Source organism: Streptomyces sp. NPDC093097 (assembly GCF_044754325.1).
Lineage (GTDB): Bacteria > Actinomycetota > Actinomycetes > Streptomycetales > Streptomycetaceae > Streptomyces.
The window spans coordinates 1-55,032 of the sequence record NZ_JBIVOW010000021.1; the positions used below are offsets into that span (position 1 = coordinate 1).

The window sequence follows — 55,032 nt, forward strand, 5'->3', positions numbered from 1 at the left end:
AGCCGACGGGCCGGGCCGTCGGCCGTTCCCTGGAGAACACCGTCGAGAACACCCCCCACCCTCCCACCCCCGATCAGCGACAACTCGACGACCAGACCCACGCGTTGGGCGACCCGGCGCATACCGGCGGGCGGGAGGGCGGGCGGCCCCCGAACGACGAAGCGCCCCCGACGCAGGAGGCAGCCGCAGCGGCGACGATGCCTCGGGAACTGGCGGAACGCGCTGTTCAGGCGCTCGCGGCCGTGTCGCACGCCGAGCGGCGACTGCGGCTCGGCGGGCGCGAGTTGAGGCAGCTCGCGCCCTTGGCGGGCACGTGGTTGCAACGCGGGGCCACCGCCGGGGACATCCGGAATGCCTTGGTTTCCGGGCTGCCTGAGACGGTCCACTGGCCGGCTGCGCTGGTGCGCGATCGGCTGGTGCGGAAGATGCCGGACGCACCGCAGTCCGCCGACCAGCGAGCGACCGGAGCGTCCGCGAAGCCGCCCGTGACGCCGCCCGTGGCCGCGATGCGCGAATGCGCCGGCGAGCATCCACAGCCGTTGCTGTTCCGGCCGGTGGCCGAGGAGCGACGGTGTGCGGCGTGCCGCAGCGAGCCGCCCGAAACAGTCACCGCCGACGACGGCCCCGCCCCCATGGGCGCGGGGAAGGCCCTGTTCGCCGCTGTCCGCGTCGCCATGCGACCGGCGCGACTCAGCCGCGACGGGTGATCCGGCCCAACTGGCGTGTTCGCAGGCGCGTGTTGGGCACAGTGCGCTGACGGTCCGATGCCCTTGTGACCAGAGCCCTCATGGGCGGGTCTTGAGGCCGTCCAAGGTGAGGTCGAGCAGGCGCTCTGCTTGCGGTCGTTGCTCAGGGCCCGCCGATGTCAGGGCGATGCCTTCCAGGGCGGCGCCGACGTCGGTGGGGCTGATGTCGGTACGGATCAGCCCGGCGGCCGTGCACGCGTCCATGAGTGTGGTGAGGGCGGCCTGGATCATCTCCCGGCTGTGACCGTAGGGATTGCCGCCCGTCGCGGCGATGGCGCGCAGTGCGTCGATCATGCCGTATTTGGCGGTGACGTAGTCCAGGAAGAGGCGCGTCCAGGCGCGCAGGGCTTCGTCAGGCGACTTCTCGGCAAGCAAGGCGGGGGCCGCGTCGCACAGGTGGGCCACCTCGTTGCGGTAGACCGCCTCGATCAGCGCCTCCCGGGTGGGGAAGTTGCGGTACAGCGTCGCACTGCCCACGCCCGCCTCCTTGGCGATGCGCTCCAGGTGCGCGTCCAGCCCCTCCGCTGCGAACACGCGCACAGCAGCGGTGAGGATCTTCTCCCTGTTGCGCCGTGCGTCAGCTCGCAACGGTCGGTGCGCTCCGTCGGCCATCAGTGGTCACCCTCCCCTGTCAGACACTCTTCGCCTCTTGCTAAACGGGGACGCCCCCACTTAATCTGGGTCATCAACTGGGGAAGCCTCCGGTTTCACCGTAGATCAGCGCGCTGACCTGCGTATACCCCACAGAAGGGAGTTGACCGTGTCAGGTGTCGAGGGCAAGGTCGTCGCGATCACGGGCGCCAGCAGCGGCATCGGGGAAGCAACGGCCACCCATCTCGCCGAGCGCGGGGCGTACTTGGTGCTCGGAGCCCGGCGGAAGGACCGGCTGGACGCGGTGGTGGAGCGGATCACGGCGCAGGGCGGCACCGCCACCGGAGTCGTCACCGACGTGACGCGCCGCGAGGACCTCAAGCGCCTGACGGACACGGCAGTCGACCGCTTCGGCCGACTCGACGTCCTGGTCTCCAACGCGGGCACCATGGCGGTCTCACCGTTCGACGAGCTGCGCCAAGATGACTGGGACGCCATGGTCGCCACCCACATCACCGGCCTGCTCAACGGCATCGGCGCGGCGCTTCCCCTCTTCCGGAGGCAACGCTCGGGCCAGTTCGTCAACGTCGCCTCCACCGCGGCCTACACCGTCAAGTCCCCCCAGGCCGTCTACGCGGCCACCAAGACCGCGGTGAAGGTGCTGACCGAGGGCCTGCGCCAGGAATCGGGACCCGACCTGCGCGTCACCCTCGTCTCGCCGGGCTTCACCCACACCGAGGGCGTGGGCAAGGGCGCCAGCCCCGAGGCGGCGGCAGCGCTGACCCGGCAGCGCGACGCCATCGCCATGCCGCCCTCGGCCGTCGCCTCCGCCATCGGCTACGCGATCGAGCAGCCCTACGGCGTCGACGTCAGCGAGATCGTCGTTCGGCCCACCCGGCAGACCTGACAGCGGTGCGCGATCCGGCAGGTCCGGCAACGCCTCGTTCCAGCCGCCTGGTTGGCGCTGTTCTTACCTCCGGCTGACGGGATGTGAGGCTACGATCGCGGCATGGTCACGGCTCGGCCTCCCGGTCTTGCGCTGCGCTCCCACTCCCGCTCCCGGCGGGTGGGGCCGCGGCGTCTGCTGTGGCTGGCCGTGCTGCTCCTGGGGATCCTCTCCACCCATGGGCTGACCGCGGAATCCGCCGAGGGCCATGTCTCCCCCGTCGCGGCCGTGACGTCCGCCCACACCTCCGACCAGCACAACTCTGGTCAGCACTCCGCCGGTCCGTGGAGTGCTGACCAACGCTCCGGTTTGGCGCAACACTCGTCCTCCGGCAACGGCGCGATGGACAACGCCCCCTGTGAGAACCGGGACGGCCACGCGCCCGACCATCCGGGCCACAGCTGCCTGGCGGGACAGACCGAACACGGCGTGGGACTCCCCCTTCCCTGCCCGTCATGCCCAGAGGCCTCGCCGGCGGTGCACGCGTTCGCGATGCACACCGTCGCGACGACCGCGACCGCCTTGGGCGCTCCGCCATCGGCAGGCCGTTCCGCGGTCCTGCGGATCTAGACCCGGCGATCCGTCCGCCGGCCCTTCTCCCCGCGGCGTTGTCTCCAACGACCGCTCCCGCGGCACATCCGCCGCGCCCTGGCCGGCCCCGGCTACCCTGCCGCCCTGCTGACTGACCCCTTGGCCACCCTGCGCACCCTGCGCGCCTGTCGCACCTTGCGCGCCGTGCGGGGCCAGTCACATGTGCCGAATCCCCGCCCCGTCTGAATCGTCCTGCGTACCGGCTGTGCCCTGTCACGGTCCGGTGCCGCGTGGAGCAACTATGCGATTACCACGGCCATTACGGCTGTCGAAGCCGGTCGCGCGGTGCACGCCCTCCGTTGGGGCACCGGCCGCGCCATCGGTTCCCCACCGAACCGCCCACCGCCCCCTGGGTCGCGGGCGCGCGGTGGTGTTCCTGTTCGTCGTCGCGCTCCTGGGTACCTTCATCTGCCCCGCATCGAGCGCCATCGCCGAGTCCTCGACTGTCGGCGGTGCGCAGACGTACGCCGCCGCGGTCGCACAACAGGGCCAATCACAGGACGACTTGGGACATTCCTGCGCCCGGAAGCCGCCTGCGCGGCTGAGCGCCCTGCGCCGCACAGCGACCGACCCGGCCCGAACCGCGCTCCCCGCGGAGCAGCGAGCCGCCCTTCCCGGCACTCAGCCCGTCCCCACCACGCGCCCGTCCACGACCGGGCCGTCAGCCAGTTCACCCCGCGCGCACCTCACAGGCAGATACCGGCTCGCCGTCATCTGCCGCTGGCGGATCTAGAAACCCCGCGCCGCGCTGCCACGCCCCTGGGACGGCAAGAACTCCCCCTGGCACAGCGCGAGATGAGCACCTCCCCCACACTCATCAAGCGAAAGCGAAAGCGAACGCCATGCACACCATCACCACGGCCGCCTCGAACTCCCCCTCCAGGAAGCCCCCTCGCGCCGGGGACATCTCCGCCCTGGTCGGCGACACCCCCGTCCTGCGCATCTCGGAACCGCTGGCCCCCGCCGGACGCGGCTTCTGGGCGAAGCTGGAGGGGTTCAACCCCGGCGGCATCAAGGACCGCCCCGGACTGCACATGGTCGAACGCGCCCGCGCCCGCGGCGACCTGCGGCCCGGCGGCCGGATCATCGAGTCCACCAGCGGCACGCTCGGGCTGGGACTGGCACTGGCCGGCATGATCTACGGCCACCCGGTCACCCTCGTCACCGACCCGGGCCTGGAGAGGTCCATGACCCAGCTGCTGACCGCGTACGGCGCACAGGTCAACGTCGTCTCCGAACCCCACCCCACCGGGGGCTGGCAGCAGGCCCGCCGTGACCGCGTCAGCCAACTCCTCGACCGGCACCCCGGATCCTGGTGCCCCGACCAGTACAACAACCCCGACAACACCAGCGCCTACACCCCCCTCGCCCTCGAACTCGCCACCCAGCTCGGGCACATCGACGTGCTCGTGTGCAGCGTCGGCACCGGCGGCCACTCCGCCGGCGTCTCGCGCACACTGCGTCAGCTCTACCCCGGACTCCAACTCGTCGGCGTCGACACCATCGGCTCGACGATCTTCGGCCAGCCCGCCCGGCCCCGGCTGATGCGCGGCCTGGGATCGAGCATCTACCCCCGCAACGTCGCCTACGGCCACTTCTCCGAAGTGCACTGGGTCGCCCCCGCCGAGGCCGTGTGGACCTGCCGCCGACTGGCCGCATCCCACTACGCGACCGGCGGCTGGAGCGTGGGCGCGGTCGCCCTGGTCGCCGGCTGGCTGGCCCGCACCCTGCCCGCCGACACCCGCATCGCCGCGGTCTTCCCCGACGGACCGCAGCGCTATCTCGGCACCGTCTACGACGGCGACTACTGCGCCGCACATGGACTGCTCGCCCAACCCCCCGCCCAGGAACCGGAGTTGATCGGTCGACTCGACGAGAAGGAAGTCACCCGCTGGACCCGCTGCGCCCAGGTGGTCGACCCGCTCACCCTCACCGAAACGCACACGGACACGGGCACGGGCACGGGCACGGACAACCCGGCCCGTACCGCCGAGGCCACGGTCACGGCAGTCGACTCCCTCCCCCGGGAGGCCGCGAAGTGAAGAACAACCTGCTCCGGCAGACGCGCTCCTACCCCCGCAGCGTCCAGTTGCTGATGGTGAACCAGTTCACCATCAACCTCGGGTTCTACATGCTGATGCCCTACCTGGCCGCGCACCTGTCCGGGACGCTCGGCCTGGCCGGCTGGCTGGTCGGACTCGTCCTGGGCGTCCGCAACTTCAGCCAGCAGGGCATGTTCCTGGTCGGCGGCGCGCTCGCCGACCGGTTCGGGTACAAGCCGCTCATCGTTGCGGGGTGCCTCCTGCGCACCATCGGCTTCGCCGCCCTCGGCCTGGTGGACTCACTGCCCGCCCTGCTGACCGCCTCCGCCGCCACGGGCCTGGCGGGCGCGTTGTTCAACCCGGCCGTACGGGCCTACCTCGCCACCGACGCGGGCGACCGGCGCGTGGAGGCGTTCGCACTGTTCAACGTCTTCTACCAGACAGGCATCCTGCTGGGTCCGCTGGTGGGCATGCTCCTCACCGGCGTCGACTTCCGCATCACCTGCCTGGTGGCCGGCGGGATCTTCGCGATCCTGAGCGTCGTGCAGATCCGTTCCCTGCCCGCCCGGCGGGGTGACGGCACGGAGGGCGCGGATCCCGACGCGCGGAAGGGGCTGCCGGGCCAGTGGCGCGGCATCGTGACCAACCGGCCCTTCCTGCTGTTCTCCGCCGCCATGATCGGCGCCTACGTCCTGTCCTTCCAGGTCTACCTCGCGCTGCCACTGGAGGTACGCCGCCTCGGCGGCGACGGCGCCTTCGGCACCGCGGCCGTGGCGGCCCTCTTCGCCGTCTCGGGGCTGAGTACGATCCTCTTCCAGACCAAGATCACCACCTGGTGCAAGGCCCGCAGGGAACCCGGCCATGCCCTGGGCTGGGGGCTGCTGACGATGGGTTCGGCGTTCGTCCCCCTGCTCCTCGCCACCGCCGTGCCCGTACCGAAGGGCGGGGTGGGCCTGTGGCTGCTCGCCGCCGTGCCCCCGTCGCTCGCCGCGCTCCTGCTCGCCCTGGGCACCATGATCACCTACCCGTTCGAGATGGACACCATCGTCCGCCTCTCCGGCAACCGCCTCGTCGCCACCCACTACGGGCTCTACAACACCATCTGCGGCATCGGCATCACCGTCGGAAACCTCCTCACCGGCGCCGCACTCGACGCAGCCCGCGCCGCAGGCGTTTCCGCCCTCCCCTGGATCAGCCTGACCGCCCTCGGCCTGGCCTGCGCCGCGGCCCTGTACGGCCTGCACCGCACCGGACGACTCCACACTTCCCGCCCGTCCCCAACCGAGCCCAGCCCCCAGGAGGTGAAGGCCACCACCGCGTAACAGGTCTCCTGCCGGCAGTCATGAAGCCGCCCAGGCCACCGGGGCCCATGCCGCACGCGCGTGCGGCATGGGCCCCGGCACGCCGGGAGTTATCAGCGTCGAAGTCCATCACGCCGCTTGGCCGGCAATACGATCGCTCACCCTTGACGCGAGCCTGGCAGCCCGGAACTTCGGAGGTCACTCCTCGTGGGGATTCAACTCAATCCAGCCTTTGCCCTTCACGTACCGCATCTCCATTCCCTGATAAGGCGGACGGGGACCGGCTGGGGGTCTGGGCTGAGCCGTACTGATCTCGACAACCAGGAGCGCCGATGGCCGTACCTCATAGGTGACGGTCAGGCATGGGTCGCCGCCGGCCCGCCACACCCCGTGGCGCTTCGCTTCCTGAGCGATCCGCAACAAGGCCTCTTCGGCCTCGTCTTTCTGGCTCTTGGGTAACGCTTCGAACTGCGCTCGGGCAGTCTCGGCGATGATCAGGTTCCTGATCGGGCACCATCCCCCGCTACGTGACGTGCCCACCTGGCTCGGGGGCATGAGTGCACGATAGGGGACAGCGTTCGGGAGCACTGCGGATACTTCAACATCGGGGCCCAACTACCTTGCCGGCAGGGCGAGTCGCTGCCGCCGGTCGCCGGTGGGCCCCCCGGCTCGTTGCCGCGGCTGACGCACGAGCGCGGTGACGTGGCGACCCTCAGCGTGATCAGGGCCCCGGAGTTCTTCGACATCAGATACGAGCTGACCGGGTGGACCGTCTACGACCGCATCGAGGGATACAAGTCCGGCAAGGATCTCTCCTTCGACTTCCATCCGGACGGGACCGTGACCGGCAAGCTCGGCTGCAACGACTTCACCGCCAAGGTCTACTGCAACGGCGCCCATGACTTCACAGACATCACGAAGCGGTAGGAATCCGACGCCCCTCCACCGGCAGACGCCCCACCCACCGGACCGCGCTCCTCAGGTGCCGTACACCGGACGCCCCGCCTCCGCTGCGGCAAGCAGGCCGCGGGCCGCTTGGCCCGCCTCGGTCGGGGTCCGGCGGGCGTGCTGGTCGGCGGTGGGGCCCGGGCGCCAGCCGTCCATCACGGTGATCCGGCCGCCCTCGGCCTCGAAGACCCGGCCGGTGACGCCCGCGCTGTCGGCGGAGGCGAGCCAGACCACCAGCGGGGAGACGTTCTCGGGGGCCATCGCGTCGAAGCCGCCCTCGGCGGGCGGTGCCATGGTGGCGGCGAAGGTCTGCTCGGTCATGCGGGTGCGGGCGGCCGGGGCCAGGGCGTTGACCTGGACGCCGTAGCGGCCCAACTCGGCGGCGGCGACGAGGGTCAGGGCGAGGACGCCGGCCTTGGCGGCGGAGTAGTTGGCCTGGCCGATGCTGCCCAGCAGTCCGGCACCGGAACTGGTGTTGATCACACGGGCGTTGGGCATCCGGCCGGCCTTGACCTCGGCCCGCCAGTGTGCGGCGGCGTGTTTCAACGGCAGGAAGTGACCCTTGAGGTGGACCCGCATCACGGCGTCCCAGTCGTCCTCGTCGAGGTTGACCAGCATGCGGTCGCGGAGGAAGCCGGCGTTGTTCACCAGGGCGTCGAGGCGGCCGAAGGCGTCCAGGGCGGTGGTGAGGAGGGACGTGGCGCCGGCGTCGGTGGTGATGTCGGCGGTGTGGGCGACGGCCCGGCCGCCGTGGGCGTGGATCTCGTCGACGACCTGTTGGGCGGGGCCGGTCGAGGCACCGCCGCCGTCGGCCGCCACCCCGAGGTCGTTGACCACGACGGCGGCGCCCTCGGCGGCCAGCGCGAGGGCGTGGGCGCGACCCAGGCCCCGGCCGGCCCCGGTGACGGCGGCGACGCGTCCGGCGCAGATTCCGGTCATCTCACGGCTCCTTGGGGTGGTTGACGGTGGCGGCGTCGAGGAAGGCGGGGCGTTCGCCGCCGCCGTGGACGAGCAGACTGGCGCCGCTGACGTAGCCGGCGCGGCCGGAGGCGAGGAAGACGCAGGCGTCGCCGATCTCGGCGGGTTCGGCGAGCCGGCCGAGCGGCACGGTCGCCTCGACCGCGGCGACGCCGTCCGCGTCCCCGTAGTGGAGCGTGGTCAGTTCGGTTCGCGCCATGCCGAGGACCAGGGTGTTGACCCGGACCTTCGGTGCCCATTCGACGGCCATGGTGCGGGCGAGGTGGTCCAGGCCGGCCTTGGCGGCGCCGTAGGCGGCGGTGCCGGGTGAGGGCCGGGTGCCGCTGACGCTGCCGATCATCAACACCGAGCCGCCGTCCGGCTGTTCGCGCATCACGTCGTACGCGGCGAGCGAGGCGGTCAGGGGGGCGATCAGGTTGAGTTCGACGACCCGGGCGTGGCGTTCCGCCGCGGTCGAGCCGAGCGGCCGGTAGGGGGAGCCGCCGGCGTTGTTGACCAGGCAGTCCAGGCGTCCGTGGTCGGCCGCGACGGTGGGGAAGAAGTCCCGGACGGCGTCCGGTCGGCGGAGGTCGAGGGGGTAGTAGCGGGCGTAGCGGCCGTCCGCCGTGACCGGGGTGTCGGGGGGCCGCCGGGCGCAGACGACGACCTCGGCGCCGGCCTGGAGGAAGGCCCGGGCGATGCCGGCGCCGACGCCGCGGGTGCCGCCGGTGACGACGGCGACGCGTCCGGCCAGATCGAGGGTCAGGGACAACGGGCACCTCCCGCGGCGCGCGATCCGCTGCTAACTTCGCTACCTAACAAACGCTTGGTGGAAAGGTAGCTGATCCGCTGATGGGTGTCTCCACCGCCGCACCCGACCACGGCGTCGCGGCCGTCACCATGGACTTCCCTCCGGTCAACGCCCTGCCGGTGCAGGGCTGGTACGACCTGGCCGACGCGGTCCGGGCCGCCGGCCGCGATCCCGCCGTCCGCTGCGTCGTCCTGGCCGCCGAGGGCCGCGGGTTCAACGCCGGCGTCGACCTCAAGGAGATGCAGCGGGATGCGGCGACGGGCGGCCATGGCGTGCTGATCGGCGCCAACCGCGGCTGCGCCGAGGCGTTCGCGGCGGTCTACGCCTGCGAGGTGCCGGTGGTCGCCGCCGTGCACGGCTTCTGCCTGGGCGGCGGGATCGGCCTGGTCGGCAACGCCGACGCGATCGTGGCGAGCCAGGACGCGACCTTCGGCCTGCCGGAGTTGGACCGCGGCGCCCTGGGCGCCGCCACCCACCTCGCCCGGCTGGTCCCCCAGCATCTGATGCGGGCCCTGTACTACACCTCCCGGACCGCCACCGCCCAGGAACTGCACGCCCACGGCTCGGTCTGGAAAGTGGTGCCCCGCACCGAACTGCGTGCCACATCAATGGAGTTGGCGCGCGAGATCGCGAGCAAGGACGGCTACCTCCTCCGGCTCGCCAAGGCCGCCCTCAACGGTATCGACCCCGTCGACGTGCACCGCAGCTACCGCTTCGAGCAGGGCTTCACCTTCGAGGCCAACCTCAGCGGGGTCGCCGACCGGGTCCGCGACGCCTTCGGCCGGACCGCGGGAGAAGGGAAGGACCGACCGTGACCGACAAGACCATGAGCCCCGAGGACGTGGTGGCGCACCTGCGCAGTGGGATGACCGTGGGCATCGGCGGCTGGGGCTCGCGCCGCAAGCCGATGGCGCTGGTGCGGGCGCTGCTGCGGTCCGACGTCACCGATCTGACCGTGGTCTCCTACGGCGGGCCGGACGTGGGGCTGCTGGCCGCCACGGGGAAGATCCGCGAGTTGGTCACCGCGTTCGTCACGCTCGACTCGATCCCCCTGGAGCCGCACTTCCGCGCGGCCCGCCAGCGGGGCGCGTTCGCACTGCGCGAGTTCGACGAGGCGATGTTCATGTGGGGACTGCACGCCGCCGCCAACCGGCTGCCGTTCCTCCCCGTCCGGGCCGGCCTGGGCTCGGACGTGATGCGGGTCAACCCCGGCCTGAAGACGGTCACTTCGCCCTACGAGGACGGCGAGACCTTCGTCGCCATGCCCGCGCTGCGGCTGGACGCGGCGCTGGTCCACGTCAACCGCGCCGACCGGCTCGGCAACGGCCAGTACCTGGGCCCCGACCCGTACTTCGACGACCTGTACTGCGAGGCCGCCGAGTGCGCCTACGTCTCGTGCGAGCGGGTGGTGGACGACTTCGACGGCGCCGCCCCGCAGACCCTGCTGATCAAACGCCATACCGTCACCGGCGTCGTGGCGGCCCCGCACGGCGCCCACTTCACCTCCTGCGTGCCGGACTACGGCCGCGACGAGGCGTATCTGAAGCTCTACGCGACCACGCCCTGGCCGGAGTTCGCCGCGCGGTTCCTGCACGGGGACGAGAAGGACTACCAGGCGGCCGTCCAGACCTGGCAGGAGGAGGCCCGATGACCAGCCGCGCCGAATACTCCGTGCTCGCCTGCGCCGACGCCTGGCGCGGGGCCGGCGAGGTGCTCGCCAGTCCGATGGGCATCATCCCGTCGATCGGCGCCCGGCTCGCCAGGCACACCTTCTCCCCCGACCTGCTGCTCACCGACGGCCAGGCACTGCTGGTCGACCGCGACGGACGACCCGAAGGCTGGCTCCCCTACCGCCAGCACCTGGCCCTGGTCACCGGCGGCAAGCGGCACGTGATGATGGGCGCCAGTCAGCTCGACCGGTTCGGCAACCAGAACATCTCCTGCATCGGCGACTGGGCGCGCCCCGCCCGGCAGCTCCTCGGCGTCCGCGGCGCCCCCGTCAACACCCTGAACAACCCCACGAGTTACTGGGTTCCCCGGCACTCCCGACGCGTCTTCGTCGAGAAGGTCGACATGGTCTGCGGGGTCGGCTACGACAACGCGGCCGCCGCCGGCCCGTCCGCCACCCGCTACCACCGCATCCCGCGCGTGGTCAGCAACCTCGGCGTCTTCGACTTCGCCACCCCGGACCACACCATGCGACTGGTGTCGGTCCATCCCGGCGTCACCGTCGAGGAGGTGCAGGACGCCACCGGCTTCCCCCTGGTCCGCCCCGACGAGGTCCCCTGCACCCGCGAACCGAGCGAGGAGGAGCTGCGGTTGATCCGCGAGGTGCTCGATCCGCGCGGCCTGCGCGACCGGGAGGTGCCGGCATGAGCGCCGGGAGCCCGGCGACCGGCGGGGAGGTCCCCGCCCTGCCCACCGCGCTGACGACGCTGGTCGGGGTGCGGCACCCGATCGTGCAGACCGGGATGGGCTGGGTCGCCGGGCCCCGGCTGGTGTCCGCCGCCGCCGACGCGGGCGCGCTGGGCATCCTCGCCTCGGCGACCATGTCCCCCGGGCAACTGCGGTCGGCGATCCGCGAGGTGGCGTCCCGTACGGACCGGCCGTTCGGGGTCAACCTCCGGGCGGACGCGGGCGATGCGGCCGAGCGGGTGCGGATCATCGTGGACGAGGGCGTGCGCGTGGCCTCGTTCGCGCTGGCGCCGTCCCGGGAGTCGATCGCCCGCCTCAAGGACGCGGGGGTGGTGGTCATCCCGTCCGTCGGCGCCCGGCGGCACGCCGAGAAGGTCGCGGCCTGGGGCGCCGACGCGGTCGTCGTCCAGGGCGGCGAGGGCGGCGGGCACACCGGGAGCGTCGCCACCACGGTGCTGCTCCCCCAGGTCGTGGACGCGGTCGACATCCCGGTGATCGCCGCGGGCGGGTTCTTCGACGGCCGGGGCCTGGTCGCCGCGCTCGCCTACGGGGCGGCCGGGATCGCCATGGGCACCCGCTTCCTGCTGACCTCGGACAGCACCGTGCCACCGGCCGTCCAGGCCCGCTACCTGGCGGCCGCGGTCACCGACGTCACCGTCACCACCGCGGTGGACGGGCTGCCGCACCGGATGCTGCGCAGTGAACTGGTCCGGGCGCTGGAGCGGTCCGGTCCGGTGGCGACGCTGCTGACGGCGGTGCGGCACGCCGCGTCGTTCCGGAAGCTGTCCGGGCTGAGCTGGGCGCAGCTGGTCCGCGACGGGCTGGCGATGAAGCAGGGCAGGGAACTGACCTGGAGCCAGGTGCTGTTGGCGGCCAACACCCCGATGCTGCTGAAGGCGTCGATGGTCGACGGCCGCACCGACCTCGGCGTGATGGCCTCCGGGCAGGTCGCCGGAATCATCGAGGACCTGCCCTCCTGCGCCGAACTGGTCGACCGGATCATGACCGAGGCGCACCGGACACTGGCGCGCCTGCCCCGCTGACGCTCGCTCCTGATGCCTCCTCACATCCGTTCGATGATCGTCACGTTGGCCTGGCCGCCGCCCTCGCACATCGTCTGGAGGCCGAACCGGCCGCCGGTGCGCTCCAGTTCGTGGAGCAGCGTGGTCATCAGCCGGACGCCGGTCGCGCCGAGCGGGTGGCCCAGGGCGATGGCCCCGCCGTTGACGTTGACCCGCTCCGGGTCGGCGCCGGTCTCCTTCAGCCAGGCCAGCACCACCGGCGCGAACGCCTCGTTGATCTCGACCAGGTCGATGGCGTCGAGCCTCAGCCCGGTCTTCTTCAGCGCGTGCGCGGTGGCGGGGATCGGCGCGGTCAGCATCCGGATCGGGTCCTCGCCGCGGACCGAGAGGTGGTGGATGCGGGCCCGCGGGGTCAGACCGTGCTCGGCCACCGCCCGCTCGGAGGCCAGCAGCAGCGCAGCGGCGCCGTCGGAGACCTGCGAGGAGACCGCGGCGGTCAGCCGGCCGCCCTCGACGACCGGCGCCAGGCCCGCCATCTTCTCCAGCGAGGTGTTCCGGCGCGGCCCCTCGTCGGTGGTGACCTCCCCGTACGGGACGATCTCGCGGTCGAAGCGGCCCTCGTCGATGGCCCGGACGGCGCGCTGGTGGGAGCGGAGCGCGAACTCCTCCATGTCCCGGCGGGAGATGCCCCACGTGGTGGCGATCAGTTCGGCGCCATGGAACTGATTCACGGGCCGGTCGCCGTAGCGGGCCCGCCAGCCCTCGGAGCCGGCGAACGGGCCCTGGGTGAGCCCCAGCGGCTCGCCGGCCTGGCGGCTGGCGAAGGCGATCGGGATCTGCGACATGTTCTGCACACCGCCCGCGACGACCAGATCCTGGGTGCCGGAGAGCACCGCCTGGGCGGCGAAGTGCACCGCCTGCTGCGAGGAGCCGCACTGCCGGTCGACGGTGACCCCGGGCACCTCCTCCGGCAGCCCGGCGGCCAGCCAGCAGGTCCGGGCGATGTCCCCGGCCTGCGGTCCGACCGCGTCCAGGCAGCCGAAGACGACGTCCTCCACCGCGGCCGGATCGATGCCGGTGCGCGCCACCAGCGCGGTGAGCACCCGCGCACCGAGATCGGCCGGGTGGACGGCGGCCAGCCCGCCGCCCTTCTTCCCCACCGGGGTGCGGACCGCCTCGACGATGTACGCCTCGGACATGCTGAGCTCCTTGGTCAGATTCTGCGGTGGTGCCGGTCGGTCCCGCAAGGCGCTGCCGTCCGGGACCATGGCGAGGTACCGGCGGGCGATCCCCTCGGGGCCGTTCCGGCCGCCCGGCCGGTACCAGGAGGCGGCGCCCCGGACGGTGTCGGGGAGTCGGCCGCGGCGCTCCTCACGGATGCTGGGAGCTGACCGAGACGGTCTCCCCGGTCAGGTACGAGGCGTAGTCGCCGGCCAGGAAGACGATGACGTTGGCCACCTCCCAGGGCTCGGCGTAGCGGCCGAACGCCTCCTTCGCGGTCAGCTCGGCCAGCAGCTCGGGAGTGGTGACCTTCACCAGGTGCGGGTGCATCGCCAGGCTGGGCGCGACCGCGTTGACCCGCACCCCGTAGTCGACGGCCTCCATCGCGGCGCACCGGGTCAGCGCCATCACGCCGGCCTTGGCGGCGGCGTAGTGGGCCTGCCCGCGCTGGGCGCGCCAGCCCACCACGGAGGCGTTGTTGACGATCACGCCGCCCGCGCCCGCGGCCTGCATCCGGCGCAGCGCGGCCCGGGTGCAGCGGAAGGTGCCGCCCAGGCTGACGTCGACGACCTTCGCCCACTGGTCGTCGGTCATCTCGACGAGATCGGCGGTGCCGCCCAGTCCGGCGTTGTTGACCACGATGTCGAGCCGGCCGTGCCGCTCCTCGGCGAGCGCGAACAGCGCCGCCACCTGCGCCTCGTCGGTCACATCGCACGGCAGCCCGGCGACCCGGTCGGCCCCGAACTCCCCGGCCAGCGCTGCCGCGTTCTCCGCCAGCCGCCGGCCGTGCGCGTCCCCGATGACGATCCGGGCGCCCTCCTCCAGGAACCGGCGGGCGGTGGCCCCGCCGATCCCGGCCCCGGCGGCGGCGGTGATCACGGCCGTCCGCCCCTTGAGGAGATCGTGCCCGGACACATACGGCGGCGGGGTCGCTGGGGTCATGCCTTCGCCTCCTCCGGCAGGCCGAGCGCCCGCTCGGCGATGAGGTGCGGCTGGGTCTCGTGGGCCCGCGGGTCGGGTGTCGGCGCCGGGCACTGTCGTCGAACTCCCGTCGTCCGCCCGGCAGAGGGGAGTTGGAGGACAGCGCCCGAGGCCCCGGACGGCGGAAGGGGCCTCGACGCCGCTCACGGCGGTACGTTAGCCTACCAAACACTTGTTAGGGAAGGAGTCGCCGATGACCGCCGGCGAGGAGACGCCCGTGGTGCGCTATGCCCGACAAGGCCCGGTCGCCACCGTCACCATGAACCGCCCGGACTACCGCAACGCCCAGAACTCCGCGATGACCTACGCCCTGGACCGCGCCTTCTACCGCGCCGCGGACGACGACGAGGTCAGGGTCGTGGTGCTGGCCGGCGAGGGCCGGCACTTCTCCGCCGGCCACGACATCGGCAGCCCCGGCCGGGACGCCCACCTCCCCTTCGAGCGCCGCGCCGGACTGTGGTGGGACCACGCGGACAAGGCCGGCACGGAGAGCCGCTACGCCCGCGAGTCCGAGGTCTACCTGGGGATGTGCCGCCGCTGGCGGGAGCTGCCCAAACCGGTGATCGCCGCGGTCCAGGGCGCCTGCGTGGCGGGCGGGTTGATGCTCGCCTGGATCTGCGATCTGATCGTCGCCGCCGACGACGCCTTCTTCGCCGACCCGGTCGTGCGGATGGGCATCCCCGGCGTGGAGTACTTCGCCCACCCCTGGGTCATGCCGCCCCGGATCGCCAAGGAGTTCCTCTACACCGGCGACCGGATGCCCGCCAGGCGCGCCTACGAACTGGGCATGGTCAACCGCGTCGTCCCGCGCGCCGAACTCGCCGACCGGACACGGGAGTTGGCCCTGCACATCGCCGAGATGCCGCGGATGGGCCTGGCGCTGACCAAGCGCGCGGTCAACCAGGCCGAGGACCTCCAGGGCCTGCACCCCGGCCTGGACTCGGTCTTCGGACTGCACCACCTCGCGCACGCCCACAACGCCGAGACCGCCCGCGACGCGCTCGGCGGGATGGACCTCGCGAAGATGAAGGAGGCCGGTTCCTGATGGACCTGGACGCCGGTGAGGCCGACGCGGCGTTCCGGGCCGAGGCCCGTGCCTGGCTCGCCGCGCACGTCCCCGCCACGCCGCTGCCGTCACTGGAGACCCGCGAGGGCTTCGCCGCCCACCGCGACTGGGAACGCCGACTCGCCGCCGACCGCTGGTCGGTGGTCTCCTGGCCGGCCGAGCACGGCGGCCGGGGCGCCTCCCTCTTCCAATGGCTGATCTTCGAGGAGGAGTACTACGCCGCGGGCGCCCCCGGCCGGGTCGGCCAGAACGGCATCAACCTCCTCGCCCCCACCCTCTTCGCACACGGCACGCCCGCACAACGCGCCCGCATCCTCGGCCCGATGGCCACCGGCGAGGTCGTCTGGGCCCAGGCGTGGTCGGAGCCGGAGGCCGGTTCCGACCTGGCATCCCTGCGCTCCACCGCCGTCCGTACCGACGGCGGTTGGCTGCTCCACGGCCAGAAGACCTGGTCCTCCCGGGCCGCCTTCGCCGACCGCGCATTCGGCCTGTTCCGCAGCGAACCGGGGACCGCCCGCCCGCACCAGGGCCTCACGTACCTGATGTTCCCCCTGGACGCACCCCGCGTCACGGTCCGCCCGATCGGCCGCCTGGACGGCAAACCGGCCTTCGCCGAGCTCTTCCTCGACGGCGTCTTCGTCCCGGACGCGGACGTGATCGGCGAACCCGGCCAGGGCTGGCGGGTGGCGATGAGCACCGCCGGCAACGAACGCGGGCTGACCCTGCGCAGCCCCGGCCGCTTCACCGCCGCCGCCGACCGGCTCACCGCACTGTGGCGCCGGACCGCCGACCCGGCCGACACGGCCCTGCGCGACCGGGTCGCCGACGCGGTGATCGGCGCCCGCGCCTACCACCTCTTCACCCACGCCAACGCCTCCCGGCTCGCCGCGGACGACGGGGGTCCCCCCGGCCGGGCGAAGCCGGGAGCGGGGGATCCGGGCGCCGCATCCAGCCTCAACAAGGTCTTCTGGTCGGAGCTCGACCTCGCCGTCCACGAGACCGCGCTGGACCTCCTCGGCCCCTACGGCTCCCTCGCCGACGACGCCGACGACGCGCCCGCACACGGCAGTTGGGCCGAGGGCTACACCTTCTCCCTCGCCGGCCCGATCTACGCGGGCACCAACGAGATCCAGCGGAACATCATCGCCGAGCGGCTGCTCGGCCTGCCGAGGGAGGCGAGGGCGTGAGCAGGTGCGCGCACCGGCCCGGCCTGACGGAAGGGCGCCGCCGATGCGCTTCCTCCTGACCTACGAGCAGCGGGAGTTCGCCCGCACCCTGGACTCCCTGCTGGGGGCGGCCGGAACCCCGGCCACCGTCCGCGCCTGGGCCGCCGGCGAACACCGGCCGGGCCGCGACCTGTGGGCCAGACTGGCAGAGACCGGGGTGTTCGCCCTCGCGGTCCCCGAGGAGTACGCCGGCCTGGGCCCGCTCCCCCTCGAACTTGCCCTCGCCTTCGTCGAGTTGGGGCGGCACGCGGTACCGGGCCCGCTGGCGGAGACCGCCGCCGCGGCGGACTTCCTGCATCGGCTGGGGGACGCCGAGGCGGCCTCCTCCTGGCTGCCGCGGATCGCCTCGGGCACCGCGCTCGTCAGCCTGTGCCCGGACGGCGCCCCGTTCGCCCTGGACGCGGACGCCGCCGACACCGTCCTGGCCGTCCGGGGCGATGCGGTGTGCCGCACCGAGGCCCACGGCCCGGTCCAGTCCACCCTGGACCCGGCCCGGCGGCTGGCCCGCCCGCTGGGCGGCACCGTCCTCGCCCGGGGCCCGGCGGTCACCGCGGCCGCGGAGCACGCCACCGACCTCGCCCGGCTGCTCACCGCCGCCCAGGCACTCGGCCTGGGCCGGGCGCTGCTGGCCGGGACCGTCGAGCACGTCCGCCGGCGCACCCAGTTCGGGCGGGCGATCGGCTCCTTCCAGGCGGTCAAGCACCGGCTGGCGGACACCCTGATCGGGTTGGAGTTCGCCGAGCCGCTGGTGCACGCCGCGGCGCTGGCGCTGGCCGCGGGCGCCCCGTCGGCCGGGGCGGAGGTGGCGGCGGCGAAGGTGGCGGCGGGCGAGGCCGGTTACGCGGCGGCGCGCACCGCCCTCCAACTCCACGGTGCGCTCGGCTACACGGACGAGCTGGACCTCTCCCTGTGGATCCGCAAGGCCCGCCCGCTACGGGATGCCTGGGGCACGCCCGCCGACTGCCGGGCCCGGGTCCTGGCCGGATGGCCCCCGCAGACAACGCCCTCCCCCGCACCACCGGCCCCCGCCAGGCAACACCCACCGCTGGACGCGGCCGGGAGCGGGCCCGCCGACACCGTGGGTGACGACGGCGTGACGAGCCGGTGAGGGACGGGTGGCGGGAAGGGTGACAGTGTGCTGGGGCGCCGCGGCGGCACGTCGATGCGGTGCGCCGCCGCACGTCGAGTGCCAGACTTGAAGCACCGCGCCCGGCTCCCGGCCGAGGCCCTTGTGACCGAGGGGAACGACATGACCTGGGCATCTTGGACGACGGTGGGCATCCACGCCCGCCCCGGCGCGGTACAGACCGAGGAGATCGGCCCGATGCAGGGCGACCTGACCATCCACACCACATGGTCGGAGGACGAGGCCCACGTCGCCGTGCAGTACACCGGCTCCTCGGACTGGTACACCATGGTCGGCAGCCCCGTGCCCTGCCATTCCGAAGCGGACAGCCGCTCCTTCCACCAGGCCGTCGTCGAGGCGGTCCGCGGCGGCGAGAAGGCCCAGGCATCCCTGGAGGAGCTCTTCCACACGGGCTAGGCCCACGGCACCCGCGGGTGCCTTGACCGCGCCAGGCCGGGACGGCAGCCACCGTCCCGGCCTTCGTCATGCCTGGCACCCCCCGGATCGCGCCGGGCAACCGACGGGATCCGGCCGGTCCCCCCAGGCAGACCTTCCCGGCCAACCCCAGCCGGAACACGACTAGTCACCTTCTGATTACCCATAGCTGATCAATTGTCAATTTTTGACTGCCTAGCATTGCAAGTTGATCATTTCCCTTTACATGCCCATGGCAGACATACCAGGGTCAGTGCGGGGCCGGACGGCCCTCGCGGTGTCCAACACCACCGCGTGTACGGGCGGTTGACGCATACCACCGCCCTCAGCGCAAAGGACGCGAATCTGTGCGTAGGCCCCACATACGCAGCCGCCACCTGGCGATAGCCCTGGCCGTCACCACGGCCGCCACCCTCACCGCGGGCGCCGCCGTCGCCGCCCCCGCCACCCCCGCCGCCTCCTCGGCCACCGGCACCTCCTCCGTCGTGGACGCGGCCCGCGCCGCCGCCTACGCCCACTCCACGACGACCGGCGTCAGCAAGCAGGACACCCTCAAGGCCACCGACACCCTGATCGACCCCGACGGCCGCCGGCACGTGCGGTTCGTCCGGATGCACCGCGGTATGCCGGTGCTCGGCGGCGACCTGGTCATCCACCTCGGCGCCGACTCCGCGTACCAAGGGGTGACCCGGGCCGCCCGCCACCAGGTCGACCTCCCCGCCACCGACCCGCAGCTGTCCGGCCGTCAGGCCGCCGCCAAGGCGGCCTCCGTCGCACAGGGCACGGCCGGCACGCCCCGACTCGTCGTCGACGCCCGCGAGGGCCGCACCGCGCTCGCCTACCAGGTGAACGTCAGCGACAGCCGCACCGACGAGACCGGCGGCGCCCGCACCGTCGTCATCGACGCCGACAGCGGCAAGGTCCTCAGCAACATCCCGGTCAACGAGCCGTTCCTGTCGCCCTCGGTGCTGCACAAGCTCCGGCAGCGCGGCGAGCGACTCACCCCCGGCACCGCGGCGACCACCGCCCCGCCCGCCCCGGCCAAACCCGCAGCCGGCCGCTACCCGGCCCCGGCCGCCGGCACCGGCGCGTCCTTCTTCGCCGGCGCGGTGCCGCTGTCCACCACGCAGACCGCCAAGAGCGCCTTCGTGCTGCGGGACAGCACCCGCGGCAACACCGAGACCCGCGACGCCGGCAACAAGGAGGTCGAGAAGTTCCTCCAGGGCAAGTCGCTCACCAGCAGCACCAACCGCTGGGGCAACGGCGCCGCCACCGACCGGGCCACCGCCGCGGTCGACGCCCAGTACGGCATCACCAGCACCCTGGACTTCTACAAGAAGACCTTCGGCCGCAAGGGCATCAAGAACGACGGTGCCGGCGCGCACGCCCTGGTCCACTGGGGCAAGAACGTCGGCAACGCCTTCTGGTCCCCGGACTGCGACTGCATGCTCTACGGCGACGGGGACGGCCAGACGTTCACCAAGCCGCTGGTCGTCCTGGACGTCACCGGCCATGAGCTGACCCACGGCGTGGTCGGCGCCACCGCGGCCCTGGAGCCCACCCGCGTCGACGCCGAGGGCCGCCAGTTCGGCGAGCCCGGCGCGCTCAACGAATCGCTCGCCGACATCTTCGGCAGCGCGGTCGAGTTCGCCACCAACAACCCCAAGACCCCGCCGAACTACCTCATGGGCGAGCAGCTCGGCCTGGCGCAGAAGTTCCTCCGCCGCCTGGACAAGCCGTCCCTCGACAAGCTCGAAGGGACCATCGACTACTGGTCGAAGGCCGCCTACGACACCGAGGTGCACGCCGGCTCCGGGGTCTCCTCGCACGCCTACTACCTCCTGGCCGAGGGCAGCGGCAAGAAGACCATCGGCAAGGTCGCCTACGACTCCCCCACCTACGACGGCTCCAAGGTCACCGGCATCGGCCGGGCCAAGGCCACGGCGATCTTCTACCGGGCACTGACCCGGTACATGGTCTCCACGACCGACTTCCACGGCGCCCGGACCGCCACCCTCCAGGCCGCCAAGGACCTCTACGGCGCTGGCAGCACCGCGTACAAGACGGTCGACCGCGCCTGGGCCGCCGTCAACGTCACCGCCGCCAACACCCCCAAGCGCTGACCCGACGTCGATCCGGCACCGGCCCAACGCTGATCCGGTGTTGATCCGGTGTCGATCCGACGCCGTCCGACGGACCGGTGCCCCCGCCACGCGCGGGGGCACCGCGTTCTGGCCCGACCGGGCCACGGGCGCCTACGTTGCCGCCATGACCCTGCGCACCGGCCGCGGCCGCCGGCCCGGCAGCCCCGCCGCGGCGGGCGTCTTCGTGATCGGCATGACGGGAACGACCCTGCCCACCCCGCTCTACGGGCTCTACCGCCACCAACTCGGCTTCTCCGAACTGACCGTGACCGTGGTCTTCGCCACCTACGCCCTCGGCGTGATCGCCGTCCTCTACGGCGCCGGCAACCTCTCCGACACCACCGGCCGGCGCCCGGTGCTGTTCGCCGCGCTGGGCCTGTCCGCGGCGAGCGCCCTGTGCTTCCTCTTCGAAGGCGGACTGCCGCTGCTCCTGCTCGGCCGGCTGCTGTCCGGCTTCGCCGCCGGGCTGTTCAGCGGCGCCGCCACCGCCGCCGTCCTCGAACTGGCCCGCCCCGGCCGGGAGTCCAGGGCCGGTTTCGCCGCCACCGCCGCCAACATGGGCGGTCTGGGCTGCGGCCCGCTCCTGGCCGGCCTGCTCGCCCAGTACGGACCCAGGCCGCTGGCCCTGCCCTTCCTCGTCCATCTGCTCCTGCTGGCCGTCGCCGCCCTGGTGACCTGGCTGCTGCCGGAGACCGTCCCGCACCCGCACCGGCCCCGCTCGCTCCGGCCGCAGGGGCTGGTGATCCCGCCGGCGGTCCGCGGGGTCTTCACACCCGCCGCGGTTGCCGCGTTCGCCGGCTTCGCCCTGCTCGGACTCTTCACCGCCGTCGCCCCCAGCTTCGTCTCGGAGACCCTCGGCGTCCACAACCTCGCGGTCTCGGGGGCGGTCGTCAGCACGGTCTTCCTCGGTTCGACGCTCGGCCAGTCACTGACCGGCCGGATCGGCGCCCGCACCGCCCTCCCGGCCGGCTGCCTGGTCCTGGTGCTGGGACTCCTCCTGGTCGGCACGTCGCTCGCCGTGACCTCACTGCCCCTGCTGGTCGCCGGTGCGCTCTGCGGCGGCACCGGCCAGGGCCTGGCGTTCCGCGCCGGCCTCACCGCGGTGAGCGCCGCGGCCCCGCCGGAACACCGCGGCGGCACCCTCTCCGCCTTCTTCCTCGTCGCCTACCTCGGCATCTCCCTGCCGGTGGTGGGCATCGGCGCGCTCACCCTGGCCCTGGGGCTGCGCGGCGCCGGACTGGCCTTCGCCGGCTGCGTCATCGCGGTGGCGGTCGCGGTCGGCGGCTACGTCCTGCGCCGCCCCCTGCCCACACAACCCCGCCCGGATCCGCTCACCCGCACCACGAACTGAAGCCGCCGCTCAACAGCAGAAGCGGCCGCCCACAACGCCGCGGCTCTCGCTCCTCACTCCTCGCCCCGGGCCGCGCGCAACCGGGCGGCCTCGCGGGGCGAGTTGGCGTTGGGCTTCCCGGCGCGCGAGCCGCCCAGCTTCTCGGCGAGATGCCGCCCGACCGTCGTGGGCGGGTACAGCGGCGCGGCACCGGCGGGGACGCATCCGGGCAGGCAGCTGATCTCGGCATCCCAGTTGCCGTCGTGGAAGAACGCGGCGGAGCGGCGGTGCACCACGCGCCCGCCGGAGTCGACCGGCGGCAGCACCCGGTGCATGGTCGACAGCCACCGGTCGTTGGTCCAACGTGCCAGCAGATCACCGAGGTTGACCAGCAGGCAGCCCGGCTCGGGAAGGACGTCGTGCCAGCGGCCCTCGGTGTCGAGGATCTGCAAGCCGGGGATCCGGTCGGCCCACAGCACGGTGACGATGCCGTAGTCGGTGTGCGCGCCCATCCCCATCTGGCCGCCCTCGACGCGGAGTTCACGGTCGGGGAGCGCGTAGTGGTTCATCCTGAGCACATCGAGCGAGTGGTCGGTGAACGGTGCGAAGTAGTCCGCTGCCAGCCCCAGGGCGTGCGCGAAGATCCCGGTCAGCCGACGGGCGAGCCCGCCCGCCTGCGCGCACCACTCCTCCACCGCCTCCCGGAATCCCGGAAGCGTTGGCCAAAGGTTGGCCGGATAGTGCGCCTCAGGCAGGTCGAGTCCGGGGAAGGCGGCGGCCTCCGCCCCCACGTTGAACGCCTCGAAGAGGTCCTCCGCCGCCGCGGCGACGCCCAGGCTCAGGCTGAGCTGCTCGGTGCGCGGCGGGGTGTAGCCGCGATTGACGTCCGGCGACGGGGCGCGCAGCGCCTTCTTCTCGGCCATCGGGAGAGCGAAGAACGCATCCAGCGCCGCGGCGAACGCACGCGCCGCCGCCTCGGCGACGCCATGCCCCTTGATCTGCATGAATCCGACGGTGCGCGCCGCCCGATCGACCTCCGCCGCGATCCCGGCCCGCTCTGCGGCCGATCCGTCCGTCCAGCCGGAGATGTCGATGACGGGTACGTCGAGTACACCGCCCACGGCCGTGGCCCTGCCCATCGCGTGCCTTCCCTCCGTCGCACCCGGCGGTCCCGCGCGAGGCCCGCCCTGCCCCACCCACTTCACCATGCCGATGAAGTGAACGAACGCCCCACTGACGCCGGCCTCGACGGGAACGCCTCGACAACAAGGCGGAACCCGCCGCCCGTTGAGCAAGGAGCGCAGGTCAACTCGCCCGTACGCATCGTCCGTACCTCTCGCCCGTGTACAACGGAACCGCCCGCTCCCGCCCGGCCGCCCCTGACCCCCGCAGCCGTCAGCCGGCCGGGTCCGCCTCCCGGTCCCGGTGCGGTGCAGGGCGCGCCGCAGCGTTCTTCGGTCCGTCGCAGACCCCGAGGGCCTTGTCGAACACCAGTCGCTCGGGGCAGTGGAAGAGGACGGGGACGCCCCAGTCGCACAGGTAGAACGAGCCGGGGTCGTCGTCGTTCGGCAGATACACCGCCACGCCCGCGCCGACGACCGGGCAGTCCGGTCCGGCCGCCTGGGCCGGGGCGGCGACGACAAGGGGCAGCAGGGCGGCGGCGCCGGCGGCCAGCGCGGCGGCCAGGACAGCGGCGAACGTCTTCTTCCTGAACACGCCGGGCACCGTACTGACCACCCACCGGAGAACCGGCCTTTCCGGCCAACTACGGCCCCTTCCCCGGCCGTTCAGCGCTCCGGCGCCCGCCAGTCGGGCGCCCGGCCCAGCATCGCCAGGATCCGGTCCAGCGCCCCGGCCCCCTCGGCCGCCGGCAGGCCGGGCCGGAAGGCGCTTCCGGGGACGAGCCGGTTCCCGGCATCCGGCACGGCACGGGCGATCGGCAGGGCGGCGGCGAGCAGTTCGGGGTCCGGGTCGTAGGACAGGTCCAGGGCGCGGGCCAGGTCCCAGCCGTGGACGACGTAGTCGATCAGATGGAAGCCGATGGCGCGGAGGGCCGGGAAGGACTGCTCACCGGTGAACTCCGGGAGCGCGAAGGGCCGTTCGGGGTCCTCCACCGCCGCGAACGCCGCGATGACGTCCTCGGCCGCGCGACCGTAGTCCCTCACAGCCGCCGCGACGTCCTCGCCGGGCGACCGGACCGCCCAGTGCACCAGGTCCTCCCCGGCGCCCCGCGCCGCGGCGGCGAACCCCCGGTGCTGGGCCGTCAGATGACCCAGCAGCGCCGCCAGATCCCAGCCCGCACAGGGCGTGGGGCGAGACAGGTCCCCCGGGGTCAGGCGGTCCACCAGCGCGACGCTGTCGCGCACCGCAAGGGCGTCGAGCCTCCGCAGCCGGTCCAACTCCGCCGCCCACCCGCTCGTTGCGGACGCCGCACGCGCCGCATCCCGCTCACTATTCATATGCATGCGCTTACGATGCGCGCGAGCACATCATCCGTCAAGGGGGTATTTTCCTGTGCATGGCCGAGCACACCGCCCCCAGGGACACCCCGCCCACCGAACCGGCGGACGCCCGCCCCGACCTGGCCGCGTTGCTCGTCCCGTTGTGCCGTGCCCTGGTGGACGCCGAGCGGCCGGTCCTGGACGCCCACGGCCTGACCATGTGGGCCTACTCCGTGCTGCTGCGCCTGGAGACGACCCCGATCCGCACCCAGGCCGCCCTGGCCGAGGCCATCCGCGCCGACAAGACCCGGATCATCCCGGTCCTGGACGACCTGGAGTCCCGCGGCCTGATCCAGCGCCGCCCCGACCCCGCCGACCGCCGGGTCCGCCTGGTCTCCCTGACCTCCGAGGGCGGACGGCTGCGGGACGCCGTCCAGGCGGACATCCAACGCGGCGAGGAACGGCTGCTCGCCCACCTCCCGGCCACCGACCGGGAGGGATTCGTCCGCGGCCTGCTGGCACTGCACGCCCTCCCCGGCATCCCCCCGCACCAGCCCTCGCACGAGGCCTGAACACCCACGGCCGCGACCGGGCGCCCCGACACGGCGGATGCCGGCCGGGCCGCCCGAAGGCAGTGGTTCCCGACCGGCATCCGCTGATACTGCGTCCGATGACGTCGAACCGGAGCTATACCGTTCACTTCTTGCCGTGCATGAAGCCGCCCTTGTGGGCGCCCTCGTGGAAGATCGGGTTGCCGTCGATGACGGCCGCGTCGAACGAGTAGCCGGCGAACCAGCCCTTGCCCCAGTGGTGGTGCTTCCCACCGGCGAGCGCGGAACTCGCTCCACCCAGGACGATGGTGGCGGCCAGGGCGCTGGCAGCGATCGCGGCGCGGATGCGCATGTCTGCTCCTCAGGAGTATCGAGGGGGTGATATCGACCTTTTCAGGAATCACCCTGGCGAAAGCGCTTAAAACCTGCCATACCTCCAGTCGCGTGAGCCGTCTCCGGCCCCACGGCACCCCACCCGCTCCCCTGCCGGACCGCCACCCCGTCAACACCCCTCGTTCCGCACCGAGTTGCTCGCCCGCGCCGGGACTCCGAGGGTGCGCCCCCGGAGCGATGCCGCACTCGGACGCAACCCGAGCGTCACCAGAATGACCGCAACGGCCAGGAAGCCGGCGAGCACCGCGAAGCCGGTCAGGCTGGTCCCGGTGGCGTCGGTGAGCCACCCCACCAGATAGGGGCCGGCGAAACCGCCGAGGTTGCCCAACGCGTTGATCAGGCCCATCGCCACGGCCACCACCTCCAAGCGGAGCAGCTGACCGGGGATCGCCCAGAAGGGGCCGTAGGGCGCGTAGAGCGCGGCCGCGGTGATGCACAGCAGCACCATGCGCGGCAGCGCACCGTGCACCACCTGTCCCAGCAGGAGGGCCGCGATGCCCACGACCAGCGGGAGAGCGACCGCCTGCCGCCGGCGGCCGGTGCGGTCCGACCAGACCGCGTTGCCGATCATCACCGCCAGCGCGACGGTGAACGGGATCGCGGTCAGCAGCCCGACCTCGGTGGCGGAGCCGTCGTGGGTGAGTTCCTTGACGACGGCCGGCAGCCAGAGGCTGAAGCCGTAGAAGCCGGTGATCCAGAAGAAGTAGACACCGATCAGGACCAGGACGGGCCGCCGGCGGACCGCGGCGAGGTAGGAGCCGCCGCCCGCCGGGGACTTGGCGGCCTCGTCGGCGGCGATCGCCCGCTCCAGGTGGGCGGCCTCCGCCCGGGAGATCCAACGAGCCTGCGCGGGGTGGTCGGCGACCGTGAACCACCAGACCACTGCCCACAGCAGCGGCGGCAGCCCCTGGAGGACGAGCACCCAGCGCCAGTTCGCATGATCGAGCATCCAGCCGGACAGCGGCGCCATCAGCACCGACGACAGCGGCAGGCAGGCCATCCACAGGGCGTTGGCGCGGGCCCGCTCGCGCAGCGGGAACCACGAGGCGAGCAGGATCAGGACCGCGGGCCAGACACCGCCCTCGAAGAAGCCCAGCACGAACCGCGCGGCATAGAACTGGTTCCGGGACTGCACCAGACCGGACAGCACCGCGGACAGACCCCAGGCGACCATGAGGAGCAGGACGGTCTTCCGGGCGCTCCAACGCTGGGCGAGCACCGCCGCCGGGATCTGGAGGAAGACATAGCCGACGAAGAAGATTCCGCCGGCCAGGCCCTTGTCGGCGTTGGAGAGTTCCAGGTCGCCGTGCAGGTAGGGAAGGACGACGGAGATGTTGTTCCGGTCCAGGTAGGCCAGCATGTACATGATCGCGGCGACCGGGATGACATAGACCCAGCGCTCGGCCGGGGCCGCACCCGAGGACGCGTCGGCGGTCTGCGGGGCATCGGTCATCGGGCGGCCGCCGCCCCACGGCCGAGCGCGGCGCCCGCCGGGCCGACGAGGGTGCGCGCGCCCGCCTCCGCCCCGACGCCGACCGGGCTCCCCAACGGCACGTCAGGGAAGCGGAGTTGGAAGTGCGCCCGGTGCGGACGGTCCGCCGTATTACTTGTTGTCATCCTTCGCCTTTCCCCAGTGGCCGCGGTGCGGATGCGTACGGGCCCGGGTCCGGGGCCGCGTTTGGCAGGGCCTGCTCGGTCCAGATCACCTTGCCGTCGCCGGTGTAGCGGGTGCCCCACCGCTCGGCCAGCTGCGCGATCAGGAACAGGCCGCGGCCGCCCTCGTCGGTGGTGGCGGCGTACCGCAGATGCGGCGAGGTGCTGCTGCGGTCGGCCACCTCGCAGACCAGCGCGCGGTCATGGATCAGCCGGACACGGATCGGGCCGGTGGCGTACCGGATGGCGTTGGTGACCAGCTCGCTGAGGATCAGTTCGGTGGTGAACGACTCGTCGGCCAGGCCCCAGGCACGCAGGGTGCGGACCGCGGCGGCGCGGACCTGGGCGACCGCGGACGGCTCGGCGGGGACGTCCCAGTCGGCGAGGCGGGCGTCCGCCAACCGCCGGGTGCGGGCGACCAGGAGGGCGATGTCGTCGGTCGGCCGGTCCGGCAGCAGGGCACCCAGCACCGCCTCGCAGGTCTCCTCCGGCGTCCGGCCCGGGTCGGAGCCGACCGTGCGGCGCAGCAGCGCCATGCCGTCGTCGATGGGGCGGTCGCGGTCCTCGACCAGCCCGTCGGTGTAGAGCACCAGGCTGCTGCCCTCGGGGAGGTCCAACCGGCAGGTGTCGAAGGGCATTCCGCCGAGCCCGAGCGGCGGACCGCCGGGCACCTCGACGAACTCCGCGCCGCCGTCCGGCCGCACCAGCAGCGGCTGGACGTGCCCGGCGCGGGCCATGGTGCAGGCGCCGGTGACCGGGTCGTAGACGGCGTAGAGGCAGGTGGCGCCGGTGATCGGGGCCTTCGCGCCGTCGCCGGCGCCCTCCGTGCCCTCGTCCTGGTCGATGCGGGCGACCAACTCGTCGAGGTGCCAGAGCAGTTCGTCGGGCGGGACGTCGAGGTTGGCGAAGTTGTGGACGGCGGTGCGCAGCCGGCCCATGGTGGCGGCGGCGTGCAGGCCGTGGCCGACGACGTCGCCGACGACCAGGGCGACGCGGCTGCCGGGCAGCGGGATGATGTCGAACCAGTCCCCGCCGACGCCGCCCAGCCCACCGAGCCCGGCCTGCGCCGGTAGGTACCGGAAGGCGGCGTCCACGGCGCTCTGCTCGGGCAGGGCACGCGGCAGCAGACTGCGCTGGAGGGTGACCGCCATGGTGTGCTCGCGGGTGTAGCGGCGGGCGTTGTCGATGCTCACCGCGGCGCGGGCGACCAGTTCCTCGGCCAGTGAGAGGTCCTCCTCGTCGAACGGCTCGGGAGTGCGCGAACGCCAGAAGAGCGCCACGCCCAAGATGGCGCCGCGGGCCCGCAGCGGGACCGCGATCAGCGCATGGATGCCGTGCGCGACGATCTTCCGGGCCCGTTCGGGGTCCTGGCGCTGCCAGCCGGTGAAGGCGGCCAGATCGGGCTCCAGGACCGGTTCGCCGATCGGCAGCCGGGTGCCGAGCACGGTGGTCGGCGCGAAGTGGATCGGCTCGCCGACCGGGTAGAGCGACCCGTCGGGCGCCTCGCCGCCGACGGCCGTGCGGCGCATCGCGACGGCCGTCCCGGCGCTCGCCGGCTCCTCGCCCTTGAGGACGGACTCGGCCAGATCGACGGTGACGAGGTCGCCGAACCGCTCGGCGCCGAACCGGGCCAACTCCTCGCAGGTGCGCACCACATCGAGGGTGGTGCCGATCTCGGTGCCCGCGTCGTAGAGCAGTCTCAGCCGGCCGCGGGCGAGGTCGGCGCGGCCGGTCAGGGCCCGCAGTTCGGTGGTGTCGCGCAGGGTGGTGACGCTGCCGGGCGGACCGCCGGCCCGGTCGGTGGAGCGCTGGTTGACCGCGAGCAGCCGGTCGCCGGCCGGGTGCACCTCGTCGGTGGCGACCCGGCCGGACTCCAGCAGCGCCGCGGTGGCCGGGTCCAGGCCCAGCTCGCCCACCTGACGGCCCTCGACGTCGGGCGGCAGATCGAGCAGCCGCCGGGCCTCGTCGTTGGCGAGCACCAGCCGCCCGTCGCCGCGGACGATGAGCACCCCTTCGCGGACCGCGTGCAGCACCGCGTCGTGGTGCTCGTACATCCGCGTCATCTCCTGCGGCCCCAGCCCGTGGGTCTGGCGCCGCAGGCGCCGGCTGACCAGGGCGGTGCCGCCGGTGGTGAGCAGCAGCACACCGGCCGCGGAGCCGAACAGCAGCGGGAACTGCGCGTCCACGACGCCGCTCACCTTGGTGAGGGTGACGCCCGCGGAGACCAGGCCGACCACCGTGCCGTCGCGGCCGACGACGGGCACCACGGCCTGCACCAGCGGGCCGATGGTGCCGGTGATCTTCTCGGTGACCGCACCGCCGGCCAGCGCGGGGGCGGTGGTGCCGACGAACCTCTTGCCGATGCGGTCGGTCATCGGGTGGGTGTAGCGGATGCCGTGGGTGTTCATCACGACGAGGAAGTCGACCGCGGAACCCCTGCGGGCGGCCTCCGCCCGGGGCTGGAGCACGGCGGTGGGATCGGGGCTCTTCAGGGCCGCTTCGATACCGGGGGCGCTGGCGAAGCTGCGGGCCACCGCGAGCGAGCGGTTGCGGGCCTCCCGTTCGGAGTCCGTCCCGGACTGGAGCACCAGGGCCGTGATGGCGGCGGCGACGAGCAGAACCACGATCGCCACTTGCAGGAGGAAGACCTGGCCCGCGACGGTCCGCATCTTCAGGACCGAACGCGGGTGTCCGAAGCGTCCGGCCATGTCCTGTTTCCACACCTCCCGCATACGGTGGGCGAGCCGGGCACTGCGCAGCGCGGCAGCCCGGAGAGCCTGCGGCACAGCAGCGTCAGTAAAACCTCTCGGCAGGTCGCCCGGCTATGGGTGTGCGCTCCCTCGGCCCGCTCCGTGTAACTCTTCCCACAGGCGCGGGTGGTTGCGAAGCCGCCGATGATCTGCCGCGCGCCCCTGGCTCCGCGCGCAACGTGCCAGGTCGGCGGGGGTTACTCGGGAGTCGGGCGGGGCCGGTGGGCGGCCGGTGGGCGCCCGGCGCCGCTCCGGGGGCCGCCGGACGCGTATGAGACGTTCGTGGGCATGCATGTTGCAGAGGAGATCCGTGCCGGGGCGGCCGAGCTCATCGACCACCACGCGCGCGGAGCGTGGCGGCCGAACGACGCGGACCGAAGGACCGCGGTCGCGCTGTTCCACTTCCTGGAGACGGGGCGGCCGCTGGGCGGCGAGCAGATCCGCTCCGCCCTCGCGCACCCGGAGCCCGCGGCACCGGTGAGCGCGGGGCTGCTGACGCTGCTGCGGGCCACCGCCGGACTGCTCGACGACGCGGACGCGGCCGACGTCCCCGCCGGGCGGGACGCCGTCGACCACGTGTGCCTGCTGCTGGACGCGCTGGCGCTGGCACGGCCGGAGGCCCGCTAGGCGTCGATGACCTAGGGGCCCGCTTCGCCCTCAGCGGCGACCACGTGCCACTGCCGGCCCTTCTTGCCGGCGGCGGCGCCCCACTGGGGGACGCCGCATCGGATGGGCAGGTGGCCCCCACCATCGCCCGGAAGTGAAACCGCTCGGTCACGGCACGGCCTGCACGCCGTGGAGGTGTTCGACGACGAGCCGCGTGAAGCGGTGCGGGCGTCGGAGTTCGGGCCGCTTCAGGAGAGCGGCGGCAGCATCCGCTCGCGGGGCCTCCGGTGCCGGGCGTCTTTGACGAGCCTCCCGCCGCGGAAGCGACAACTCCAGGATCAGTCACCGCCCATCGGAAAAATGCCCACGCCCCGCACCGTGATCATCATGGTGTGGGGCGTGGGCCATGAGCCGGGCCTGGAACAGGGCCCGGGACCGGGCCGGCGGTCAGGACCGGGCCGGTTCGGGGGCCGCGGCCAGTTCGTCCTCGGGGACCGAGATGACCCAGCGGCTGTCCTGCCGCGGGCGGAGGTAGAGCGCCCAGTAGACGGTGGCCACCGCGATCAGACCGCCGGTGATCAGCAGGCTCTCGGCGCTCTGCTGGCACAGCACCCAGACCAGGACGAGGACCAGCAGCGCGGGGACCACCGGCCACAGCGGCATCCGCCAGGCGAGCCGGTGCTTGTGCGCGCCGCGGCGGGAAACCAGGGCGCCCAGCGCGACGAAGACGTACATACCGGCGACGGCGACGCCGGTGACCTCGTTCAGGGTGTCGAGGGTGGCGAAGCACAGCGCGGCGCCCGGCACGCCGACCGCGAGGGTGGCCGCCCAGGGGGAGCCGAACCGCTTGCCGATGTGGGAGAACATCCGGTTGACCGGGGCCGGCCAGGCACCGTCGCGGGCCGAGGAGAAGACCACCCGGGAGTTCTGGATCACCATCACGATCGCCGCGTTGATGATCGCCAGGGCGATGCAGAGGCTGACGAAGGTGCCGACGGCGGAGTTGCTCCAGCTCTGCACCATGCCGGCGACGTCGCCCGCGCCGAGGGTTTTGAGGTCGGGGGCGCCGAGGGTGATGGCGATGACCGGGACGAGGACGACGGCGGCGCCGATGGCGAGGGTCCACAGCACCGTGCGGGAGACGTTGCGCCGCGGGTTCTCCATCTCCTCGGCCAGGTACACCGCGGTGGAGAAGCCCTGGAGGATGAAGAGCGCGGTGGCCAGCCCGGTCACGATCAGCCCGCCGGTGACGGCGGTGCTGACGCCGTGCCCGGCGTCCATGACGGGGTGGATGAGGGTGGACGCGGACCGCTGGGTGTGGCTGAAGCCGAGGAACGCCACGACCGCGGCGGCCACCACCTCAAGCACGAGGAAGATGCCGGTGATCCAGGCATTGGCGCGCAGGTCGAGCAGGCCCATGGCGGTCGCCAGCAGCATCACCGCGGCCGCGGTCACCTGCTTGTCCAGATGGACGACCGGGGCCAGGTAGTCGGCGGTTCCCAGCGCGATGATCGGCGGCACGATCATGACGACGATCAGGGAGAGCACGAAGACCAGCCAGCCCGCGAGCCGGCCCATCAGCGTGCCGACCATCGCGTACTCACCGCCGGAGCTGGGGATCAGCGTGCCGAGTTCGGAGTAGGCGAAGGCGACGCCCACGCACAGCAGCGCCGCGATGGCGATGGTCAGCGCCGTACCGGTGCCCAGGGTGGCGAACGAGTCCGGCACGATGACGAACAGCGAGGACGCCGGGGTCAGACAGGACAGGGTGAGCAGGGTGCCGCCAACCACACCGATGGAGCGGGTGAGTTGGGGACCGTCCGCCGGTTTCGCGGCCCGGGTGTCCGGTACCGGGGCGGCGTTGGCAACGGGCGTGGTGGACATGTCGGTCATCCGTGTCCCATCGGTGCTGGCGGGCAGGGAGGGGTGGCACTGACGTGGGGGGACGTGCCGGTGAGCGGTCGCACCAGACACACTGCGGGGCCGCTTCGGTGACCGGAATACAACCTCCGCCGGGCCCTCCCGTCAAGAGTTCATTAAGAATGTGAGACAACGAAATCCGCAGCACTGGCCGCCGTAAACACTCTTATCCATGCCACACGGGCGCTACTTGCGCGGATTCCGCGGGCTTTTCGCGCGCTGCGGATTCTTCGGCGGACCGTCCGGCAACTTCTGGTCAAGTGTGCGGGCCGGGGCGGATATTCAGCCGTCGTGACCCCGGACCCGGGCGATCAGCAGAGCCACGTCGTCGTGGTCGTTGCCGTGCCGCAACTCGCCCAGGAGGCGGTCGCAGAGCTCCTCCAGCGGCTGCTCGGGCTCGGCGAGCAGATCGAGCAGCCGGTCCAGACGGGTGTCGATGGCCTGGTCGCGGGTCTCGATGAGTCCGTCGGTGTAGAGCACCAGTTCATCGCCGGGGTGCAGCGGCACGGTGGTCTGCTCGAACGCCACCGCGCCGACACCGCCGACACCGAGCGGGGCGCCGGTGGGCAGCTCCAGGAGTTCCGGCCGCCGGCCGGGCCGGACCACGACCGGCGGGAGGTGGCCGGCGATGGCGATCTCGCACTCCTCCCGGTGCGGGTCGTGGACGGCGTAGAGGCAGGTCGCGAACGCCGGGTCGAGGCCGCCGGCGATGTGGTCGAGGTGGTGCAGCAGCTCGGCCGGCGCGAGGTCGAGGTCGGCCAGCGCACGGGTGGTGGTGCGCAACTGGCCCATGGTGGCGGCCGCGTTGATACCGCTGCCCATCACGTCGCCGACGACCAGCGCGGTCTTGTCGCCGGCGACCGGGATGACGTCGAACCAGTCTCCGCCCACCTCGCTGGCCGCCTGGGCGGGCTGGTAGCGGTAGGCGATGTCCATCGTGACGGGCTTCGGCGGCCGGTGGTTCATCAGGTGCCGCTGGAGGGTGAGCGCGGTGCGCCGTTCGCTCTGATAGGAGCGGGCGTTGTCGATGCAGACCGCGGCCCGGGCGGCCAGTTCGACGGCGAGCACCGCATCGTCCTCGTCGAAGGCCAGCGCGTTGTCCGTGCGGTAGAGCGAGAGGGCGCCGAGCACCTCGCCGCGGGCGATCAGCGGCACCGCCAGGTAGGAGTGCAGCCCGGCCGCGCGCAGCAGTTCGGCGCCCTGCGGGTCCGCGGCGATCCGCCGCCGGTCCGTCGGCCCCACCTCGGCGACCAGGACCGGGCGGGCCTCGGTGACGCAGCCGGTGATCAGCCGCTCGGTCTCGTAGGCGGCGAGCGACCCGGTCGGGTCGGCGGCCCGCACGGCGGGCGTCTCGCCGGCCGCGGCGACCGCCAGCGCCCGGAAGCGGGCCGGGCCGCCACGGACGAGCGCGGCGGGACGGCGGCCGTTCAGGACGTCGTCGAGGACGTCGACGGCGGCCAGGTCGGCGAGTTCGGGCACGACGGCGTCGGCCAGCTCCTGGGCGGTCTGCCCGACGTCGAGGGTGGTGCCGACGCACGCCGAGGCGTCCGCGATCATCGCCAGCCGCCGGCGGGCGCGGGTGGCCTCGGTCGCGGCCCGGTGCTGCTCGGTGACGTCCACGACCGAGGCGGCCAGTCCCAGCACCCGGCCGTGGGCGTCCTCCAGCCGGTAGTAGGAGACCGACCACGCACGGTCGACGTCGGGGTGGTTGACGGTGCGGCCGACGTAGAACTGGTTCAGCGTCGGCCGGCCGTCGGCCAGCACCTGGCTCATCTGCTCCTGGATGCCGTCCGCGTCCAGGAACGACAGGACCTCCCGCACCGGCCGCCCGATGTGCTGGTCGGCGGTCAGATCGTCGATCCGCTCCAGCGCCGGGTTGACCATGGCGAAGCGCAGATCGGTGTCGAGCACCGCCAGTCCGATGGGCGACTGGGTCACCAGGCGCACCGACAGCGCCAGGTCCCGTTCGACCTCGCGGAGCACGGACTGGTCGGTGGCGATTCCGAGGGCGTAGGAGGCGCCGTGCTTGTCCTGGAGGCGCATGTTGCGGAACTCGACCAGGCGGGTGCCGCCGTCCTTGCGCCGGACGGGGAAGACCCCGGCCCAGCCCTCGCCGCTGGTCATCACCTCGGCGAAGAGCTGACGGACCAGGTCGACGTGCTCGGGGTGGACCAGCAGCCGGACGGCGGGCCGGCCGAGGGCCTCCTGCGCGCTCCACCCGAAGAGCTCCTCGGCCTGCGGGCTCCACAGCGTGATCCGGCCTTCCGCGTCGAGCATGACTGCGGCCACGCCCAGGAGGTCCAGCAGCCCGCCGGGCTGGCTCGGCCCGGCACCGGCCTGGGCGGATGCATCGGGGAACGCGTCGGTCGCACCCATCCAGGCACTCCTTCCGCCGGCCTGCCGAGCCGACAGCCGTGGCGTTCCGGGCACGGCCTGGTCCTGCCGTGCTGCCGCTGCCCTCCATCATCCCTCGACACCGGACGGCCACGCAGTCAGAGCAGTCCCCACCGGGGCGGGGGACCGTTCCGGATGGAGCAGTACCGGCCACGTTCACCCTCTGGACAACTGCGTCACCAAGGGTGCTCCAGGCCGCGGTGGCCGGACAACGCCCTCAGCGGTGCACTCGACTTGGAGATGTCGATCTCTTGGCACTACTCTGACAATGGTTGCTGGAGGCAACCAATAATCACCCGTCACACCCCGGCGCAGCCCCACGCGCCGCCGGGTCAGGAGGACGCCCCCGATGCCCATATCCGACCAGCCGTTCCACACATATGTGGAGGAGAACCTCGATGCTCTTAACCTCACCCCGGACCGCGAGGTCCTGATCCACCAGGGCCGACGCGTCACCGCCGGCGAGTTCCGCTCGCTGGTCCTGCGGATGGCCCGCGCCCTGCGCGAACGGGGCATCGGGCGCGGCGCCACCGTCACCCTGCTCAGCGGCAATCTCCCCGAGACCGTCGCCGCCCGCTACGCCACCCACCTCGTCGGCGCCCGGATCAACCACCTCTACAACAAGCTCTCCGCCGACTCCCAGGCCGCCATCGTCCGCGACGTCGAGACCCGCGCCCTGATCGTCGACCCGCGGCTGACCGAACGGGCCGCGGAACTGGTCGAGTTGGCGCCCGTACCGGAGGTCCTGGTCCTCGGCCCGGCCAAGCTGGGCACGGACCTACTGGAGCTGGCGGCCGGCCAGAGCGACGAGCCGTACGCCACCGACGCCCGCCCCGACGACATCTGCACCATCCGCCACACCGGCGGCACCACCGGCCACCCCAAGGGCATCTGCACCACCTTCGAGCAGGTGCGGTGGTTCACCGGCGTGCTCCCGGAGTTCGACGAGGTCACGCACCGGCAGCTGGTCTGCACCACCCTCGCCCACGCGGCCGGCTACATGGCCGACACCGTCCTGAACTCCGGCGGCACCGTCGTCCTCCTCGACGACTTCGACGCCAAGGAGGTGCTGGCCACCATCGAGCGCGAGCGGATCACCGCGATGTTCCTGCTCCCGCCGCTGCTCTACCAGCTGATGGACCACCCCGACCGGCCGCACACCGACACCTCCAGCCTCCGCATGGTCACCTACGGCGGCTGCCAGGCCTCGCCGGCCCGACTGGCCGACGCGGTACGGGCGTTCGGACAGGTGCTGGTCCAGGGCTACGGCCAGAACGAGGCCGGCGGCATCAGCGTGCTCACCTTCGACGACCACGACCCCGAGCGCCCCGACCGGCTGCGCTCAGCCGGCAAGGTGCTGCCCGACGTCGAGGTCGCGGTCCGCGACTCCGCCGGGCGCGACCTGCCGCCCGGCGAGCACGGCGAGATCTGCGTCCGCTCCGCCATGATCATGCAGGGCTACTGGAAGCAGCCCGACCTGACCGCGGAGGTGCTCCGGGACGGCTGGCTGCACACCGGGGACGTCGGATTCCTGGACGACGAGGGCTACTTGACCATCGTCGACCGGCTCAAGGACATGATCGTCGTGGTCGGCGGCCACGTGTACACCACCGAGCTGGAGGACCTGCTCAACTCCCACCCGCAGGTGCTCCAGAGCGCCGTCTACGGCGTCCGCGACGCCGACCGGATGGAGCGGGTGCACGCGACGGTGGTGCGCACCCCCGGCAGCGACCTCGACGCCGACCAGCTGCGTGCGATGGTGCGCGAGGCCCGCGGCGCGATGTACGAGCCGGCCCGGATCACCTTCGTCGACGCGCTGCCGCTCACCGACGTGGGCAAGCCGGACAAGAAGGAACTCCGGCGCCAGGCCGAGGAGTCGGACGCCGCGCGCTGACCGCGGCAGCCGGTCCGCAGGGCCGGACCGGCAGCGGCGGGCCGCCGCAGTCGCACGACTGCGGCGGCCCGCCGGACCACTGCCGGTCAGAGCCAACGGAACAGGTGGCGGAAGAGGTGCCCCAGGTTGAAGAACCCGAAGCCGCGGCCCTCGCACCCGCGACCCTCGAAGCCCCCGCGGCCCTCGAAGCCCCCGCGGCCCCCACGGCCGAAGTTGCCGAAGTTGCCGAACTCGCCGAAGCCGAAGCCGCGGCACTCGTGACGGTGGTGCCGGTGGTGCCGGTGGTTGCGTCCGTGATTGCCACGACCGTGGTCGCCGCTCATCACGACGGTGTGCCCCTGAGGGGCGGCGGCCGAGGCCACACCGGCGGCCGGAACGACGGTGGCGGCGGTGAGCACCGCGGCGGCCAGGGAGCGGCCTATGAACTTGCGCATTGCGTTTCTCCTGTTGGCAGGAAATCGGACACGAGATGGGTACCTCTCACCGTCCGTTTCCTCGCAGACACGGCAGGCGTCCACTCCAACGGCCCTCGAAATTGCCCCGACCGCAGCACTCCAGGTGCGTCCGGAAAGCGGCCGCACGGCACGACCCCGCGGACCCACCGGGGGCGTGCGTGCGCTCAGTGCCTGCGAGCCCGGCTCGGCTGCACCCGCGCCGGTTCGCCCGGCATCTTCGGGTGGTCCGGCGGATACGGCAGATCGCCCAGCCCCTCGTCGGCGGCGTACCGGTCCGCCAGCGCCAGCAGCGACTCCAGACCGAAGGCGTGCTCCGCCATCTCCGCATGGAGATCGCCCAGTTCGGCGTACCGGGGCGGGACGGTGCGCAGGTCGAAGTCCTCGGGCTCGGCGTCGGACAGCTCCTCCCAGCGCAGCGGGGTGGAGACCGTCGCCCGCGGGCGGGCGCGCAGCGAGTAGGGCGAGGCGATGGTGCGGTCGCGGGCCATCTGGTTGTAGTCCACGAACACCTTGCTGCCGCGCTGCTCCTTCCACCAGGCGGCGGTCACCCGCTCCGGCAGCCGCCGCTCCAGCGTCCGGGCCACGGCGATGGCCGCCCGCCTGACCTCCGTGAACGTCCAGTCGGGGCGGATCGGCACATAGACGTGCACACCGCGGCCACCGGAGGTCTTCGGCCAGCCGCGCAGCCCGTGCTCGGCCAGCAGCGCACGCAGTTCGAGGGCGACCACGACGGCGTCGGCGAAGCCGGTGCCCGGCTGCGGGTCGAGGTCGATCCGCAGCTCGTCGGGATGCTCGGTGTCCGCACGACGCACCGGCCAGGGGTGGAACGTCAGGCACCCCAGGTTGGCGGCCCAGACCACCGCGGCCGGTTCGGTGGGGCACATCTCGTCCGCGAACCGCCCGCTGGGGAAGGTGATCCGGGCCGTGGGCAGCCAGTCCGGCAGCCCCTTCGGCGCCCGCTTCTGATAGAAGAACTCGCCCTCGACCCCGTCGGGGAACCGCTGCATGGTGGTCGGCCGGTCCCGCAGCCCGCGCAACGCCCCGTCCGCGACGGCCAGGTAGTACCGGGCGACGTCCAGCTTGGTGAAACCGCGTTCGGGATAGTACGTCTTGTCCGGGTTCGTCACGCGCACCGTGCGCCCCGCGACCTCCAGCTCCACAGCTCGGGCTCCGACCATGCCTCCACGCTAGGTTCCGCCGCACGCCCCCGCGCGCCGACGTCCCGGCGGGCGGGAACGGACCGCGCCCCGCAGGATCGGGACCATGGACCTGCCCGTGATGCCCCCGGTCTCCCCCATGCTCGCCAAACCGGTGGCCGAGATCCCCGCCGGCATGCAGTACGAGGCCAAATGGGACGGCTTCCGCGTCATCGTCTTCCGGGACGGCGACGAGGTCGAGCTCACCAGCCGCACCACCAAGTCGCTCAGCCGCTACTTCCCCGAGGTCCTCGACGCCGCACGGGCCGCACTGCCGCCGCGCTGCGTGCTCGACGGCGAACTCGTCATCGCACACGACGGCCGGCTGCACTTCGAGGAGCTGCTGGAGCGCATCCACCCCGCCGACTCCCGGGTCCGCACCCTCGCCGCCCGCACCCCGGCCTCCCTCGTCGCCTTCGACCTGCTGGCGCTGGACGACACCGCCCTGCTCGACGAGCCGCAGACGACCCGCCGGGAAGCCCTGGTCCAGGCGCTGCGGCCGGCCCGGGCGCCGGTGCACACCGCACCCGCCACCACCGACCGGGAGCTGGCCCGGCAGTGGTTCGCCCAGTACGAGGGCGCCGGCCTGGACGGAGTGATCGCCAAACCGCTGGACCTGCCCTACCGCCCCGGCGACCGCGCGATGTTCAAGGTCAAACACGCCCGGACCGCCGACTGCGTCGTCGCCGGCTACCGCCTGCACAAGAGCGGCCCGGTGGTCGGCTCCCTGCTGCTGGGACTGCACGACCACGCCGGCCACCTCCAGCACGTCGGCGTCTGCGCCTCGTTCCCCATGGCCAGACGACGGGAACTGGTCGAGGAACTGGCACCACTGCGGCTCGACGACACCGCCGCCCACCCCTGGGGCGACTGGACCGACGAGACCGCGCACGCCTCCCGCCGGATGCCCGGCGGACCGAGCCGCTGGAGCGGCGGCAAGGACCTCTCCTGGGTGCCGCTGCGCCCGGAGCTGGTGTGCGAGGTGGGCTACGACCACATGGAGGGCAGCCGCTTCCGGCACACCGCGCAGTTCCGCCGCTGGCGCCCCGACCGCACCCCGCAGAGCTGCACCTACGCCCAGCTGGAGGAGCCGGTCGGCTACGACCTGGGCGAGCTGCTGGGCACGTGACCGGGGCCCGGCGGCCGGTCAGCGCTCCGGAGGCCAGCCGTGCCGGCCCTCCCCCGGCGCCAGCCGGTCCACCACTTCCGCGAGCTCCTGGCACAGCTGCTCGATCCGGTGCCGGACGGCGTTCTGCTCCGTGACGATCGCCGAGAGCAGCAGCGCGGTGAGGGCCGCGGAGGCGTTCAGCGCCTGGAGGTTGACCATCGTCTCCAGCAGGCTCCGCCCGGCGAACGGACCGTACCGGCCGGTGGCCCCGCTGATCGCGAAGACCGACATCACCAGGACGCACGGCGCCGCCCCGACCAGCTGGAACCGCAGCGCCGCCCACACGATCACCGGGAACATCAGGAACAGCAGGGACAGCGAGGAGCGGGTGCTCACCAGCGAGACCGCCACCGCGGCCGCCAGGAGCACGGCCGCCTCGACCCACCGGTAGAGGGGCACGTCCCGGGGCAGCCGCACCAGCCGGCAGGCCAGCAGCAGCGGGGTGACCACCAGGACGCCCATCGCGTCCCCCGCCCACCAGGACGCCCAGGTGCGCCAGAAGCCCCCGGGCGGCAGCGCCCCGGTGAGCACCTGGGAGCCGCTGCCCAGCGTCGCGCTGATCACCATCGCGGCGAAGGCGCCCAGCACCACCAGGGCCACCCCGTCGCGCAGCCGGTCCAGTTCGGTGCGGAAGCCGACCCGGCGCAGCATCAGACAGGCACACACCGGGGCGAGGGTGTTGCCGGCGATCACACCGATCCCGGCGAGATCGAGCCGGGTGAGCGTGGAGATGACCAGCAGGGTGCCGAGCGCGATGCCCGGCCACATCCACAGGCCCAGCAGCAACAGGAAGCTCAGCGCGATGCCCGTGGGCGGCCACAGCGGAGTGACCACCGCCCCCGCGATCACCACCTGCTCCAGCAGACCGACCTTCGCGGCTCCGTAGTAGCAGGCGGCGAGCACGAGGTTCCCCAGGACTACCGGCGCCAGCCGACGGACTTCCCCGGTGCGCACCACGCCTGCCATCAGACAACGCCGGCGGCCGGGCCCCGGCCACGACACGCACTCGCGGCCCCGGGCTTCACTCCCGTCCCCGCCGGGCCGCGTCGTGGCGCAGCACGATCGCCGCGGCGTCGTCGGTGTGCCCGGTCAGCTCGGCGACGCACAGCACCGCATCGGCGATCTCGGCCGGATCGTCCCCGGCCTTGGCACCGACCAGCCGGGACACCTCCGCCAGCCCGGCCTCCAGGGGGAACGACGGCCCCTCGATCACCCCGTCGGTGAGCAGCACGAACGCACCCGCCACGGCGAGCCTGCGGCGGGTGACCGGATACCGCTGCCCGGGCGCCACACCGAGCGGGATGCCTCCGGGGTCCTCGGCCAGACCCCACCGGCCGTCGGTGGTGGCCCACACCGCGGGGACGTGCCCGGCCCGGGCACTGGTCAACTCCCAGGACACCGGGTCGAACCGGACGAAGGTGCAGGTCGCGAAGAGTTCGGTGTCGATGGAGAGCAGCAGGTCGTTGGCCCGGCTGAGCACCTCGCCGGGATCGGGGGCATGGGCGGCGACGGCCCGCAGCCCGATCCGGATCTGCCCCATGAACGCGGCCGCCTCCACGTCGTGGCCCTGTACGTCACCGACGGAGAAGGCGAGCGAGCCGTCCGGGAGGGCGAAACCGTCGTACCAGTCGCCCCCGATGGCGAGCCCGTGCCGGGCGGGGGCGTAGCTGGCGGCCGTGCGCAGACCGGGCAGCTCCGGGAGGACGGCCGGCAGCATCTCGCGTTGCAGGACCTCGGCCAGCTCCACTCTGGCCCGCTGGAGCTCCGCGCCCGCCCGCGCCTGGGCGGTCAGCCGCCCGAGCCTGCTCAGCAGATCGTCGGCGCTCGCCGACCGCGGGAGACGACGCCGAAGCATGGCCCCATCATATTTCGGCGGTGGGCCATCCGCTTGACGGCAGCAGGCACCCCCACCGGCTCACGACAGGGGCACGGCGGACTCAGGCCACGGCCTGGCGGGCGGCGGTCAACTGGCCGACGCCGGAGCGCACCGCCCAGAAGAACACTCCCAGTGCGAAGGCGGCCACCACGAGCGAGTCGTACGGTGCCGGCAGGTGGCCAGAGCCCTTGAACGTGCCCAGCCAGGACACCGCGGTGAGCACCAGGAGGTAGACCACCAGCCAGGCACCGGTGGCGAGTTCGGCCGCCAGCGGGCGGCGCGGCCCGGCACCGTCGCTCTCCGCGACCCGGGCACCGGGCCGCCGCATCGCCAGGAACAGCAGCAGCCCGGCGAGGACCAGCGGCAGCGCCAGCCGCAGGTGCTGCCACCCCGACCAGTAGACGAACTCGCTGGCCACCACGAAGCTCAGCGGGGCGATCCAGTGCAGCCCCGGCACCCACCCGGCCGTGCCACCGCCGGCCTCGGTGCGGAAGACCGCCACCGCGACCGCGGAGGCGGAGTAGACCAGCAGGTACATGTCGCCCATGACGCTGACGATGTCCTGCCAGCCGCCGAACGGCAGCAGGAACAGCACGATCACGATCAGGTTGATCACCAGGGCACGGCGCGGCATGCCGGAGCCCTCGTCGACCTTCATGAAGTAGCGCGGGATGGTGGCGTTCTTGGCGAGCGCGTAGGTGTGCCGGGCGTCGATGGCCACCCCGACATAGGCCGAACCACCGGGCGAGAGCACCGCGTCGGCGTAGAGCAGGTGGGAGAGCCAGTGCAGATTGAGGATCAGGGCCAGCTGCCCGAAGGGCGAGTCGAAGGAGACGCCCTTCCAGCCGCTGCCGAGCAGGCTCTCTGGAACGGTGAACAGGTACGCCACCTGGAGCGCCAGGTACATCACCAGCGCCAGGCCGATCCCGGCCAGAACGGCCCACGGGAGGGTGCGACGAGGGTTGCGGGCCTCACCGGAGAAGTCCATCGGGGCCTGGAAGCCGTTGACGGAGTAGACGATGCCGCCGCCGGCCAGCGCGGTCAGACAGGCCACATAGCCGTACGGCGCGAATCCGCCGTGGTCGGTGAGGCGCCCCGCGTGCCAGCCGGAGGCGATCAGGGCGATCACGGTGACGATCGGAACGCCGATCTTGAAGATCGAGACCAGGGTGTTGAGACGGGCGAAGAGCCGGACCGCGAACCAGTTCAACGCGGTCAGCAGCACCGTCAGACCGGCGGCCAGCGCCAGTCCGGAGACGGTGAGGGTGTGGCCGTTGTAGAGGCCGGGGAGGTAGTGCGCGGTGTACTGCATGATGGCGCTGATCTCGGCGGCGGTGCCGCCGACCGACAGCAGCACCGACCAGCCGACGACGGTGCCGACCAGCCGGCCGTTGGCGAGCAGCGGCCAGCGGACGGTACCGCCGCCCTCCGGCCGGGACGCGCCCAGCTCGATCATCACCAGGGCGACCAGCCCGCAGAGCAGACCCGCGCCCACCCAGGACAGCAGCGAGGCCGGCCCGGCGACCTGCGCGGCGTACATGGCGGCGAACAGCCAGCCGGAGCCGACGATGTTGGAGAAGCCGATTCCGGTCAGTCCCCAGAACCCCAGGTCGCGCCGCAACCGGCGTTCCTGCGCCCGCACTTCGGTCGTACCGTCCCCGACGGGCTCCCCCGGCACCTGACGCTCCGCCACGAAACGGCCTCCTCGACTTGCGGTCCGCGCTGGTCAGGACAGTACTCGACGTGTTCGCGCCAGCAGGAAGCCGAACGTTGCGGCAGTGTGAAGCCTTCGCCGGAGCCCTAACCAAGCCGTCCGGGGTCAAGGCCGAAAGCCTCCTGCAACCCCCGACGCCCGGCGTCGGTGAGCCGGACGACCACCCACCCCGGCAGCGCCGTGCGGCAAGGACGTTTCGTCGGACACCGCAACGTCGCGGCCCGACACTGACCGCATGCCGACGCCCCCGACGCTCCACGCCCCCGCACCGGGCGTCGGCGCGGCCCTCCTGGTACCTGCGTCGCTGGCGCTGCTGCGGACCGCGTACACCCAACCGGCCGCCCGTGCCCGGGCGTTCGGTGTCTGGGGAACGGTCGCCGGGCTGGCCGCCGGGGCCGGGCCGGTGCTCGGCGGGGCGCTGGTCGCCGCCTTCGGCTGGCGCGCGGTGTTCCTGGTGAACCTGCCGCCGGCCCTGCTCGCCTTGGTGCTGACCACCCGCCATGTCCCGCGCTCCCCCGGCGGACCGGCCCGCGGCGGTCTCGACGTGCCGGCCCAGGCGGCCGCCGCGGTGAGCGTGGCGGCCCTGGCCGCCGGCGCCATCGAGGCCGGCCCCCTGGGCTGGACCCACCCCCTCGTCCTCGGCGCCTTCGCCCTCGCCCTGCTCGGCCTGGCCGCCTTCCTGTTCCTGGAACACCGCTCAACGGCGCCGATGCTGCCGCTCGCCCTCTTCCGCAGCCGGGCCTTCACCGCCTCCGCGGCCGTCGGCGTCCTGCTCAACACCGGTTTCTACGGGCTGCTGTTCCTCGCCCCGCTCTACTTCCAGCGCGTCCACCACTACAGCGCACTGCGCACCGGCTGCGCGCTGCTGCCGGCCGTCGGCCTGGTCGCGGCCGGTTCGGCGCTGGCCGGCCGGCTGACGGCGCGCACCGGGCCGCGACCGCCGATGGTGGCGGGCCTGGTCATCGGCGCGGCGGGGCTGGCCGGCTGGCTGTGCGCGGGACCCGGGACGCCCTACGCGGCACTGGTCGGCCCGATGGCCGCCGCCGGTTTCGGGACGGCGCTGACCATGCCGGCCGCCACCGCCGCGGTGATGGAGTCCGTCCCCGGCGACCGCGGCGGCGCGGCGGCCGCGGTCTTCAACGCCGCGCGCCAGCTGGGCAGCGTCCTCGGCGTCGCGGTCTTCGGAACGCTGACCGCCGGCGGACTGGTACCGGGACTGCACACCGCGGCGCTGGCCGGGGCCGCCGGCTTCCTGGCCGCGGCCCTGGGCGCGGCCCGCTGGGCACCGGGCGCAAGCCGCACCTGACGCCGACCCGCCACCCGCGACCGGACGCCGGAAGGTCGCCGGACACCGCCGCACACTCGCCCCCGACCGCACCGGCAGACCGGCCGGTCACCCGCACAGCCAACAACCCGCCCAGCACGCGCACCGGACACGGTGATTGTGCAGTTGGCGCTCGGTGAGCCCGTCGTCGCGGGGCTCCTCCTGGCTGCCGTCGGCGAGCGCCCGGGCCCAGGCGAGCCGACCGCACAGGATGACGGCGAGCGCGGCCAGTTCCTCGGGCTCGGCATGGCCCCGGACGATGCGCAGCGGCACGTCGACGGGGTCGTCCTCGGTCGGGCGGGTCACCTCGCCGACGCTAGGAGCAGACGGCGGCGGCGGCGCGGGGGCCTGCGCCGTTCGGCGGCCGGGTCGCCACCCCAGGCGTGATTTCGACGGGCCCGGCCGTGTTGTTCCCCGGCGGCGCCGGACCGGCCACGAGGATCGCGCGCAAACAAGGGGCACGCACATCGGCGGCGGGTGCCGCAGTGGGGATGGCTGGGCGATGAGACACGAGCGGACCGAAGACGAGCAGGCCCTGGTGCAGGGCGACGGACGCCGGGGATTCCTCAAGTACGCGGCGGGGATCGCGGGCGCGGCGGCCGGCGCGGGACTGTGCGGCGGCGAGGCGCTGGCCGTCCCGGCGGGCCGGGCGTCGCCGTCACCGCAGGGCCGCTCCGAGGACGGCCGGCAGCTGCCGCCGGACCGCGTCACGTTCCACGGGCGGCACCAGGCCGGCATCGCCACCCCGCAGCAGTTGTTCGCCGGATTCGTGGCGTTCGACGTGCTGGGGCAGGACCGCGCGGACCTGACGCGGCTGCTGAAGAAGATCACCGAACGGTCCCGGGTGCTGGCCGCCGGGGTGAAGCCGAAGGACGAGAAGACCGCCACGGATCCGCAGGTCCCGGACTCGCTGAGCGTCACGGTCGGCGTCGGGGCGTCCCTCTTCGACGACCGGTTCGGACTGGCCGGGCACAAGCCGCGGCATCTCAAGGCCATGCCGGCGTTCCCCGACGACCGGCTGAACCCCGCGCACTGCCACGGCGACCTGTCGTTGCAGGTCTGCGCCGAGCACCCGGACGCGGTGGTGCACGTCCTGCGCGACCTGGGCCGCGAGACCCACGGGATGATGCGCCCGCGGTGGCGCCGGGACGCGTTCCTCAACCCGTCCCGGCCCACGGGCTCGCCGCGGACCTTCGTCGGCTTCAAGGACGGCATCGTCAACCCGGACACCGGGTCGCCGCAGGAGATGAACCGGCTGATCTGGGTGACACCGCCGTGCGGGGAGCCGGACTGGGCCGAGGACGGCAGCTACCAGGTGCTGCGACTGATCCGGTTCCACGTCGAGACCTGGGACCGGGTCCCGGTGGGCCGCCAGGAGAAGATCTTCGGACGGCACAAGGCGAGCGGTGCGCCCCTGGGGCGCAAGGAGGAGAACGACCCACCGGACTACCACCACGACCCCGACGGCCGGACGATCCCCCTCGACGCGCACATCCGGCTCGCCAACCCGCGCACCCCGCGCACCGACAAGTCCCGCTTCCTGCGCCGGAGTTACAACTACGACCTGGGTTACGACCGGCACGGGCGGATGAACCTCGGACTGGTCTTCTGCGGCTACCAGCAGAACGTGCAGCGGCAGTTCGCCGCCGTGCAGCACCGGCTCCGGCACGAGCCGCTGTCCCGCTTCATCACCCCGGAGGGCGGCGGCTACTTCTTCGTCCTGCCCGGGGTACGGGACAAGGACGACTGGCTCGGCTCCCGCCTGATGCACGACACTCGATAGCCGGCCCCCGCGCCGAAGCGCCCCGTGCCGCCGCCCGCTATGAGGCGGCGGCACGGGGCGCTTCGCGTAACGGCCTTACGAGCGGCCGCAGTTGCGGGAACACCGGCCGGGGCGGGAGAGCAGTGGGTGTGACACCGCCGGTCGCCCGGCCGGGCACCGGAGCGCAGCGCACCGGTGCCCGGTCGTCAACTCCCGTCCCGCGTCAGCAGATCCGGGGCAGCTGCTCGCCCAGCGGCAGGTCGACCACCCGCGTACCGCCGAGCGGCGTGCGGGCCACCACCATGCCCGGATGGGCGGCGACGGCCTCGCCGATCACCGCGGCGCCGGCGCCCAGCGGGTGGGCACGCATCGCGTCCAGGACGGCGTCGGCATGCTCACGGGGGACAAACGCCACCAGCTTGCCCTCGTTGGCGACGTACATCGGATCAAGGCCCAGGATGGCGCAGGCGTTGGCGACGGCCGGCGGGACGGGGACGGCCTGCTCCTCGATGACCACACCGGTGGCCGAGGCGGTGGCGATCTCGTTGAGCGCGGCGGCCAGTCCCCCGCGCGTGGGGTCGCGCAGCACATGCAGATCGGGGGTGACCGCGAGCATCGTCTGGACCAGTCCGCCCAGGGCCGCGCAGTCGCTCTCGATCTCGACGCCGAACTCCAGGCCCTCGCGGACGCTCATGATGGCCACGCCGTGCACCCCGATGTCCCCGCTGACGATCACCACGTCGCCGGGCACCACCCGCTGCGGCCGCAGGTCGACGCCGGGCGGGATGACGCCGATACCGGCGGTGTTGAGGTAGACCCCGTCGCCGCGGCCGGCCTCGACGACCTTGGTGTCACCGGTGGCCACCTCCACCCCGGCGGCCCGGGCGGCGGCGCCCATCGCATCGGCGACCCCGGCGACCACCGGCATCTCCACGCCCTCCTCCAGGATGAAACCGCAGGAGAGGAAGGCGGCCCGGGCGCCGCTCATCGCGAGGTCGTTGACGGTGCCGTTGACGGCGAGGTCGCCGATGCTGCCGCCGGGGAAGAACAGCGGCCGCACCACGTAGGAGTCGGTGGAGAAGGCCAGCCGCTGCCCGCCGAGCGGGATGACCGCGGAGTCGCCGAGCTGGCCGAGGAGTTCGCCGCCGAAGGCCGGCACGAAGATCTGCTGGACGAGTTCGGCGGTCAGCGCCCCGCCCCCGCCGTGGCCCATGACGACACGGGGGGTCTCGCGCAGCGGGGCGGGGCAGGTCCAGCCGCTGATGTCGACGGTGGGCAGGTCGCGGGGGCCCGGTCCGGTGGCGGGGCGCGAGGAGGTGGTGTCAGACAACGGGGGTCGCCTCCAAGGGGGTCGGCGTGACGCCGAGCCGGCGGTACAGGTAGTAGGCGGCGCAGGCACCCTCGCTGGAGACCATGGTGGCGCCGAGCGGGTTGCGCGGGGTGCAGGTGGTGCCGAACGCCTGGCACTCGTTGGGCTTGATCAGCCCTTGCAGGACCTCGCCGCTGCGGCAGGCCGCCGGCTCGCGGGTGGCGATGCCCTCGACCGAGAAGCGGTGTTCGGCGTCGTGGTCGCGGTAGCGCTCGGCGAGCCGCCAGCCGCTGGCGGGGATGGTGCCGATACCCCGCCAGGCACGGTCGGCGACCTCGAAGACGTCGGCCAGCATGGCCCGGGCGGCCGGGTTGCCCTCGGGCCGGACGGCGCGCGGGTAGGCGTTGTCGACCGTGTGCTCACCGCGCTCCAACTGGCGGACGGTGCGCCGGATGCCCTCCAGGATGTCCAGCGGCTCGAAGCCGGTGACGACGATCGGCACCCCGAAGCGGTCGGCCAGCGCCGGGTACTCCGCCGTGCCCATCACGCTGCACACATGGCCGGCGGCCAGGAAGCCCTGGACGCGGCAGCTCGGCGAGGTCATGATCGCCTCGATCGCGGGCGGGACCCGGACGTGCGAGACCAGCATGGAAAAATTCTCCAGACCCAGCTTGCGGGCCTGGTGGACGGCCATCGCGTTGGGCGGGGCGGTGGTCTCGAAGCCGATACCGAAGAACACCACCTCGCGGTGCGGGTTCTGCTGGGCGATCTTCACCGCGTCGAGCGGCGAATAGACCACGCGGACGTCGCCGCCCTCGCTGCGCACCCGGAACAGGTCCCGGTCGGTGCCGGGGACCCGCAGCATGTCGCCGAACGAACAGAAGATCACCTCGGGCCGGGCGGCGATGTCCAGCGCCTTGTCGATGACGGCCAGCGGGGTGACGCACACCGGGCAGCCCGGCCCGTGGATCAACTCGACCTCCTTGGGCAGGAGTTGGTCGATACCGTGCCGGATGATGGTGTGCGTCTGGCCGCCGCAGACCTCCATCAGCGCCCAGGGCCGGGTCGCCGTGGCCCGGATGTCGTCCAGCAGCCGCCGGGCCAGCTCGGGGTTCTGGAACTCGTCGAGGTACTTCACTGCCGTGCCTCCTCTGCCTGCGGCCCGTCCTGCGCGGCAGCCGCCTCCCACGGATCGCCGAACTCCTCCTGGAGCAGCCCGAGTTCCTCGAAGAGTTCCAGGGTCCGGCGGGCCGACTCCTCGTCCAGCCGCTGGATCGCGAAGCCCACGTGGACGATCGCGTACTCACCGACCGCGAGGTCCGGCACGTATTCCAGGCACACCTCCTTGACCACCCCGCCGAAGTCGACGGTGGCCATCCGGGTGCCGTCCCGTTCCTCGATCTCCATCACCTTGCCGGGCACCGCCAGGCACATGGCTCCTCCTCGTCGTGCGGGTGCGGGTACATGGGGGCTAGGCGCCGCGCCTCCGGGCCGCGACCAGCAGCTGACCGAGGGCCAGTCCGCCGTCGTTGGGCGGGACCAGGCGGTGCCGCAGCACGGTGAAGCCGTCCTGCCGCAGCATCCGGGCGGCGCTCTCGGCCAGCAGGGTGTTGCAGAAGACCCCGCCGGTCAGCGCCACCGTCGCCAGTCCGGTGCGCTCCCGGGCCAATCCGCAGACACGCCGCACCAGTTGGGCCACGGACGCGTGGAAGCGGGCCGCGACCAGCGCCGGCCCGGTGCCGGCACGCACGTCCTCGACGATCGCGGCGAGGACGGGTGCGGGGTCGGCGACCAGCGCGGCGGCGCCGCCGGCCGGGACGCCGGAGCGCAGCGCGAAGGTGTAGCCGGTGCCGCGGTCCTCACCCGCGGTGCGGGCCGCGGCCTCCAGCGCCACCGCGGCCTGGGCCTCGTACCCGGCGTGCTGGCAGATCCCGGCGAGCGAGGAGACCGCGTCGAAGAGCCGGCCCATGCTGGAGGTCGGCGCACAGTTGAGGTTGCGGTCCAACTGCCGCTCCAGTAGGCGCAGTTCATCGGGCGGGCAGGCCGCCACCGGGGGCAGGTCGGCGGCCCAGGGGAGGCCGGCGGCGTGCAGGTGGGCGAGGGCCATCCGGTACGGGCGGCGGACGGCGGTGTCCCCGCCGGGCTGCGGGACATAGCCGAGCTGCACGAAGCGGCGGTACCCGGCGTAGTCGGCGAGGAGGATCTCACCGCCCCAGATCGCGCCGTCGTCGCCGTAGCCGGTGCCGTCGAAGGCGACGCCGATCACCGGCTGCCGCCCGTCCAGGCCGTGTTCGGCCATGGCGGCGGCGATATGGGCGTGGTGGTGCTGGACCCGGACCAGCGGCCGGCCGTCGGTGCTGCGGCGGGCCCACTGACCGGTGCGGTAGCCGGGGTGCCGGTCGGTGGCGAGCAGCCGCGGCCGCACCCCGGTGATCGTCTCCAGGTGCCCGGCGGCCCGCTCGAACGCCAACTGGGTGGCCAGATCGTCCATGTCGCCGATGTGCGCCGACAACCAGGCCCGGCGCCCCTCCCCCAGGCACAGTACGGTCTTGAGGTCCCCGCCGGTGGCCAGCGCGGGCCGGACCGGCACCGGCAGCGGCACCGGATACGGAGCACGGCCGCGCGAACGCCGGACGTACAGCGGCTCGCCCTCGCTGACCCGGACCACCGAGTCGTCGCACGGCACCTGGATCGCCCGGTCATGACCGAGCCAGGCATCCGCCAGTCGCGCCAACCGGACCAGGGCCTCCTCGTCATCGGTGACCAGCGGCTCACCGGACACATTGCCGCTCGTCATCACCAGCAACCGGGGCCCGTCGGGGTCCCCGGGCAGACCGAACAGCAGGTGGTGCAGCGGGGTGTACGGCAGCATCAGCCCCAGATCGGGGCAGCCGGGGGCGACGGCCTCGGAGACCGCCGGCGCTCCCGGCGCGGCCCCGCCGGGACGCCGGCGCAGCAACACGATCGGCCGCTCCGCCCCGGTCAGCAGCCCCCGCTCCGCCCCGCCGACCTCCACCAGCCCTTCCACATCGGCGAGTTGGCGCGCCATCAGCGCGAACGGCTTGTCCCCGCGGCCCTTGCGCCGCCGCAGCTCCGTCACCGCCCGGTCGTCGGCGGCATCGCACACCAGGTGGTAGCCGCCCAACCCCTTGACGGCGACGATGGCGCCGTCGGCGAGCAGCCGCCGGGTGCCGGCCACCGGGTCACCGGGCACCGGACGCGGCGGCCCCGCGGCACCGTCCGCGCCACCCGGGCCCGCGGCCAGCAGGCGCAGCCGGGGGCCGCAGTCATGGCAGGCGATGGGCTGGGCGTGGAACCGCCGGTCGGCCGGGTCCGCGTACTCGGCCGCGCAGCGCGGACACATCGGGAAGCCCGCCATCGTGGTCTGGGCGCGGTCGTAGGGCAGCGCGCGGACGATGGTGAAGCGCGGCCCGCAGTGCGTGCAGGTGAGGAACGGATGCCGGTAGCGGCGGTCGGCCGGATCGGTGAGCTCGGCCAGACACGCCTCGCAGGTGGCGGCGTCCGGGGCGACCAGCGTGCGGGGCAGGCCCCCCGCGCGCGAGGGCAGGATGGCGAAGCCGGCCTCACCGGTGACCACGGCATCCTCACCGTCCACGCCCTCCACGGCCGCCAGCGGCGGCGCCTCGGCGCGCAGCCGCACGGCCAGCCGGTGCAGCGCGTCGGGCGCGCCCTCGGCCTCGACGACCACGCCCTCACCGGTGTTGCTCACATGCCCGCTCAGGCCCAGCTCCACCGCGAGCCCGTGGACGAACGGACGGAATCCGACGCCCTGGACGATGCCGCGCACGGTGAACCGGCGGCGGGCGACGGCCGTCGCGGGTGCCCGGGCAGGGCGCGCGGTGCACACCGCGCCGGTGCGGGCGCCCTGCCGCTCCGACGACGTCGCAGGAACGGAAGGCTCGGGGGAAGTGGCGAGAGCGTGGGGAGCGGTGCCGGCACCGGGCTGCCCGACGGTCATGAGCGGCTCGACCCCACCGCGCCGCGGTCCGCGGCCCGGTCGGCGGGACCGTCGTGCACATGGTGCGACTGACGGGTCATCACCGGGATGTGCACCGGCCCGCCGTCCCGGGCCGCCAGGGCCCGCTCCAGCAGCGTCCCGACCCCCTCACCGCCGCGCACCGAGGTGCGGACCACCTCGGCACCGGGGTTGACCCGTTCCACGTTGGCGAGGAAGGCCGCCTCGTCGAACTCCACCGCCGCCGCGATGTCGGTCTTGGTGATCAGGACCAGATGGGCCAGCCCGAAGGCGGTGGGGTACTTCAGCGGCTTGTCCTCGCCCTCGGTCACCGAGGCCAGCACCACCCGCAGGGTCTCCCCCAGGTCGTACGAGGCCGGGCAGACCAGATTGCCGACGTTCTCGACGAACAGCAGCCGGGTGCCGATCGGCAGCCAGCCGTCCAGGTGCCCGCCGAGCATCTCGGCCTCCAGGTGGCACAGTCCGTCGGTGAGCACCTGCTTGACCGGGACTCCCGAACGGGCCAGGCGGACCGCGTCGTTCTCGGTGGCCAGATCGGCGGTGAGCGCCGCGACCGGCACCCCGCGTTCCCGGGCGAGCGTCAACTCCCGTTCCAGCAGGGCGGTCTTGCCGCTGCCCGGACTGGAGAGCAGGTTGACGACCGCGGTACCGCGGGCCGCCAGGTCCTCACGCAGGGTGTGGGCGCAGGCGTCGTTCTTCGCGAGCACCGCCTGCTGCAGGTCAAGGACACGGCACATGGGATCAGCGCTCCTCGTGCGTCGGGATGGGTACCGGGGCGTCGTGCCAGCTGACGTCGGCGATCCGCAGTTCGCGGCCGGACAGCAGCTCCACGGACGCCCCGCCGCACCCGGGGCAGCTCAGGCACGGCGGCAGACCCGCCGGCCAGGTCCGTTCGCAGCGGGCGCAGCGGGCGCGGGCCGCGATCGGTTCGGTGATCAGCTCGGCACCGGCCAGCACCGTGCCCTCGCAGGCGAGCTGGAAGGAGAAGGCCAGGGCGTCGGGGACCACCCCGGCCAGTTCGCCGATCTGCAGCCGGACGCTGCTGACCGCGGTGGCGCCGGCGGGCCGGACCGCGCTCTCGACCTGGTCGATGACCGCCAGCGCGATGGACATCTCGTGCATCGGCCCGTCTCTTTCGGGTGTGACGACCGGTTGCCGCTGGCCTCAATTAGACGGCGCGGTCCCGGGGCGCCCGGGGTGCCTCGCCGGGCGGCGCGGCGGCATACACCGTTCGGTGCAGCGCACCCCGCCACCCGCGGGACCGCCCCGCGTCACATGGCACGCATCCGCAGGTACCGCTTGATGTCGGGCAGGGTGCTGCGCACGGCGAAGGCGAGAGCGGCGGCCAGGGCGCCGCCGAGAACGAACTTCAGCATGGTGTGGTGTTCCTCTCCGTGGTGTCGGTGGGGACCGGCGCCGGCTCGTCCGCGCCGACCAGCCGCAGCACGAGCCGGACGGCCGTCTCGACAGCGGCGGCGACCGGTGCGCTCAGGCCGATCCCCTCGGCGGTGTCGGCGGGTTCGCAGCCGACGACCAGGACGCGCTCCGGGCGGCGGGCGCCGGTTCCGGCGCTGAGCGTGCCGAGCAGCGCCAGCACGGCGTCCGGGGTCATGTGGTGGGCGTCGAGCGGGGTGGCGCCGGGCCCTGTGGTGGAGTCGGCGGGGTCGGTGGCGTCCAGGAGGTAGAGCGAGCCGGGGGTGCCGCCGCGCGCCGCGGCGTCCACCAGCAGCACCGAGTCGTAGCCGTCCAGCATCCGGTAGGCCAGGTCGACGCCGCGGATACCGGAGTCGACCAGTTCCACCCCCTCGGGCAGGGCGTGTTCGCCCAGCGCGCGGACGGTCTCGACGCCGAAGCCGTCGTCCCCGAGGAAGATGTTGCCGACGCCGGCGATCAGGGTGCGGCTGGGCGGGAGGGTACGGGGCGGGTCGCTGGTCACTCGTCCTCCAGGGGCGCGACTTCGTCGGGTTGGAAGTAGAGGAACCGCCCCTGTTCGCGCCGGATGTCGGCGCCCGGATCGCCCTCCACGGTCACCGCGAGGTGCACCCCGCCGTCCACGTCGTGCACGACCGCCTCGACCCGCGCGGTACGGCCGTGCAGGAAGAGGTCCTGGGCGTCGGTGCGGCGCCGGCCGGGGCGCAGCGCCACCCGGCTGCCGGCGCCCACCGAGCGCCCGTCCACGGTGATGCGGTCGGTCAGCGGATCCACGGCGTCGTCGGCGGCGGGGTCCCACCAGGGGGTGTCCGGGCGGGCCGGCTCCGGGACCGGGTCGGGCCCGGTCACCTCGCGCAGCGCCCGTACGGCGCCGTGCAGCCGCTCCAGGACCTCCGGCGGCATCCCGTCGGCGAGGTCGATGACCTCGGCGGCCCGGGCGTCGGTGCCGCGGGCCTCGCGCTTCTCCTGCTCGGTGAGGGCGGCCGTGCGCAGGGTGAGGATCTCGTCGATCTCCAGCGCGTCGTAGAGGGCGCCGGGGCTCTCGGGGGCGATGGCCGGGTGGTCCTCCAGGATGATCGGGGCGGAGAGCACCACGTCCGCGCTGCCGGGCGGGCCGGCCAGGACCGGCCAGGTGTGTTCGTTACGGCAGCCGGCGACCGCGCCCCGGGCCCACTCGGGCGGGTCGGTCTGGGACAGGAACCGCCCCGCGGTCAGCGCGAGCAGCAGGTGCGCGGCGACCAGCGACCGGGGCAGGGCCGCGTCCCGGTCCTCCGCCGCCGGCTCCGGCTCCCAGCCGCCGGCGTTCTCCACCGTCGCGGTCAGGTGCCACACCGCGTACGGGCCCTCGATCTCCCGCGCGCTCAGCCGCAGCACCCCGCGAACCTCCTCGCGGCGGCGCACCAGCCGGCCCACCTGCCGCCCGTCCGCGTCGTGCACCGGCTCGGTCTCCTCGCCCGCGGGCCGGGTGAACGGGACGGTGACACCGTCGCCGGTGAGCTCGGCCACCGGGACGTCGACCGGGCAGCGCTCCTCGACGCCCTCGTCCCAGGGGACCAGCACCCGGTCGGGCAGCTCCAGTTCCGCCACGGTCTCGAACTCGCCGTCCGGGCGCAGGCGTTGGACGGTCCGCCGCTGTGCGCGCAGGAACCGCACCTCGGCGCCGAGCCGGGCGCCGGAGCGCGGCTCCATCAGGCATTCGGTGCGCTGGTGGGAGTGTTCGGCGCGGTCGGCGCCCCAGCGGGGCGGCACCAGGACACCGAACTGCCAGCGCAGCCGGTTCTTGGCGGCGGACGCCCGGTAGGGGTAGAGCACATAGCCCTCGAACAGCACGGCGTCCGCGACCTGCCGGGCGGTGGCGAACCGGTCCGCCAGGGTGTCCGTGGGCGCGGAGGCGGTCACGGCGCGGTCCTCTCGGTGGCGGGGCGGGCGACGGCCGGGAAGGCCCGACGGGCGGGCGCGGCACCGTCCGCGGCGGCCAGCAGCGCCGCGACGGTGGCCTCCCAGGACGGCAGCGCGTGCCCGGACCGGAACGCCAGCAGGGCGTCCAGACTCTCCCGCGGCAGCCGCAGCCAGCCGCAGCCGGGGAAGTGGGTGTCGGTCATCTCCCGCCACACCGCGGCCGGGAGACGGCACTCGGCCTCCTTGTGCCAGGGCACCGGGGCGACCTGGAAGCCCCCCGGGCCGGCGAAGACCGTGCCGGAGAAGAGCAGCAGCAGCGGCACCTCACCGTCCCGCAGGGCGTGGATGTACCGGCCGGCGGCGACCTCCAGGTCGTAGCTGCACGGAACGGGCAGGTCCA

Annotated in this window: 52 protein-coding genes and 1 pseudogene (1 of these 53 only partly in view); 22 read left to right on the plus strand and 31 right to left on the minus strand. The window is 73.2% G+C overall.

The genetic code is table 11. The features are described from left to right. Positions 1 to 707, plus strand: a pseudogene (locus ACIQE0_RS29415) (hypothetical protein); the annotation flags it as partial. A 78-nt stretch (positions 708 to 785) separates the two neighbouring features. On the opposite strand, the gene ACIQE0_RS29420 reads toward ACIQE0_RS29415, so the two are convergent. Then, positions 786 to 1,358 carry a TetR/AcrR family transcriptional regulator gene (locus tag ACIQE0_RS29420; protein ID WP_402337906.1) on the minus strand — a complete coding sequence of 191 codons (573 nt, stop codon included), beginning with the start codon at positions 1,356 to 1,358 and terminating at the stop codon, positions 786 to 788. A gap of 148 nt (positions 1,359 to 1,506) precedes the next feature. Here ACIQE0_RS29420 and ACIQE0_RS29425 point away from each other — a divergent pair, with 148 nt between their 5' ends. The 4 genes from ACIQE0_RS29425 (at position 1,507) to ACIQE0_RS29440 (ending at position 6,238) form a co-directional block, all read left to right on the plus strand. Next, positions 1,507 to 2,244 carry an SDR family oxidoreductase gene (locus ACIQE0_RS29425; RefSeq protein WP_402337909.1) on the plus strand — a complete coding sequence of 246 codons (738 nt, stop codon included), beginning with the start codon at positions 1,507 to 1,509 and terminating at the stop codon, positions 2,242 to 2,244. Positions 2,245 to 2,346: 102 nt separating this feature from the next. Next, entirely contained in the window at positions 2,347 to 2,853 is a 507-nt protein-coding gene (locus tag ACIQE0_RS29430) for a hypothetical protein (protein WP_402337911.1), read from the plus strand. An 863-nt stretch (positions 2,854 to 3,716) separates the two neighbouring features. Then, a complete protein-coding gene (locus ACIQE0_RS29435) occupies positions 3,717 to 4,916 on the plus strand; it encodes a PLP-dependent cysteine synthase family protein (protein WP_402337914.1) in 1,200 nt (399 codons plus the stop codon). A gap of 53 nt (positions 4,917 to 4,969) precedes the next feature. After that, complete coding sequence (locus ACIQE0_RS29440) at positions 4,970 to 6,238, plus strand: MFS transporter (RefSeq protein ID WP_402338217.1); 1,269 nt, start codon at positions 4,970 to 4,972, stop codon at positions 6,236 to 6,238. A gap of 177 nt (positions 6,239 to 6,415) precedes the next feature. On the opposite strand, the gene ACIQE0_RS29445 is transcribed toward ACIQE0_RS29440, so the two are convergent. Continuing rightward, positions 6,416 to 6,772, minus strand: a complete 357-nt coding sequence (locus ACIQE0_RS29445) for a hypothetical protein (RefSeq protein ID WP_366329185.1) — start codon at positions 6,770 to 6,772, stop codon at positions 6,416 to 6,418. Positions 6,773 to 6,919: 147 nt separating this feature from the next. On the opposite strand from ACIQE0_RS29445, the gene ACIQE0_RS29450 reads away from it, so the two are divergent. Then, complete coding sequence (locus ACIQE0_RS29450) at positions 6,920 to 7,144, plus strand: hypothetical protein (protein ID WP_366329187.1); 225 nt, start codon at positions 6,920 to 6,922, stop codon at positions 7,142 to 7,144. A 51-nt stretch (positions 7,145 to 7,195) separates the two neighbouring features. Here ACIQE0_RS29450 and ACIQE0_RS29455 read toward each other — a convergent pair whose 3' ends face one another. Further along, positions 7,196 to 8,104, minus strand: a complete 909-nt coding sequence (locus tag ACIQE0_RS29455; protein WP_402337918.1) for an SDR family oxidoreductase — start codon at positions 8,102 to 8,104, stop codon at positions 7,196 to 7,198. A 1-nt stretch (position 8,105) separates the two neighbouring features. Further along, a complete protein-coding gene (locus ACIQE0_RS29460) occupies positions 8,106 to 8,894 on the minus strand; it encodes an SDR family oxidoreductase (protein ID WP_402337921.1) in 789 nt (262 codons plus the stop codon). Between the two features lie 80 nt (positions 8,895 to 8,974). On the opposite strand from ACIQE0_RS29460, the gene ACIQE0_RS29465 reads away from it, so the two are divergent. From ACIQE0_RS29465 to ACIQE0_RS29480, 4 genes are read left to right on the plus strand one after another with little or no spacing between them, the layout of a single operon-like run. Further along, on the plus strand, positions 8,975 to 9,748 hold the full coding sequence (locus ACIQE0_RS29465) for an enoyl-CoA hydratase family protein (protein ID WP_402337924.1): 774 nt from the start codon (positions 8,975 to 8,977) through the stop codon (positions 9,746 to 9,748). Continuing rightward, positions 9,745 to 10,584 (plus strand): CoA transferase subunit A, encoded by an 840-nt coding sequence (locus tag ACIQE0_RS29470; RefSeq protein ID WP_402337927.1) that lies wholly within the window; start codon positions 9,745 to 9,747, stop codon positions 10,582 to 10,584. Before ACIQE0_RS29465 ends, ACIQE0_RS29470 begins: the two co-directional genes overlap by 4 nt. Beyond that, positions 10,581 to 11,309, plus strand: a complete 729-nt coding sequence (locus ACIQE0_RS29475; protein ID WP_402337930.1) for a CoA-transferase subunit beta — start codon at positions 10,581 to 10,583, stop codon at positions 11,307 to 11,309. The genes ACIQE0_RS29470 and ACIQE0_RS29475 overlap by 4 nt, the downstream gene beginning before the upstream one ends. Further along, positions 11,306 to 12,391, plus strand: a complete 1,086-nt coding sequence (locus ACIQE0_RS29480; protein WP_402337932.1) for an NAD(P)H-dependent flavin oxidoreductase — start codon at positions 11,306 to 11,308, stop codon at positions 12,389 to 12,391. The genes ACIQE0_RS29475 and ACIQE0_RS29480 overlap by 4 nt, the downstream gene beginning before the upstream one ends. Positions 12,392 to 12,411: 20 nt before the next feature. On the opposite strand, the gene ACIQE0_RS29485 is transcribed toward ACIQE0_RS29480, so the two are convergent. Beyond that, positions 12,412 to 13,569 (minus strand): acetyl-CoA C-acetyltransferase, encoded by a 1,158-nt coding sequence (locus tag ACIQE0_RS29485; RefSeq protein ID WP_402337935.1) that lies wholly within the window; start codon positions 13,567 to 13,569, stop codon positions 12,412 to 12,414. A gap of 172 nt (positions 13,570 to 13,741) precedes the next feature. Next, positions 13,742 to 14,533 (minus strand): SDR family oxidoreductase, encoded by a 792-nt coding sequence (locus tag ACIQE0_RS29490; protein ID WP_402337937.1) that lies wholly within the window; start codon positions 14,531 to 14,533, stop codon positions 13,742 to 13,744. A 232-nt stretch (positions 14,534 to 14,765) separates the two neighbouring features. Between ACIQE0_RS29490 and ACIQE0_RS29495 the strand changes: the two genes are divergently transcribed. From ACIQE0_RS29495 to ACIQE0_RS29520, 6 genes are all read left to right on the plus strand, one after another. Then, positions 14,766 to 15,617: an enoyl-CoA hydratase gene (locus ACIQE0_RS29495; RefSeq protein ID WP_402337940.1), complete on the plus strand. Its 852-nt coding sequence runs from the start codon at positions 14,766 to 14,768 to the stop codon at positions 15,615 to 15,617. Then, positions 15,617 to 16,825: an acyl-CoA dehydrogenase family protein gene (locus ACIQE0_RS29500; protein ID WP_402337943.1), complete on the plus strand. Its 1,209-nt coding sequence runs from the start codon at positions 15,617 to 15,619 to the stop codon at positions 16,823 to 16,825. The genes ACIQE0_RS29495 and ACIQE0_RS29500 overlap by 1 nt, the downstream gene beginning before the upstream one ends. A gap of 43 nt (positions 16,826 to 16,868) precedes the next feature. After that, entirely contained in the window at positions 16,869 to 17,972 is a 1,104-nt protein-coding gene (locus ACIQE0_RS29505; RefSeq protein ID WP_402337946.1) for an acyl-CoA dehydrogenase family protein, read from the plus strand. A 141-nt stretch (positions 17,973 to 18,113) separates the two neighbouring features. After that, positions 18,114 to 18,407: a hypothetical protein gene (locus tag ACIQE0_RS29510; RefSeq protein WP_366329211.1), complete on the plus strand. Its 294-nt coding sequence runs from the start codon at positions 18,114 to 18,116 to the stop codon at positions 18,405 to 18,407. Between the two features lie 365 nt (positions 18,408 to 18,772). After that, entirely contained in the window at positions 18,773 to 20,548 is a 1,776-nt protein-coding gene (locus tag ACIQE0_RS29515; RefSeq protein WP_402337950.1) for a M4 family metallopeptidase, read from the plus strand. A 145-nt stretch (positions 20,549 to 20,693) separates the two neighbouring features. Further along, complete coding sequence (locus ACIQE0_RS29520) at positions 20,694 to 21,920, plus strand: MFS transporter (protein WP_402337953.1); 1,227 nt, start codon at positions 20,694 to 20,696, stop codon at positions 21,918 to 21,920. A 53-nt stretch (positions 21,921 to 21,973) separates the two neighbouring features. Here ACIQE0_RS29520 and ACIQE0_RS29525 read toward each other — a convergent pair whose 3' ends face one another. The 3 genes from ACIQE0_RS29525 to ACIQE0_RS29535 form a co-directional block, all read right to left on the minus strand. Continuing rightward, entirely contained in the window at positions 21,974 to 23,038 is a 1,065-nt protein-coding gene (locus ACIQE0_RS29525; RefSeq protein WP_402337956.1) for an isopenicillin N synthase family dioxygenase, read from the minus strand. 256 nt (positions 23,039 to 23,294) lie between these two features. Further along, entirely contained in the window at positions 23,295 to 23,615 is a 321-nt protein-coding gene (locus tag ACIQE0_RS29530) for a chitin binding peritrophin-A domain-containing protein (RefSeq protein ID WP_366329219.1), read from the minus strand. A gap of 71 nt (positions 23,616 to 23,686) precedes the next feature. Further along, positions 23,687 to 24,364, minus strand: a complete 678-nt coding sequence (locus tag ACIQE0_RS29535) for a TIGR03086 family metal-binding protein (protein WP_402337959.1) — start codon at positions 24,362 to 24,364, stop codon at positions 23,687 to 23,689. Positions 24,365 to 24,417: 53 nt separating this feature from the next. Here ACIQE0_RS29535 and ACIQE0_RS29540 point away from each other — a divergent pair, with 53 nt between their 5' ends. Continuing rightward, a complete protein-coding gene (locus ACIQE0_RS29540) occupies positions 24,418 to 24,912 on the plus strand; it encodes a MarR family winged helix-turn-helix transcriptional regulator (protein WP_402337962.1) in 495 nt (164 codons plus the stop codon). A 124-nt stretch (positions 24,913 to 25,036) separates the two neighbouring features. On the opposite strand, the gene ACIQE0_RS29545 is transcribed toward ACIQE0_RS29540, so the two are convergent. From ACIQE0_RS29545 to ACIQE0_RS29560, 4 genes are all read right to left on the minus strand, one after another. After that, positions 25,037 to 25,243, minus strand: a complete 207-nt coding sequence (locus ACIQE0_RS29545; protein WP_366329225.1) for a hypothetical protein — start codon at positions 25,241 to 25,243, stop codon at positions 25,037 to 25,039. Positions 25,244 to 25,393: 150 nt separating this feature from the next. Continuing rightward, complete coding sequence (locus ACIQE0_RS29550; RefSeq protein ID WP_402337967.1) at positions 25,394 to 26,737, minus strand: MFS transporter; 1,344 nt, start codon at positions 26,735 to 26,737, stop codon at positions 25,394 to 25,396. Beyond that, positions 26,734 to 26,901, minus strand: a complete 168-nt coding sequence (locus ACIQE0_RS29555; protein ID WP_402337970.1) for a hypothetical protein — start codon at positions 26,899 to 26,901, stop codon at positions 26,734 to 26,736. The genes ACIQE0_RS29550 and ACIQE0_RS29555 overlap by 4 nt, the downstream gene beginning before the upstream one ends. Further along, a complete protein-coding gene (locus ACIQE0_RS29560; protein ID WP_402338220.1) occupies positions 26,898 to 29,645 on the minus strand; it encodes a SpoIIE family protein phosphatase in 2,748 nt (915 codons plus the stop codon). Before ACIQE0_RS29560 ends, ACIQE0_RS29555 begins: the two co-directional genes overlap by 4 nt. A 330-nt stretch (positions 29,646 to 29,975) precedes the next feature. Between ACIQE0_RS29560 and ACIQE0_RS29565 the strand changes: the two genes are divergently transcribed. Beyond that, the gene (locus ACIQE0_RS29565; protein WP_366329231.1) at positions 29,976 to 30,314 is read left to right on the plus strand and encodes a hypothetical protein; all 339 of its coding nucleotides are present in this window, start codon (positions 29,976 to 29,978) and stop codon (positions 30,312 to 30,314) included. Between the two features lie 426 nt (positions 30,315 to 30,740). On the opposite strand, the gene ACIQE0_RS29570 is transcribed toward ACIQE0_RS29565, so the two are convergent. After that, positions 30,741 to 32,186 carry an APC family permease gene (locus ACIQE0_RS29570; protein WP_402337973.1) on the minus strand — a complete coding sequence of 482 codons (1,446 nt, stop codon included), beginning with the start codon at positions 32,184 to 32,186 and terminating at the stop codon, positions 30,741 to 30,743. A 309-nt stretch (positions 32,187 to 32,495) separates the two neighbouring features. Beyond that, a complete protein-coding gene (locus tag ACIQE0_RS29575; RefSeq protein ID WP_402337975.1) occupies positions 32,496 to 34,589 on the minus strand; it encodes a SpoIIE family protein phosphatase in 2,094 nt (697 codons plus the stop codon). Positions 34,590 to 34,956: 367 nt separating this feature from the next. Between ACIQE0_RS29575 and ACIQE0_RS29580 the strand changes: the two genes are divergently transcribed. Continuing rightward, positions 34,957 to 36,501, plus strand: coding sequence for an AMP-binding protein (locus ACIQE0_RS29580; protein ID WP_402337977.1), 1,545 nt, complete (start codon positions 34,957 to 34,959; stop codon positions 36,499 to 36,501). 86 nt (positions 36,502 to 36,587) lie between these two features. On the opposite strand, the gene ACIQE0_RS29585 is transcribed toward ACIQE0_RS29580, so the two are convergent. After that, positions 36,588 to 36,935 carry a hypothetical protein gene (locus ACIQE0_RS29585; protein ID WP_402337980.1) on the minus strand — a complete coding sequence of 116 codons (348 nt, stop codon included), beginning with the start codon at positions 36,933 to 36,935 and terminating at the stop codon, positions 36,588 to 36,590. A 185-nt stretch (positions 36,936 to 37,120) separates the two neighbouring features. Then, positions 37,121 to 38,134 carry a non-homologous end-joining DNA ligase gene (gene ligD, locus ACIQE0_RS29590; RefSeq protein ID WP_402337982.1) on the minus strand — a complete coding sequence of 338 codons (1,014 nt, stop codon included), beginning with the start codon at positions 38,132 to 38,134 and terminating at the stop codon, positions 37,121 to 37,123. A gap of 85 nt (positions 38,135 to 38,219) precedes the next feature. On the opposite strand from ligD, the gene ACIQE0_RS29595 reads away from it, so the two are divergent. Beyond that, positions 38,220 to 39,281, plus strand: a complete 1,062-nt coding sequence (locus ACIQE0_RS29595) for an ATP-dependent DNA ligase (RefSeq protein WP_402337985.1) — start codon at positions 38,220 to 38,222, stop codon at positions 39,279 to 39,281. A gap of 18 nt (positions 39,282 to 39,299) precedes the next feature. On the opposite strand, the gene ACIQE0_RS29600 is transcribed toward ACIQE0_RS29595, so the two are convergent. From ACIQE0_RS29600 to ACIQE0_RS29610, 3 genes are all read right to left on the minus strand, one after another. After that, positions 39,300 to 40,277 carry an MASE1 domain-containing protein gene (locus tag ACIQE0_RS29600; RefSeq protein WP_402337988.1) on the minus strand — a complete coding sequence of 326 codons (978 nt, stop codon included), beginning with the start codon at positions 40,275 to 40,277 and terminating at the stop codon, positions 39,300 to 39,302. Positions 40,278 to 40,341: 64 nt separating this feature from the next. After that, positions 40,342 to 41,175, minus strand: a complete 834-nt coding sequence (locus ACIQE0_RS29605; protein WP_366338028.1) for a PP2C family protein-serine/threonine phosphatase — start codon at positions 41,173 to 41,175, stop codon at positions 40,342 to 40,344. Between the two features lie 82 nt (positions 41,176 to 41,257). Further along, complete coding sequence (locus ACIQE0_RS29610) at positions 41,258 to 42,817, minus strand: APC family permease (protein WP_402338221.1); 1,560 nt, start codon at positions 42,815 to 42,817, stop codon at positions 41,258 to 41,260. Positions 42,818 to 43,145: 328 nt separating this feature from the next. Here ACIQE0_RS29610 and ACIQE0_RS29615 point away from each other — a divergent pair, with 328 nt between their 5' ends. Beyond that, entirely contained in the window at positions 43,146 to 44,216 is a 1,071-nt protein-coding gene (locus tag ACIQE0_RS29615; protein WP_402337991.1) for an MFS transporter, read from the plus strand. 87 nt (positions 44,217 to 44,303) lie between these two features. Here ACIQE0_RS29615 and ACIQE0_RS29620 read toward each other — a convergent pair whose 3' ends face one another. Continuing rightward, positions 44,304 to 44,540 (minus strand): acyl-CoA carboxylase subunit epsilon, encoded by a 237-nt coding sequence (locus tag ACIQE0_RS29620; RefSeq protein ID WP_402337994.1) that lies wholly within the window; start codon positions 44,538 to 44,540, stop codon positions 44,304 to 44,306. Positions 44,541 to 44,736: 196 nt separating this feature from the next. On the opposite strand from ACIQE0_RS29620, the gene ACIQE0_RS29625 reads away from it, so the two are divergent. Then, positions 44,737 to 46,017, plus strand: a complete 1,281-nt coding sequence (locus tag ACIQE0_RS29625) for a Dyp-type peroxidase (protein ID WP_366338022.1) — start codon at positions 44,737 to 44,739, stop codon at positions 46,015 to 46,017. Between the two features lie 202 nt (positions 46,018 to 46,219). On the opposite strand, the gene hypE is transcribed toward ACIQE0_RS29625, so the two are convergent. From hypE to ACIQE0_RS29675, 10 genes are all read right to left on the minus strand, one after another. Then, complete coding sequence (hypE, locus tag ACIQE0_RS29630) at positions 46,220 to 47,326, minus strand: hydrogenase expression/formation protein HypE (RefSeq protein WP_366338020.1); 1,107 nt, start codon at positions 47,324 to 47,326, stop codon at positions 46,220 to 46,222. Then, complete coding sequence (gene hypD, locus ACIQE0_RS29635) at positions 47,319 to 48,443, minus strand: hydrogenase formation protein HypD (RefSeq protein ID WP_402337999.1); 1,125 nt, start codon at positions 48,441 to 48,443, stop codon at positions 47,319 to 47,321. The genes hypE and hypD overlap by 8 nt, the downstream gene beginning before the upstream one ends. Next, entirely contained in the window at positions 48,440 to 48,739 is a 300-nt protein-coding gene (locus ACIQE0_RS29640; protein WP_366338016.1) for a HypC/HybG/HupF family hydrogenase formation chaperone, read from the minus strand. Before ACIQE0_RS29640 ends, hypD begins: the two co-directional genes overlap by 4 nt. Before the next feature lie 37 nt (positions 48,740 to 48,776). Continuing rightward, positions 48,777 to 51,284, minus strand: a complete 2,508-nt coding sequence (gene hypF, locus ACIQE0_RS29645) for a carbamoyltransferase HypF (RefSeq protein WP_402338003.1) — start codon at positions 51,282 to 51,284, stop codon at positions 48,777 to 48,779. After that, entirely contained in the window at positions 51,281 to 52,039 is a 759-nt protein-coding gene (hypB, locus tag ACIQE0_RS29650) for a hydrogenase nickel incorporation protein HypB (protein ID WP_402338006.1), read from the minus strand. The genes hypF and hypB overlap by 4 nt, the downstream gene beginning before the upstream one ends. Positions 52,040 to 52,043: 4 nt before the next feature. Next, the gene (locus tag ACIQE0_RS29655) at positions 52,044 to 52,424 is read right to left on the minus strand and encodes a hydrogenase maturation nickel metallochaperone HypA (RefSeq protein ID WP_366338010.1); all 381 of its coding nucleotides are present in this window, start codon (positions 52,422 to 52,424) and stop codon (positions 52,044 to 52,046) included. Positions 52,425 to 52,573: 149 nt separating this feature from the next. Next, positions 52,574 to 52,678, minus strand: coding sequence for a DUF6893 family small protein (locus ACIQE0_RS29660; protein WP_384092858.1), 105 nt, complete (start codon positions 52,676 to 52,678; stop codon positions 52,574 to 52,576). Next, positions 52,672 to 53,238 (minus strand): hydrogenase maturation protease, encoded by a 567-nt coding sequence (locus ACIQE0_RS29665; RefSeq protein WP_402338010.1) that lies wholly within the window; start codon positions 53,236 to 53,238, stop codon positions 52,672 to 52,674. Before ACIQE0_RS29665 ends, ACIQE0_RS29660 begins: the two co-directional genes overlap by 7 nt. Continuing rightward, positions 53,235 to 54,632: a hypothetical protein gene (locus ACIQE0_RS29670; protein ID WP_402338013.1), complete on the minus strand. Its 1,398-nt coding sequence runs from the start codon at positions 54,630 to 54,632 to the stop codon at positions 53,235 to 53,237. Before ACIQE0_RS29670 ends, ACIQE0_RS29665 begins: the two co-directional genes overlap by 4 nt. Further along, on the minus strand, positions 54,629 to 55,032 hold the 3' portion of the coding sequence (locus ACIQE0_RS29675; protein ID WP_402338016.1) for a DUF6084 family protein. The gene runs 289 nt beyond the window's last position; only the last 404 of its 693 coding nucleotides appear in the window; the start codon falls outside the window, past its right edge; the stop codon is at positions 54,629 to 54,631. Before ACIQE0_RS29675 ends, ACIQE0_RS29670 begins: the two co-directional genes overlap by 4 nt.

What these genes read in the sequence shown, in the direction of transcription:
- ACIQE0_RS29420 (WP_402337906.1), bottom strand. Translation starts at nt 1,358, where the DNA reads ATGGCCGACGGAGCGCACCGACCGTTGCGAGCTGACGCACGGCGCAAC.
- ACIQE0_RS29430 (WP_402337911.1), top strand. Translation starts at nt 2,347, where the DNA reads ATGGTCACGGCTCGGCCTCCCGGTCTTGCGCTGCGCTCCCACTCCCGC.
- ACIQE0_RS29435 (WP_402337914.1), top strand. Translation starts at nt 3,717, where the DNA reads ATGCACACCATCACCACGGCCGCCTCGAACTCCCCCTCCAGGAAGCCC.
- ACIQE0_RS29440 (WP_402338217.1), top strand. Translation starts at nt 4,970, where the DNA reads ATGGTGAACCAGTTCACCATCAACCTCGGGTTCTACATGCTGATGCCC.
- ACIQE0_RS29445 (WP_366329185.1), bottom strand. Translation starts at nt 6,772, where the DNA reads ATGCCCCCGAGCCAGGTGGGCACGTCACGTAGCGGGGGATGGTGCCCG.
- ACIQE0_RS29455 (WP_402337918.1), bottom strand. Translation starts at nt 8,104, where the DNA reads ATGACCGGAATCTGCGCCGGACGCGTCGCCGCCGTCACCGGGGCCGGC.
- ACIQE0_RS29465 (WP_402337924.1), top strand. Translation starts at nt 8,975, where the DNA reads ATGGGTGTCTCCACCGCCGCACCCGACCACGGCGTCGCGGCCGTCACC.
- ACIQE0_RS29475 (WP_402337930.1), top strand. Translation starts at nt 10,581, where the DNA reads ATGACCAGCCGCGCCGAATACTCCGTGCTCGCCTGCGCCGACGCCTGG.
- ACIQE0_RS29480 (WP_402337932.1), top strand. Translation starts at nt 11,306, where the DNA reads ATGAGCGCCGGGAGCCCGGCGACCGGCGGGGAGGTCCCCGCCCTGCCC.
- ACIQE0_RS29485 (WP_402337935.1), bottom strand. Translation starts at nt 13,569, where the DNA reads ATGTCCGAGGCGTACATCGTCGAGGCGGTCCGCACCCCGGTGGGGAAG.
- ACIQE0_RS29490 (WP_402337937.1), bottom strand. Translation starts at nt 14,533, where the DNA reads ATGACCCCAGCGACCCCGCCGCCGTATGTGTCCGGGCACGATCTCCTC.
- ACIQE0_RS29495 (WP_402337940.1), top strand. Translation starts at nt 14,766, where the DNA reads ATGACCGCCGGCGAGGAGACGCCCGTGGTGCGCTATGCCCGACAAGGC.
- ACIQE0_RS29500 (WP_402337943.1), top strand. Translation starts at nt 15,617, where the DNA reads ATGGACCTGGACGCCGGTGAGGCCGACGCGGCGTTCCGGGCCGAGGCC.
- ACIQE0_RS29505 (WP_402337946.1), top strand. Translation starts at nt 16,869, where the DNA reads ATGCGCTTCCTCCTGACCTACGAGCAGCGGGAGTTCGCCCGCACCCTG.
- ACIQE0_RS29510 (WP_366329211.1), top strand. Translation starts at nt 18,114, where the DNA reads ATGACCTGGGCATCTTGGACGACGGTGGGCATCCACGCCCGCCCCGGC.
- ACIQE0_RS29520 (WP_402337953.1), top strand. Translation starts at nt 20,694, where the DNA reads ATGACCCTGCGCACCGGCCGCGGCCGCCGGCCCGGCAGCCCCGCCGCG.
- ACIQE0_RS29525 (WP_402337956.1), bottom strand. Translation starts at nt 23,038, where the DNA reads ATGGGCAGGGCCACGGCCGTGGGCGGTGTACTCGACGTACCCGTCATC.
- ACIQE0_RS29535 (WP_402337959.1), bottom strand. Translation starts at nt 24,364, where the DNA reads ATGCATATGAATAGTGAGCGGGATGCGGCGCGTGCGGCGTCCGCAACG.
- ACIQE0_RS29540 (WP_402337962.1), top strand. Translation starts at nt 24,418, where the DNA reads ATGGCCGAGCACACCGCCCCCAGGGACACCCCGCCCACCGAACCGGCG.
- ACIQE0_RS29545 (WP_366329225.1), bottom strand. Translation starts at nt 25,243, where the DNA reads ATGCGCATCCGCGCCGCGATCGCTGCCAGCGCCCTGGCCGCCACCATC.
- ACIQE0_RS29550 (WP_402337967.1), bottom strand. Translation starts at nt 26,737, where the DNA reads ATGACCGATGCCCCGCAGACCGCCGACGCGTCCTCGGGTGCGGCCCCG.
- ACIQE0_RS29555 (WP_402337970.1), bottom strand. Translation starts at nt 26,901, where the DNA reads ATGACAACAAGTAATACGGCGGACCGTCCGCACCGGGCGCACTTCCAA.
- ACIQE0_RS29560 (WP_402338220.1), bottom strand. Translation starts at nt 29,645, where the DNA reads ATGGCCGGACGCTTCGGACACCCGCGTTCGGTCCTGAAGATGCGGACC.
- ACIQE0_RS29565 (WP_366329231.1), top strand. Translation starts at nt 29,976, where the DNA reads ATGCATGTTGCAGAGGAGATCCGTGCCGGGGCGGCCGAGCTCATCGAC.
- ACIQE0_RS29570 (WP_402337973.1), bottom strand. Translation starts at nt 32,186, where the DNA reads ATGACCGACATGTCCACCACGCCCGTTGCCAACGCCGCCCCGGTACCG.
- ACIQE0_RS29575 (WP_402337975.1), bottom strand. Translation starts at nt 34,589, where the DNA reads ATGGGTGCGACCGACGCGTTCCCCGATGCATCCGCCCAGGCCGGTGCC.
- ACIQE0_RS29580 (WP_402337977.1), top strand. Translation starts at nt 34,957, where the DNA reads ATGCCCATATCCGACCAGCCGTTCCACACATATGTGGAGGAGAACCTC.
- ACIQE0_RS29585 (WP_402337980.1), bottom strand. Translation starts at nt 36,935, where the DNA reads ATGCGCAAGTTCATAGGCCGCTCCCTGGCCGCCGCGGTGCTCACCGCC.
- ligD (WP_402337982.1), bottom strand. Translation starts at nt 38,134, where the DNA reads ATGGTCGGAGCCCGAGCTGTGGAGCTGGAGGTCGCGGGGCGCACGGTG.
- ACIQE0_RS29595 (WP_402337985.1), top strand. Translation starts at nt 38,220, where the DNA reads ATGGACCTGCCCGTGATGCCCCCGGTCTCCCCCATGCTCGCCAAACCG.
- ACIQE0_RS29605 (WP_366338028.1), bottom strand. Translation starts at nt 41,175, where the DNA reads ATGCTTCGGCGTCGTCTCCCGCGGTCGGCGAGCGCCGACGATCTGCTG.
- ACIQE0_RS29615 (WP_402337991.1), top strand. Translation starts at nt 43,146, where the DNA reads ATGCCGACGCCCCCGACGCTCCACGCCCCCGCACCGGGCGTCGGCGCG.
- ACIQE0_RS29625 (WP_366338022.1), top strand. Translation starts at nt 44,737, where the DNA reads ATGAGACACGAGCGGACCGAAGACGAGCAGGCCCTGGTGCAGGGCGAC.
- ACIQE0_RS29640 (WP_366338016.1), bottom strand. Translation starts at nt 48,739, where the DNA reads ATGTGCCTGGCGGTGCCCGGCAAGGTGATGGAGATCGAGGAACGGGAC.
- hypF (WP_402338003.1), bottom strand. Translation starts at nt 51,284, where the DNA reads ATGACCGTCGGGCAGCCCGGTGCCGGCACCGCTCCCCACGCTCTCGCC.
- hypB (WP_402338006.1), bottom strand. Translation starts at nt 52,039, where the DNA reads ATGTGCCGTGTCCTTGACCTGCAGCAGGCGGTGCTCGCGAAGAACGAC.
- ACIQE0_RS29655 (WP_366338010.1), bottom strand. Translation starts at nt 52,424, where the DNA reads ATGCACGAGATGTCCATCGCGCTGGCGGTCATCGACCAGGTCGAGAGC.
- ACIQE0_RS29660 (WP_384092858.1), bottom strand. Translation starts at nt 52,678, where the DNA reads ATGCTGAAGTTCGTTCTCGGCGGCGCCCTGGCCGCCGCTCTCGCCTTC.